The following is a 57,671-nucleotide window of genomic DNA, read 5'->3' as shown; positions in this document are numbered from 1 at the left end:
CCACAACCAATATCTAAAATAGAATGCTTTTTACCTGCAAAATGATTAACAATGCTTAGCCAATCTTCATACGGTTGATCTAAGGTTAGCTGATCATAAAACAAGCTCATTTCTTCATATTGTGCCATTTTTAATAAACAGCCTGTCTGTATGATTCAAGAGGTGCATCTCTATACAGTTTTTCAATATTATAATAATCTCTTTCATCTTTATGGAATACGTGTACGACTACATTTGCCAAATCAATAAGAATCCATCTCGCATCATTAAAGCCTTCCATTCGTTTAACTTCAATTTCCGCTTCATTAGCTGCATCTTTGACTGCACGTGCGATAGACTGAACTTGTTTTTCATTATTTCCGTGGCAAACCACAAAATAGTCTGTCATATCACTAATACCTTGCATATTTAAAGAAATAATATCTTCTGCTTTTTTATTCTCAGTTGCTTCCACAGCTAATTTTAATAATTGATCTGATTTCATTTAATCATCCTTTACTCTTTCGTCACTGTAATTGTAATAATTCAAGCATGCAATCGTCGCGTCATAGACATTAATATCTTTATTAATTAAATATAAAACGGTACGCTTAGATATTTCATATATTGTTTTATCTAAGCCACCTTTATTGTATGCTAAATCTCTAATTTCTTCAACGCCTGGGGTTTGACGCCCAGGTTCTATATAGTCTGCAATAAAGACAAGTTTCTCTGTTTTTGTCATTTGAGCACGACCTGTCGTATGGTTTTTTATCGCTAATAATACTTCTTCATCATCGATACCATACTTCTCTTTCATAATAACCGCACAAACAGGTCCGTGTAAAATTTCCGAACCATAACTTAATAGATTGCTATCTAAATCATGTTGCGTAACAACTTGATACATCGTTCCTAAATCATCATATTTAGAATAATCGTGTAATACACCCGCAAGTTCTGCTTTATCTTTATCACCATCATAAATATCTGCTAATTTAACCGCAGTTTCAGCCACTCTTAATGAATGGTTAAACCGCTTTTCAGGCAATTTCTCTTTGACAATTTCTATTGCTTCATTAACTTTCATATAATCCTTCCTCTCGGATATATTGTTCAACACTTGGAGAAACGAGTGCTTGAATATTCTCTTTATTCTTCACTCTTTTTCTAATTAATGTTGAGCTTATATCAATACGTGGAATTGTTATCGATAGCATTTCTGATTCGACTTCTTGTGTCGTTTTATCTCTATTGACGATTACAAAAGTAATGTACGATTTTAATTCATTAATCTTAAACCACTTATGCAGTTGATTATATTGGTCTGTCCCTATCACAAGATAAAGTTTTGCATCAGGATGCTTATCTAAAATATACATCACTGTATCATAGGTATAACTTTGTCCTCGTCTTTCTATTTCATTTAAACAGATACGACCAAAACCCAGATCATCTATAACAGATTGAATCATATCAACTCTATATCGACCTTCCAAATAATCTGTATGTTCTTTTAGCGGAGATATAAAACTAGGTATAAAATAAAATACGTCCGGTTTTATAAATGCGTTAACTTCACTAGCTACGACCATGTGGGCGATATGAATCGGGTTAAATTGCCCACCATATAAGACAATCGATTTAGCCATTATGGTAACTGAATTTGTTTATTATCTTGTGATTCTTTGTAAAGTACAATCATCGACCCGATTACTTGTACAATATCACTACGTGTTGCATCACTTAATGATTGTGCTAAGTCATTTTTATCTTCAAAGTTGTTTTGCAATACATGTATTTTAATTAACTCTCTATTTTCTAGAATATCTTGTATTTGCGCTACCATATTGTCATTAATACCAGCTTTCCCTATTTGAAAAGTTGGATCTACGTTATGGGCTTTACTTCGTAAAAATCTTTTTTGTTTACCTGTTAACATAATTCAATCTCCTTTTATAAATATTTTAAAACAGTGTCTTTCATTATTTGAATTTGTGGTAATTCACCTGTCCAAATTCTATAACTTTCAGCACCTTGGTATACGAACATATCTAATCCATTATGAATAGGATTTCCTTTAGCTTCTGCAATTTCTAAAATAGGTGTCTTAAATGGTACATAAACGATATCACTCACTAACGTGTGACTATCCAAATTATCAAGGTTAATAATAACCTCTTTATTTTGATTCATACCTGCTGGCGTTGTATTGATAATAATATCAAATTCTGATAATGCTGCTTCAGCTTCTTGTAAACTAATTTTATTCACTTCTAATTGCCAACTTTCAAATCGATCCATAGATCTATTGGCTACTGTAAGTTTGGGTCTAACGAATTTTTTTAGTTCATTAGCGAGCCCTTTACTCGCACCACCAGCGCCTAAAATTAATATATATGCATCTTCTAAATCTGGATATACTTGTCTTAAACCTGTTACATATCCAATACCATCCGTATTGTAACCAATCCATTTACCGTCCACAATTTTCACCGTATTAACTGCTCCAACTGTTTTTGATTGTTCATCGATTTCATCCAGATAGGGTATAATACGCTCTTTATGTGGTATTGTAACGTTAAATCCAGAAAGTGCTTTGTCATTAATTATCTCTTTGATACGATGAAAGTCTTCGTTTCTAATATTAATCGCTTCATAAGATGATAAATCATTTAAAGCTGCAAAATTTGCATTATGCATAACTGGTGATAAAGAGTGATCAATAGGATTGCCTATCACTGCGTACTTCACATTAAACCCGCCTTACATTATAGAATTTCGTAATACGACATCGACATTTTTAGGTACACGAACAATGATTTTAGCACCTTCATCAATGGTAATAAAACCTAATCCAGAAATCATAACATCACGCTTTTCTTTACCTGTTTCTAGACGTACGGCTTTAACATTTTGCAAATCAAAATGATCTGGGTTATTAGGGGGCGACAATACATCCCCTAATTGATTACGCCACAATTCATTTGCATTTTCCGTTTTAGTTCTATGGATATTAAGATCATTTGAAAAATAACATACTAATGGTCGTTTACCACCACTTATATAATCAATACGTGCTAAACCACCGAAAAATAATGTTTGTCCTTCATTTAATTGATATACACGTTGTTTAACCTCTTTTTTAGGCATAATTGTTTTTAATTCTTTTTCCGTTACGTAATGCGTCATTTGATGTTCTTGAATCACACCAGGTGTATCATACATGAACGAAGTGTCATCAAGTGGTATATCAATCATATCTAAAGTTGTACCAGGGAATCGAGAAGTGGTAACTACATTCTTTTCACCCACACTGCGCTCTATCAATTTATTAATCAGTGTAGATTTACCTACATTTGTAGTCCCTACAATATAGACATCGTCATTATTTCTCAAAGTATTAATAGCATTCAATAAATCTTCGATACCCTCATTTTTTTCAGCAGAAATTAAAATGACATCTTCTGCATCTAAGCCGTATTTTCTCGCTGTTTTCTTCAACCATTCTTTTACACGGCGTTTATTAATTTGTTTCGGTAATAAGTCTAGTTTATTACCTACTAAAATGATTTGTTTATTTCCAACAATGCGTTTGATTGCATTAATAAAAGATCCTTCAAAGTCAAAAACATCCACAACATTTACAACAATACCTTTTTTGTCTGCTAAGCCATTAAGTAAATTTAAAAAATCTTCACTATCCAAGCCTACATCTTGCACTTCGTTGTAATTTTTTAACCTAAAGCATCTTTTACAAATAACGTCTTCTTTATAAAGACTACTTTCTGGAACATATCCAGGCGCATCTAAATCTTCAGATTGTAAGGGTGCGCCACAACCGATACATTTTAATATCTCAGTTTCTGCCAATCAATTTTCCTCCCATTTAATATAACCTTTTTTTCTAAAATGCTGTAGTAATCTACGTTCAATCATGCGATTAAACTTCGTTATAAATCCATCTGTTTTTTTCACTGGGACAACCATAATTGTGAATAATCCGCGTCTATTTCCGCCAAACACATCTGTTAGCATTTGGTCTCCAATGACAACTATTTCTTCTGGATTCAAATTCATTAATTTAGATGCTTGATTAAAGGCGCGACCTCTGGGTTTTTTTGCTTTAAATATATAGTCCACATTTAATGATTTTGAAAAATTGCCTACGCGTTGTTCGTTGTTATTTGAAACAATTGTTACAGTTATGCCGAGTTCTTTTGCTCTATCGAACCATTCTTTTACTGCTTCTGTTGGATCAGCTACATCCCATCCTACAAGTGTGTTATCTAAATCTGTAATTATACCTTTTACGCCTGAATTTGCGAGTTTTTCTATATCAATTTGAAAAATAGATTGTACATATTCGTTTGGCATAAAATAGTGCTTTATCATACCCATGTTTTATTTCACCTTTTTATATAGTTTTAATTAAACGATCAACAATTTGACTTGAAGCAATTGCTGCTTTTTCTAAGAATGCTTCGAATGTTATACCTGCATCACCATCTGCTAAATCAGAAATAGCACGTGTAATTATGAATGGTAGGTTAAACTGATAACATGTCTGGGCAATCGCTGTTGCTTCCATTTCTGCTGCCATGGCTTGTGGAAAGTTTGTTTTGATATCTGCGCGTTGTTCTGCAGTGCCAATAAAACTATCTCCACTTACAATTAAACCAGATTTAGCAACCCATTTTTGATCATTTATTGCTTCTTTTGCTAATTCAATTAAATGGCTATCCGCAACAAATTGTGCAGGCATTTGAGGAATTTGACCCAATTGATAACCAAATGCTCTTGCATCTGCATCGTGATAAGCTACCATGTCACTTACTATAATATCTCCGACACCAAGTGATTTGTCTAATGCACCCGCCGAACCTGTATTAATAATTAAATCTGGGTGAAAACGATTTATTAATAAAGTAGTAGAAATTGCAACATTTACTTTTCCAATACCACTTTGAGTCAAGATAACTTCTTTATCATGTAAACGCCCTTTATAAAAAACAACATGAGCAACATTAATTATTTCTAAGTTAACAATTTTATCTTTTAAGATAGCTACTTCTTCTTCCATAGCACCTATAATACCTATCATTATATTTCACCTCATTTTAAAATCCTAGCCTTTGTTATTCTACCATATTTGAACACATAGCTCGATAATAGTTCAATGTTTTTGCATAAAATAATAATTATTGAAATTATTTAAACTTTTTAATTATATTAACTATCATAAATTCGTTTATTTTAAAAATTTAACATGAAAAATACCCTGAACTTAATGTATTGTAACCATAAGTCAGGGTATTATCTATTTTCATTTAGCTACCAAATAATTCAGTTAAACCTTGAAGCGAGAAGATACCAATTACAATCGTTACGACTACTGCAACAATCCCGAACCAAAGCATCCATGTCGGGTGTTTGTAATCTCCTACGATTGATTTACGTTTACTAGCAATTAATATCGTACCTAATGTAATAGGTAAAATCAAACCATTTAGTGCACCTGCTACAATAAGTAACGTGACAGGTTTGCCTAAGAATAAAAATACTAACGTTGACACTACAATGAAACTAATTACAATAATATTCGTTTTATTATAAACAGATTTATGTAATGTTTTTAAGAATGTTGCACTTGTATATGCAGAGCCAATAACTGAAGACATTGCAGCCGCAAATAGTACAATACCGAAAATATTTCGTCCTATAGGTCCTAACACATGTTCAAATACAGAAGCAGGTGGATTATCAGCATTCAATGTAACGCCCGTTACTACTACACCTAATACAGCTAAGAATAATAATGTTCTTAGTACACCAGTTGTTAATATACCTGAAATCGCAGCCTTATTTACAAATGGTAAATAATCTTTACCTTTAATTCCAGAATCTAATATTCTATGTGCGCCAGCAAAAGTAATGTATCCGCCAACCGTACCACCAACTAATGTGATAATTGGTAAAACAAGCGCTAGTGGTTGCTCTGGCATCACTAAATGTTTTGCAGCCTCAGCATAGGGTGGATTGGCTTTAAACATAACAAAAGCGACAACGATAATCATCAATACACCTAAAAACATTGTTACGACGTCCATTATCTTTTGTCCACTTTTACTAATAAATATTGCAATTGAAAGAACGGCAGTAATTGCTGCACCTATTTTAACATCTAACCCAAATATCGCATTCAAACCTAATCCAGCACCGGCTATGTTACCAATATTAAAAGCTAGACCACCAATTGCAATGAGGATTGATATAAATGTACCCAGTCCATTAAAAATTTCATTAGCTACTTCTTGTCCACGTTTACCTGTAACAACGAGTACACGCCAAATATTAATCTGTGCACCAATATCAATTAATATAGATAGTAAAATTGCAAATGCAAAACTAGATGCAAATTGTGCTGTAAATACAGCAGTTTGTGTTAAAAATGCTGGTCCTATCGCGGATGTTGCCATTAAAAACACAGAACCTAATAATAACCTTTTGTGATTTTTAGTAAACTGGAAATCTTTTTCGTCTGACCTTAATTTTTCTCCCATTGCTTAGCCCCCTAACCTTGTAATTGAAATGCCTTCTTTCGTTAATTGTTCTCTAATTTGTGTTACAAATTCAATTGCATGTGCCCCATCGCCGTGCACACAAATAGTATCTGCTTTAATATCTATTGTATTGTTATTTTTTGTAATTACTTTTTGAAATTTAACCATATTTATCACTTGTTTAATCGCTTCATCTGTATTGGTAATCAATGCATCAGCTTCTTTTCTGCTTACTAACTGTCCATCGTCTTCATAACGTCTGTCGGCAAAAACCTCAGAAGCTGTGGACAATCCTAAAGCCTGTGCTTCTGAAATTAATAAAGTATTAGAAAGTCCCACATAGATTAAAGTCGGATCAAAGTCATAAACTGCTTTTGCAATAGCATGCGCAATAACTTTATCTCTTGCTCCCATTTGATAAAGTGCACCATGCGGTTTAACATGATTAATCTTAACGTCATGAATTCTACAAAAACCATTCAATGCACCTAATTGATAAACAACAATATCATAAACTTCTTCAGGAGATAAATCCATATTTCTTCTGCCAAAGCCTTGTAAATCAGGAAGTCCTGGGTGTGCGCCGATACCTATACCGTTGTCTTTTGCAAGTTTAATGGTATCGTTCATCACATGTTGATCGCCAGCATGAAAGCCACATGCAATATTTGCTGATGTTATTAAAGGAATAATTTGATTGTCACCACCAAATGAATAGTTACCAAACGCTTCTCCTAAATCACAATTCAAATCTACTTTCATTTATACTTCCTCCTTTAAAATTTGATGTCTATCTAAAAATTTAATGTCTACTTGGCTTGCATCACCATCAGCATATTCAGGATAAGATAATACAGCATACAGAAAATCAGCAGTTGTCGTAAAACCATCGATGACCATTTCATCAAGTGTTACTTTTAATTTATTAATAGCAAGTTGTCTAGTGGAAGACTTCACAATCACCTTTGCAACTAATGAATCATAATATGGTGAAACTTTATATCCGTGATATAACAAACTATCAACACGTATATTAAAGCCTTGTGGCAGATGTAAAGCTTCTACAGTGCCTGGTGTAGGTTGAAATTGTTTCTCTGGATTTTCTGCATTAATTCTTGCCTCAATGACATGACCATCAAAAGTAATGTCTTCTTGTGTGAATGGTAGTTCATTATGTTGCATGAGATACAATTGTGCTTGTAATAAGTCTCTGTTTGCTCTCATCTCTGTTACTGTGTGTTCAACTTGAATGCGTGCATTCATTTCTATAAAGTAATACGCATCATCCGTAACTAAATATTCAATGGTGCCTGCACTGCGATAATGAGATGCACGCGCCACTTTAACAGCATCATTACACATTGCTTCTCGCATCGACTCAGAAATTGCAGCGCATGGTGATTCTTCAATTAACTTTTGATTTTTCCTTTGTACAGAACAATCTCTTTCACCTAAGTGAATAAAATTATTTTTGCCATCACCGATAACTTGAACTTCCACATGTTTTGCAATAGGGATGAAAGCTTCAACATAAATACGGTCATCATCAAAATACTTTTCACCCTCACTTTTAGCTTCTTTAAAAGCTTTTTCGAGTGACGCTTCTTCTTTGATAATACGTATACCTTTACCGCCACCACCACTCGCTGCTTTTAACACAAGTGGATAACCAATATCTTGAGCAATAGATTTCACTTCACTTATCGAATCAACAGCACTTGTAGAACCCGGAATAATAGGAACACCGACATTATCAACTGTTTGTCTAGCAGTGATTTTATCCCCCATCATTTCCATAGTTGTCTTAGTAGGACCAATAAAATAAATCTCGTTCTCTTCAACTTTTTGGGCAAACGATGCACTCTCCGATAAAAAGCCATACCCTGGATGAATCGCGTTAGCTTGTGTTATTTTGGCTGCGCTAATAATTCTGTCTTGGTTTAAATAACTTTCAAGTGGATTTGCCTCACCTATACAAACAGCTTGATCTGCTAAACTTACATGCAAACTTGATTCATCACCTATCGCATAGATTGCAACAGTTTCAATATTTAGTTCTCTGCACGCTCTTATAATACGTACAGCAATTTCTCCTCTATTTGCTATCAGACAACGATACAATGCAAACACCCCTTTATTTGACTTATTTTACGTTAACAATCAGTTGATTGTATTCTACGCTCGAACCGTGCTCAACTAAAATTTCTTCTACAACGCCTGAAACATCGCTTGTTACTTCATTAAGCACTTTCATCGCTTCAATATATCCGACTGTATCTCCTTTTTTAATTTCGTCACCCACTTGTATAATAGGGTTTGTTAACTCTTTTTCGTCTTGTAAGAAAAATGTGCCTACCATTGGAGATTTAATTTGTTGATATGTATGCTCATTTGTTGAATCATTCTCTTCATTTTTAGCATTATCTATTTTATTACTATCATTTTTTTCTGCTTGGTTTGATGTAATATGATTTGCATCATTCTCAGTAAAATCAAGTTCGATTTCGTTTTCATAGTCTTTATATTTAAATTTTTTAACGTCGTTCTCTTTAACTAATTTAATTAACTGTTCTATTTTTTCAAAATTCATTATAATTCCCCTTTTAATAAATTTTTGATTCGTGACGCTGTTGGTCGAAGTTGTTTTATTTCAAAAATTGGATTTTTTATTATTTCTTTTCTTTTTTCAGAAAAACATTTTTCTTTTTGCTTTAGTGTCTTGATTGCATCTTCGACTGATATCCATTGGAATCGGATGGTTTCACCTGGCTGTTTTTGTGCCAGTATCGATAAATCAGCTGCACAAACTGTTGCAATTTTAGTATAGCCTCCCACAGTTTGCTTATCATTCAGTAAGATAATGGGATTACCATCGTTAGGCACTTGAATACTACCAAGTGCTACTGGTTCTGAAATGATATCTGCAGAATTGGTTGGCGCAATATTTTCGCCTTGTAAGCGGAATCCCATACGGTCAGATTTTTCTGAAATTTCAAACGATTCAGATGTTAATTTTGCTTTTACTTCTTCTGAAAACTGCTCTATTTGTGGCCCTTCTATAATATGAATCGTGTGTTGTTCATCGTTTTCATTTTCAATACGCGCACTTATACCTATCTGAGATAAATAGTGATCGTTTTGTTGAATAGTCAATACATCACCTTTTTTTAAAGCTCGTCCTTTATAGCCGCCAATTTGATTACGGGTGTGTGTGGCATAACTATTAGCTATCAAAGGTACATTGATAGGTTGTCCAAAAGCTATGTATCCTCTGGCACCATGTAACGCTGAATTTAACTTTAATATATCGCCTTTTTGTGCTTTAATAACCGTTTGATGAGATATAGGTTCATCATTAATAGTAGCGTCAAACTGAGCACCTGTTATAACAAAGGTATTATCTGCTGAAAATTGAATGGACGGGCCGATAATTGTAACTTCTATTGCAGGTCCTTCATTATTAATTAATGTTTGTGCAAGTCTATACGCATAGATGTCTAATGCACCAGCTGTTGAAAACCCTTGATTTTGATAACCAATTCGCCCTTCGTCTTGGATTGTACTAAACAAACCGGGCGTTAATATTTTAATACTCATTACTTACTGTCACCCACTTTTCAATATCAAATTGATTACTTTTTTGTTCCTCTTCAATCTGATTTAAGGTTTGTTCATTAATAGCATAAAACTTAATATAATCTCCTGAGTTGTATAAACACATTGGATCTCGATTTATATCAAACACTTGTATAGGTGTTTGTCCGATAATTTGCCAACCACCTGGAGAAGATTTTGGATATAATCCTGTTTGGTTATTTGCAATACCAACAGAACCCGCAGGAATACTTGTCCTCGGTTCCTCTCTTCTGGGTGTATGTAATTGTTTATTTAACCCTCCTAAAAATGGGAAACCTGGCATAAAGCCCAGCATATATATTAGGTAGGTATTTTCAGTATGTAATTTAATAACTTCTTCTGAAGTTAATTGATTATGTTTCGCGACTGTTTCTATGTCTGGGCCACGGTCACCACCATAGTATACGGGTATATGTAAAATTTTAAATTGTGAGTTTGATGTCAGTCCTGCATCAACATCAACATTGCCTAAGTCCAAGCTGTTTATGATTTCTGTCGCATCGCTTTGAGTGATATCGATAGTCAACATAATTGCGCGATACGAAGGTATTATTTCTAAAATAGCTTTATTACTTTGATCCTTAATATACTGTTCTATTCGCTGTACTTCTTTAAAAGTATCAGGATCAATCTGTTCATCAAAATAAATCATGATGGTTTGTTCATTAATGATTTTATATTCCAGAAACGTTGCCCCCTTTGTTAATTATCACAACTTATTATAAAAACAAACTAAGTTGTACATTCAACATTTCTATTATATCATTTATTATAAATTTCTGTTTAATAGCAAATAATTATCATAGATTATAATAAATAATGAATTCGGCTTATATGAAAAGAATCAATATAGATAGCCTAAATAATTTTATAATTGTTATCAATTTATCAGAATATAGTCTGCAAGTATAGAAATATTTTAGCAAAGTGTAAAATCCCCCCAGACATTTAACATGTGTGGGGGGATTTGCACTAAAATTTATTTGATATTTACGATTTTAACATTTATTTCTCCACCATTTGGTAGTGGAACACGTACTTCATCGTCTAATTTTTTGCCAATTAAACTTTTGGCCATAGGTGATTCGTTAGAAATTTTACCTTTAAATGCGTCTGACTCTGCAGAACCAACAATTTGATATTCTTCTTCTTCTTCACCAGGTAATTCAACAATCGTAACTGTTTTACCTAATTGTACTTCGTTATTATTACCTGTATCTTCGATAATAAGTGCATTACGTAACATGTTTTCTACACGTTGGATATCTTGCTCAATAAAACCTTGTTCATCTTTTGCCGCATCATACTCTGAGTTCTCTGATAAGTCACCAAAAGAACGGGCAATTTTAATTTTTTCAACGACTTCAGGTCGTTTAACAGTTTTTAATTCTTCAAGCTCATGTTCTAATTTCTCAAAACCTTCTTGCGTCATTGGATATTGCTTTTGGTTTTCCATTATGTCATCTTCCTTTACTTATAAATACTATTGTTTACTAACTAAAGTTTGAATCTTCGTCGTCATTATATCGATAGCTACTTTATTACTTCCGCCTTCTGGTATGATAATATCTGCGTATCTCTTAGTTGGTTCTATGAATTGATTATGCATAGGCCGAACTACATTCAGATATTGATTAATAACAGATTCCATTGTACGTCCTCTTTCTTCGGTATCACGAAGCAGACGTCTTAATATGCGCAGATCAGCATCTGTATCAACATAAATTTTGACATCCATTAAATCTCTTAATGTTTTGTTTTCAAGTGCAAATATACCTTCTACGATGATAACATCTTTTGGCTCAAATGCAATCGTTTCCTTACTTCTCGTATGATTTGAGTAGTCATATGTTGGCACTTCAACCTGCTTACCATTCCTCAAGTCATTCAAATTGTCAATTAATAAATCATTATCAAATGCAAATGGATGATCGTAATTGGTTTCTAAACGTTCATCAAAAGTTAAATGTGATTGGTCTTTATAATAATAGTCTTGAGCCAATAGTGCAACACTATGACCTTCTAAATTTTTCATTATTTCGTTTGTAACGGATGTTTTCCCCGATCCTGAACCACCGGCAATGCCTATTATTGTTGTACTTTTCATTATCCAATTTCCTTTCTCATCATGTTATTCGCATAAATTGGATGATCGACTTTAATTTGAACTATCTGCAACGGATGGCGTGCAGCATCAAGTTCATTTCCCTCTTCATCATAAATTGTTTCCACAACTTGTCGAAAAGTATCAATTTCTGGTCCAAAAAATTCAATTTCCTGTCCAGGTTCAAATTTATTGCGTTGTTGTACTGTAGCAATTTTAGTCGCTTTATCATAATCTAACACTAACCCACAGAAATCATAAGCAGAATTTTTCTTATTTTGTTGACCAAACATTTGCTCTTCATAACCTGGTGTACCTTCTATAAATGCAGATGCAGTATCTCTATTAGCGCATTTGTCTAGTTCAATCAACCATTCTGGCTTAATCTTAAAGTTCTCTGGATCACTTGCATATGCGTCTATAACTTTTCTATAAATTGAGACTACTGTCGCAATATAATGTATGGATTTCATGCGTCCTTCAATTTTTAAAGAATCTACACCAATATCCATCATATTAGGAATCGATTCTATTAATTTCAAATCTTTAGGGCTCATTGCAAAAGGTGCAACCTCATGATCACCATAATATAAATCTAATTCCCCATCAGATTCAATATGTAATAAATCATAATCCCATCGACAACTTTGACAACACCCACCACGATTTGAGTCACGCGCAGTCATATGATTACTTAATGTACATCTTCCTGAATAAGCAATACACATTGCACCATGTATAAAAGATTCAATTTCAATATCAACTTTTTCTTTCATCTCTTTCATTTCCATAGCACCTGTCTCACGTGCTAAAACAACCCTATCTAAACCTTCTTCTTTCCAAAACTCAACTGCTTTGTAATTAGAAAGTGATTGCTGTGTTGAAAGGTGGATTTCCAATTCTGGCGCTACTTTTTTACAAGTTTCAATTATAAGCGGATCAGCAACGATAATACCAGTTGCACCTGTTAATGCTAAATCGCGTAAATAGGTGTCTAAGCCGTCTATATTTTCATCATGAGCAATTATATTAGTGGTTACGTATATTTTAGCACCATAACGCTTTGCAAATGCAACACCCTCTTGGATTTCTGGCATTGTAAAGTTATCTGCATTAGATCTCAAACCATATTCTTGTCCACCGAGAAAAACAGCATCTGCACCATAATGTATAGCTATTTTAAGTTTCTCTAAATTACCAGCAGGGGCAAGAAGTTCAGGCTTTTTCATTTTAGGTTTATTTTGAACATTAATTTCTTCTAAAATTTTCACGAGTTAACCTCCATTAGTATACTGTTTGTTTATATAAGAAGCCTTCGTCAAACGGGCGATGTTCCGGTTGTATTGCTTCTATTGGATCGACAAGCATGAATTTTTCATCTTCATATGCATCTGGGTCCTCATTATACAGATCTATTGCTTCTCTGTATTGTTCGGTACAAATATTGATATAACTTTCTGACTGTAAGATGCCGTCTATTTTCAGTGAATCTATACCCGCTTCAAGTAATGGTTCCAATTCTTCTATTAAGCAAATATCGTTTGGTGACATAATATGTGTTCCATTATAATCTTCATAAACTGGGTATTTATTATCACGTTCTTCGTCATATAATAATAAATCATTCGTTTCATCGTTACGTGAGATCTTCATTTGACGTTCTTGGAAAGTGTAATAATTACCTAACAACATACGCTTAGATTGGAACATGCAAGTCATACCATGAACTTGAACTTCAATTTCAACATTCGCATGGGCTTTGATATTAAGGATTTCGTCCAAACTCAATTCTCTAGCAAGTTGTGCACGTGCAGCTCCTTTTTCTCCCCAATAATTACATTGAAAATAATTAGTCACCAGTGCTTCTGCATCCCAATGTAAAGGAATTGGATCTGTGTGTTGTTTAACATACATAACAACAGCTGGGTCTCCAAAGATAATTCGATCAACTTTTATTTCATGAAGAAAATCAATATAAGCTTCAACTGCACTTAAATGATAGTTATGGAATATACCATTTACTGCAGCATATGCCTTTTTACCATTACGATGAATCATATCCACTGCTTCAATCATTGCTGCTTTATCAAATTCTCCTGCTAATCTCAAACCAAATTTTTGCTCGCCAATGACAAAGGCATCAGCACCTTTTTCAATTAATGTTTCGATATGTTTAACCGATTTGGGTGTCACTAATAATTCTGTCATTTAGATTCTCCTTTAATTGAAATGGCTAATCCATCATCAATATTTAAAAAGTTAGTCGTATAAGCTTCGTTATTCATAAGCCATTCGTTATATTCAATCACCTTTTTAACCATTTGGCGCACATTGCGAGTCCGCACAACTGAAATATCAGAAACAAAGCCATGATAGAGTACATTATCCGTAATAACTACGCCACCTTCTTTTAATAAAGGTGTATATAATTCAAAGAATTTCTTAGACTGTGCTTTAGCAGCATCAATAAATATCATATCGAAACTTTCTTGTTCGACATTATGAAATTGCTCTAACGCGTCACCCTCAACCAATGTCACTTGATTTGAAAAATCGTATTTCCTAATATTTTCTTTTGCTTGCTGTTGCATATCTGAATCACGTTCAATTGTCGTAATATGTACATCCTTAGATACAGATGCAAATTGCATTGCACTATAGCCAATCGCTGTACCAATTTCTAAAATATTTTGTGGTTTATGCAGCCTAATCAATTGCTTAATCATTTCTAAAGTAAGTCTGTCTACAATAGGGACGTTATTCGCTTCTGCATATGGTCTCAAAGACTCTATCGTTTCATCGGTTTGTTTATGTAAATTTAATAAATAGGATTGATTATTATCCATTTTCAAAACTTCCTTCGTTATAATATAATACATAAGTTTTAACAATAAAATAGGGAGTAGTATAGAAGCCTTTTGTACATAAGGTTCCTTGCCCCATCCCGGCAAAAATGGCCAATTAAAAACTCAAAATACTTATAGATTTGCGCTAGAATGCGTCATTTTATGTATGACCATCATATTTTCTTTAGAAATTATGCTTTAACATCTATTATCATTGTATTTTCAACTTAATCAGTTACCGCACAGACTATCAATCACACTAGTCATTGGTGCTCGTGCTAGTTTAATTTTAGTAAAGATGAAAAATATATTTACATATAACATTTATATGGTCTATTCCATTATTAATAAATGCAATTTCAAAATCGTATGTGTTTGAATTTAACTTTATATATTTTACCATAAACACCCCGATAATATAAGCATAAATTCCGTAGTTAGTTAACTCTTAAATATATAATTATCATTAATCATTCGATTTTTATTCGTTTATTTACAGAAAAAAACCATACTGCTTTTCCAGTATGGTTTACTTCATAGTGACTTATATTTAAAGAACGATTTTTTAATTATTCGTGGTCATGATCGTGGTCATGATCATCCATTTCTGTATTAACGACTTCTTCAATCATATCCCATTCTTCGTCAGTTTCCACTGGTAAGAATTTGCCACCTTCACCATTTTCATCTGGCTCATTAATCATAGGCACCAATTCAATTAAATCGTCATCATCTGATTCTGCACCTTCTTCAGCAAGAATAACGTATTCTTTTTTGAATTCTGGGTGGAAAAATTCTAATACTTTACGATATAAGACTTCATTACCTTCTTCATCATATAATGTAAGTAATTCCTCTTCATTGTTAATTTCTAATTGAGAATCATGGTTATGCTCTGTCATTATTAAAAGCTCCTTTTTATTGTAATGAGTCTAAATAGCCTTGCAATATAAATACTGCTGCCATTTTATCTATTACTTTTTTTCGTTTCTGTCTAGAAACATCCGCTTCAAGTAATGAACGCTCCGCAGCCATAGTGCTTAGACGTTCATCCCACATAATTATTTCTAATGATGGCAGTGCTTCTTGAAGTTGCTCCTTGTATTGTAACGAAGCCTCGCCTCGAAATCCAATAGAATTGTTCATATTTTTTGGTAATCCAATAACTACAGTACCAACGTTATCTCTTTTTATAATTTTTACTAATGCTTCAATACCTAATTCATTGTTCTCTTCGTCTATACGGAGTGTGTCTAATCCTTGGGCTGTCCAACCCATCAGATCACTTATTGCAATGCCAACAGTCTTACTTCCTACATCTAATCCTATAATTTTATGCTTTAACATAAACTAATTCGATTTCTCTTGCAAATAGTTTGAAACTAATTCTTCCATGATATCATCGCGATCAATACGACGAATTTGATTTCTAGCTTCGTTATTACGTGGAATATATGCAGGATCTCCTGATAATAAGTAACCAACAATTTGGTTCACAGGATTATATCCTCTTTCTTCTAAGGTATGATAGACATTTTGTAATACTGTTTTGACATCTTCTTTTGGAATTTCATCATAATTAAATTTCATTGTTTTATCAAAATTTTCCATTGTTCTTACACTCCTTTGTATCGAGTAAAAAAAGTTCTTACTTATATTCTACATTAGAATCGAATCAACTTATAGAGATTTAATGTAATCTTTAATGAAACGTAATGATTCTGTTATGTTCTTTGGTTCAGTACCGCCGCCTTGAGCCATATCAGGGCGTCCGCCACCTTTACCGCCTACTACAGGAGCCATGTTTTTAATGATATCTCCTGCTTTCACTTTATCAGTTAATGCTTTTGGTACGGTAGCTACTAATGACACCTTACCATCTATATTACTAATAAGTACAATAACAGTATCTTGTAATTTTGATTTAAAATCATCCATAGTTTCACGTATTGCTTTAGCATTAGGAACGTCTACTTCCGTTGCTAAGACTTTCAATCCATTAATTTCTTCTACTTGATTAGTGATGTCACCCATTTTTAATGATGTCACTTCTTTATTCTTTTGTTCAAGTTGTTTTGTAAGCTCTTTTTCTTCGTCTTGCATATGAACGATTTTCTCTAATACTTGGTCATCTGATTTTACTTTTACTTGCGATTTAACTGCGTTAAATTGAGATTGAATCGTTTCTAAGTATAAGAAAGCTGATTTACCAGTCAATGCTTCTATTCGACGCACTCCAGCACCTGTACCAGACTCACTTACTATTTTAAATAAACCGATTTCTGCTGTGTTGTTCACGTGAATACCACCACATAATTCAATTGAAAATGGGGCCATATTTACAACTCTTACAATTTCACCATATTTTTCACCGAAAAGTGCCATAGCACCTAGTTGTTTTGCTTCAGAAATTGGCATTTCTTGAATATCTACTTCAATACTGTTCCAAATTTCTTCATTAACACGACGCTCAACCGTGTCAATTTCCTCTTGTGTCATTGGGCCAAAGTGTGAAAAGTCAAATCTTAGACGATCTGCTTCAACAAGTGAACCTGCTTGATTAACGTGATCTCCAAGGACTTCTTTTAATGCAGCGTGTAATAAATGTGTTGCACTATGGTTTTTCTTGATTGAACGACGTTCTTTGTGATTCACACTCGCTGAAACTTCAGCATTCTTCTTAACAGTACCAAATTGAATCTCACCTTTGTGCAAATTCTGACCATTTGGTGCTTTAGTCACTTCAGTAACTGCGATTTCAAAGTTTTCATTACTAATTGTACCTTGGTCTGCCACTTGACCACCACTAACAGCATAAAATGGTGTCTCACGTAAAATAAAGTAAATCGTCTCTCCTGCTTCTGCAGATTCTACAAGTTCACCATTTTGGATAATATCTGTGATGACAGAGGCTTTGTCCATAACATCATACCCAACAAATGTGCTATCTGTGGTAATCTTTTTCAATACTTCACTTTGAACTTGCATAGATTGTGAATTTTGTCTTGCTTGTCTTGCTCTGTCTCGTTGCTGTTGCATTTCTTCTTCGAATGTTTGCATATCTATTGATAAATTTTCTTGTGTCGCAATTTCTTCTGTTAACTCAACTGGAAAGCCGTAAGTGTCATATAATTTAAAAGCGTCTTTACCACTGATTTCATGGGTAGATGTTTTCGCTTGTGCAACTAAGTTATTTAGAATAGCTAGACCTTCTTCTAATGTTTCATGGAAGCGTTCTTCTTCTGATTTAATGACGCGCTTAATAAAGTCTGCTTTTTCTTTAACATTAGGATAATATGGTTCCATAATGTCAGCTACAATATCAACTAGACGATACATAAATGGTTCATTAATATCTAATGATTGACTGAATCTTACTGCTCTACGTAATAAACGACGTAAAACATATCCTCTTCCTTCATTAGCTGGTAGTGCACCATCTGCAATGGCAAATGCAATTGTACGAATATGGTCGGCAATCACTTTAAATGCCACATCATAGTTATCATTTTCCAAGTATGTTTTACCTGATACTTTTTCTACTTCATGAATGATAGGCATAAATAAGTCTGTTTCATAATTTGTACGCACATTTTGAGCAAGTGATGCCATTCTTTCAAGACCCATGCCGGTATCAATATTTTTATTAGGCAGTGGTGTATAAGTATGATCTTTATTGTGATTGAACTCACTAAACACTAAATTCCATACTTCAAGGAAACGTTCATTTTCTCCCCCTGGATACATTTCTTCTGCAGGATCATCTTGTCCAAAATCTTCTCCACGATCATAGAAAATTTCCGTATTTGGACCTGATGGGCCTTCACCAATATCCCAGAAGTTGCCTTCAATGCGAATAATACGACTTTCCTCAAGTCCAATGTCTTCATTCCAAATTCTATACGCTTCTTTATCCTCTGGATGTATTGTCACATATAGAAGTTTAGGTTCCATTGCCATCCACTTTTCACTTGTTAAAAATTCCCATGCAAATTCTATAGCTTCTTGCTTAAAGTAATCCCCAATTGAAAAGTTACCTAACATTTCAAAAAATGTATGATGACGTGCTGTGAAGCCAACATTTTCTATATCATTTGTACGAATTGCCTTTTGAGAATTAACTATTCTTGGTTTTCTAGGTGTTTCTCTACCATCAAAATATTTTTTCAGTGTAGCTACACCAGAATTAATCCATAATAGTGAATCATCGTCAATAGGGACTAATGGTGCAGAAGGTTCTACCATATGGCCTTTTTCTACGAAATAATCAATAAAATTTTGTCTAATTTCACTTGCTTTTAAGTTTTTCATACTTAAAATTCCTCCATCTCAACTCATGTTAGTTCTTTAAATAATTAAAAAAGAAAATAAAAAACGCCCATCCTCATAAAGGGACGAACGTTTCGCGGTACCACCCTAGTTATAAGTGTTAACAAATTAATTCAATCTTAATTGTAAGTATCACACAGATCAAACGACTGACTTTAATTCCCTAACATACACTTATCACTTAATTAGTTATTATGCTTGCTGACACAAAGTAGCATTCAACTATACCGACTGTACTTTTCACCAACCAGTACATCTCTTTTCGCTCAGTATAATTTACTCATCTTTATGTGAAGTTAATTATATTGTATTTATTTTCTTGTCACATGTCAATCTTCAACGAAGTCATATGGGGAAATATCTCCCATATTAATCATTGGGTTAATTTTAAAAATATTGTCTTCAGTTAGAATGATATCAGCATCAAATGTGTCGCTGATTTCTTCTTCAGTAGATGCATCGTTATTAAAGTAGGCTTTTAAAAATGTGCATAACTGTGTCATTCTCACTTGTCCATGCGTTTTTAAACCAATATCAAAGGCTTGCGGATCACCTAAAAAGACAAGGGATTGTTTAGCCCTTGTTAAGCCAGTATATAATATGGGCTTTTGTAGCATTCTAAAGTATTGTTTTACCATAGGCATGATGACTATTGGGAATTCAGAACCTTGTGATTTATGGATCGACGTACAATAAGCATGAGTTAATTCTATTAAATCTTGACGAACAAAAGTAATTTCATTACCTTCAAAATCAACGACTAATACATCTTTGTTCAACGCATTTTCTTTTGCCCAAAAAACACCCACGATTACACCAATATCACCGTTGAAAATATTATCATTAGGCCTATTTACAAGTTGCAAGACTTTGTCACCTTTTCTAAAAAACACATCACCAAATTCTATTTCACGTGTATCTTTATCCTTAGGATTTAAAATATCTTGTAATACCATATTAAGTTTTTTAATGCCTGCTGACCCTTTATACATTGGTGCAAGCACTTGAATGTCACTCATATCATAGCCTTTATTCACAGCGCTTGAAACAACTTTTTCCACAACTGTCGGAATCTGATCTGTATTACAATTTATAAAATTTCGATCATGAAAACGTTGGGTTATATCAATCGGTTCACCTAGTTTCATCCGATGCGCTAATTCAATAATACTAGAACCATCTTGTTGTCTATAAACTTCTGTTAAATTAACACGAGGTATCACTTTTGAATCAATTAAATCTTTAAATACTTGACCAGGACCTACAGAAGGCAATTGATCTTCATCACCTACTAAAATGATTTGTGCATCTATTGGAACTGCACTTAAAAATTGGTGAAACAGCCAAGTATCAACCATAGACATCTCATCAATGATAATTAATTTTGCTGATATTTCATTATCTAAAATATCTTCCGGTTGTGTATCCTGATTCCATCCGATTAAGCGATGAATTGTCATGGCTTCTAAACCTGTCGACTCTGCCAAACGCTTTGAAGCTCTTCCTGTAGGCGCACCTAATACGACTGGATAATCATCATTTTGATAATCATCATAATTTAATGAGAGACCATGAATTTCTGCATATAATTCTACAATACCTTTTATCACAGTTGTTTTACCTGTACCAGGGCCACCTGTGAGCAGCATAATTTTAGAATTAATAGCAGTCTGTAACGCATCTTTTTGTGAATTTGCATAATTAACTTGATTGCGCTCTTCAATTTCTCCAATCTTCATTAAAAGATCAGACTGTTCTATTTGTTTGAGTTTATTCTTATACGCATAATTGCGATAAAGATTCTGCACACTTTTTAATTCTGAATAATATAAACTCGGAATTGCAACTTCATTTTCTTGTTGAATGAGTTTGGTATCATTTACCAATTCTTGTAATACATGATTCAATTGTTGCATTTCTATTATTTCACTAGGTGCTTGAGAAAGCATATCTTGAGTCATTTCTAATACATTTTGAGTAGGTAAATATGTATGTCCTTGCTTAATACATTCCTCTTCAAGTACATATAACAAACCCGCTTTTAGTCTTTCTGTATCATTGAACTGGATTCCAACATTACGTGCTAAGGTATCAGCTTTATTAAATCCAATTCCTTTTACATCATATACGAGTTGGTAGGGTTTATTTTCAACAACATTAAGTGTTTCTCCTAAATACGCTTGGTAAATCGCCATAGCTAGTTTTGGTCCAAACCCTAAATCATGTAAGCGTATGATAATTTGCTCCGTCTCTTGATTACTAGCAATTTGTTCAGCTATTTGTTTTTGCTTTTTCTTAGGTAAACCAGGTACTTGCTCTAATACCGACGGGTCATTTAAGATATCGTTTATAGCATTTTCACCTAGTTTATTAACAATACTTTGCGCAGTTTTTTTACCAATACCTTTAAATAAATCACTTGATAAATAACTAATAATTGCCTCTTTAGTTTGTGGTAATTCTTTTTCAAACGTTTCAGCTTTAAGTTGTTTACCATACTTCGGATGTGTAACAACTTGGCCTTTGAATGTATAAACATCACCTTCAGCAATTTCTGGGAAAAACCCTACAATCGTAGGCATTGAATCAAATGTTTCACTTGACTCAATTGTATCAACTTTTAAAACCGTATAAAAATTTTCTTTATTTTGAAATAAAATCGCATCAACGGTTCCTTTAATCATTGAATTATTAAATAGTGTAGGGTCTCCCATCAGTTATTCCTCCTCTGCGATAGATTTAAATGTTTTTATAGCATGCTGACTCATAACATGTTCTGGATTTGCGTCTACAGCAGCTTCAAAATATTCAATTGCTTGTGCTGTATCTTCAGTCTGCATATAAGTTGCCAAACCTAAATTATATAATGCATCTGAATGTTTATTATCCATTTCTAACACCGACTTAAGTTGCTTTATCGCTTGCTCAAACATTTCTAAATGACAAAGTACAAGCCCATACTGAAATTGAATCTCAACATCATGACGGTCATCTTGTTCTGCTGCAGTCATTAAAAAAGGTAAAGCCTCTTTAAATGCTTCTAATTGACTAAATGACATACCAATCATATAGTTAGTATCGACTTGATCAACGTTAAATTTCAACGCTTGTTGATACAATTTAATCGCTTCATTAAAACGGCCTTCATTGTAATATACATTCCCGAGATTATAATAGATTGCGCCATTTTGCGGATCTAAAGTAATTGCACGTTGAAAGAATTTTTCTGCTTTATCTACTTCGTTCGCTTCAGCTAATAAAATCCCTGCATTTATGTAATTTTCCACTTCTTTTGGATTTGCTTCTATGTTTTCAAATAATGCTTTTAATGCTTCTTCAAAATTGCCTTGTTTAATTAAATTATATATCTGTTCTTGATTCATTTCTAACCCTCATTTCTGACTACTTATTATAACATTTACCACGGTATTTGAAATAATAATTTCAAAAAAAGAAATCGTTAGTTACTATTTTGAATAGCTTACTAACGATTTCGAATAAAATTCAAAAGTAATATTTATACAACGTAACTTAGTTGACCAGATTCTTTATAAACGTCATCTATCGTTGCGCCACCTAAACATACATCACCATCGTATAAAACGACAGATTGGCCAGGTGTAATGGCGCGAACTGGTTCATTAAATATCACGCGTATAGCATTTTCGTTTTCATTTTTTACAAATACTTTCGTATCTTTTTGACGATATCTAAATTTAGCAGTACATTCGAAACCATTTTCTAGATCTACATCATTTACGAAAGAGATATCAGATGCTATAAGATAATCGCTGTATAATGCGTCATGATGGAATCCTTGTTCCACATATAAAATATTGTCATCTAAATTTTTACCTACAACAAACCATGGATCACCATCGCCACCAATACCTAATCCGTGACGTTGACCAATTGTATAATACATCAAGCCAGCATGAGTGCCGATTTTTTCACCTTTTAGTGTTCTCATTTCTCCAGATTGTGCTGGTAAATATTGTGATAAGAATTCTTTGAAATTACGTTCGCCAATAAAACAGATTCCTGTTGAATCTTTCTTTTTAGCTGTAGCTAGGTCTTGTTCTTCTGCTATTCTGCGTACTTCTTTTTTCTCTATATCTCCTATTGGGAACATCACACGTGACAACTGGGATTGAGATAACTGATTCAAGAAATATGTTTGATCTTTATTATTATCAACACCTCTTAGCATTTCAACATGACCATCTTCATGACGACGCACACGTGCATAATGTCCAGTTGCAACATAATCTGCACCGAGTTTTAACGCATGTTCTAAAAATGCTTTAAATTTAATTTCTTTATTACACATAACATCTGGATTTGGTGTACGTCCTTTTTTATATTCGTCCAAGAAATAAGTAAACACTTTATCCCAATATTCTTTTTCAAAATTAACTGCATAATATGGAATACCTATTTGATTACATACAGCGATGACATCATTATAATCCTCTGTTGCAGTACAATATCCATTTTCATCCGTATTATCCCAATTTTTCATAAAAATGCCAATTACATCATATCCTTGTTCTTTTAAAATATGTGCTGTAACTGAACTATCAACGCCGCCTGACATGCCAACTACTACGCGTGTATCTTTATTTGACAACTACATTTCCTCCCTAAATTTATGGTATATTTTGTGAATTTCTGAAACTATATATTTAACTTCTTGTTCTGTCGTCTGTTCATTAAAGCTAAATCTAACTGAGTGCTTCGCTCGCTCATCATCACTATACATTGCTTGTAACACGTGTGATGGCGTCGTTGTTCCTGCTGTACATGCCGAGCCTGATGATACATAAATATTTGATAAATCTAATAATGTGAGCATTGTTTCAACATCTACAAACGGTAAATATAAATTAATGATATGTCCTGTTGAATCTGTCATGGATCCATTGAGTTCAAATGGAACTGAGCGCTCTTGTAACGACACTAGAAACAAATTCTTTAAATTCATAAGATGCACATTATTTTCATCTCTATGCTCATTAGCTAATTTGATTGCTTCAGCTAAACCTACAATTTGTGGCACATTTTCAGTACCAGCTCTACGTTTTGCTTCTTGTTCTCCACCTAATTGTTGATACTTTAATTTAGTTTCTTCTTTAAGCAAAAGTACGCCGACACCTTTTGGACCACCAAATTTATGCGCAGTAATACTCATAGCATCCATATTAAAATCATGGAAATCAATTTCTAAGTGTCCAATAGCCTGAACTGCATCAACATGGAATAATGCATTCGATTCTGAAACAATTTCTTCAATATCATACATTGGTTCAACAGTCCCAATTTCATTATTAACAAACATAATTGAAACTAAAATGGTTTCTTCAGTAAGTGCATTTCTTAATTGATTAAGGTTAATCAATCCTTCTTTATCCACTTCTAAATAAGTAACTTCGAAACCTTCTTTTTCGAGTTGTTCAAATACATGAAGTACAGAATGATGCTCAATCTTAGTAGTAATGATGTGTTTACCTTTGTGCATGTGCTCATAAGCAATACCTTTAATTGCAGTGTTATTTGATTCAGTTGCACCACTAGTAAAGATGATTTCACTTGGCTTAGCATTAAACGATTTAGCAATTGTACGACGCGCATCATCTAAGTATTTTCTGGCATCCCTACCCATGCTGTGAATTGATGACGGATTACCAAAATGTACGGAATAGACTTCCATCATTTTATCAATAACTTCTTGTTTGACGGGTGTTGTTGCAGCATAATCTGCATATACTTCCATGTTTGACACTCCTTAAATTTTTATCAATGTTCCAATAATAGCACCATATAATTTATTTTTCTAGTCGTCTGTTTCAAAATGGCCATTTTCATCTATATCTCTGAAATCATTTAATAAATTCAACGTATTCTGCGTATTAATCTTTTGTTCACTATTCATTGTAACATTAAGTAATTGTTTGTTTTTTACAACCCAATGTGTCGCATCAAAATGCTTTTGCAAATATGAATCATGTGTAACAATCAACACTTGTCCTTTGAACTGTTTGATCATATTTAAAATTAAGCTTTGCGTTGTAATATCAAAGTAATTCGTTGGTTCATCTAAAATGAGTAAATTAGCATTTGAAAAAAACAATAGTACAAATTGCAATCTGCTTTTTTCACCCATAGATAAAGAACGAATCGTTTGTTGTATTTTATCTTTATCAAAACCGAACGAAGCCAAGATTGTTTGAGCATAACTACGTGTCATATGATATATTGACATGACCATATCTAATGGTGTTTGTCTGTAATTCAAATTATTATTTTGTTGATCAAAATACGCAATTTTTACTGAAGGCGTTACATAAACTGTACCTTTATCCGGTTTCACTTGTTGTCTTATAAGCGCAATTAGTAATGATTTACCACTACCATTCGGACCAGTTAATAAAATATGTTCATCTTTTTTAATTTCAAAATTTGCTTTGTTATAAATTATTTTTTGTTCAATACTTATACATATATCTTCTAATTTCACTAATTCTCGATTACGCACTAATTGTTCATCATTAAAATGAAACTTTCTATCTTGTTTATCCGGAGACTCAAACTGCTTTTCATTTAATTTATGTGTTAACTGAGCATTTTTTACTTTTGCTTTTTTAGCTAGTTTGCTAAGACGCTTTTGTTGTTTAGGGTCACGCACACTGGTCGTAGCTTTGGCAGTTGAATGCCATTCATTCACGCGTGCAATTGATTCTTCCAGCGCTTTGATTTCTTTTTGTTGCTTATCATATGCATTTTTATGAGATTGAAATTCTAATTGTTTGACTGAATGGTATTGATTATAATCACCTTGAAATTTTCTCGATGTTTTTCTAGTGATTTCATAAACATGACTCGCAGTTTGATTTATAAAACCACGGTGATGTGAAACGTAGAGTATCGTTTGCTTAGACTTATTTATTTCTATAATTAAATTATCTAGCATTGCTTGATCAAGATGATTTGTAGGTTCATCTAATATAATTAGCGGTTTTTCAGATATAAACGCTCTGATTAATGCAACGCTTGTTTGTTGTCCGCCACTTAATAATCGTATTGGCTTATCTAAATCTTGTTCACTTATATTAAAACACTTTGCGGTAGTAATTATTTTTTATTCTATCTCATAACCATTTAAAGCGATATAATCACTTATCTTGTCATAATCGGTTACAATTTGCGTTTTCAAAGTTGCAACCTCAGGAAATATTGAAATGATAAAGTTCATCGCGGTTAAATCAAATACTTGCGTCAAGTCTTGCTTCATTAAATATGATTGCGTTTCATATTTTAAATTTAAAGCATTTAACAATGTTGACTTGCCGATACCATTATCACCAATCATTGCAACATGCTCACCTAGTTCGATATCAATATTTACGTCTTCTATCAATATTTTACCAAACTGTTCAAATGGTTTTTCTGAAAAATAAAAAGACATATCATCTTCCTCGCTCTCAATAAGGACATGACACATCTTTAAATATTATAACTGTAAAAGATTATAAGGTGCTTTCACATAAAAATACTAACCAGACAATGCCTATCCCATAATAGTTTTATTTTCTTGTACATCGTTGATATTTACCTTATGAGCATTATCCATAGTATTTTTCTTAAGCCACCTCTCGTTTTAATTTCATTAATTATAACAGTGAGCAATTTCTTACGCAAGTTTAAAAACCACTGTTATAATTCTTTATATTAGTTATCTAAAGGAGGATTACGTTAATTATGAAAGATTTAAAGTTATCGGCACTTAACTTAGTGCCAATTCGTGAAGGTCAAAATGACCAGAATGCCATAGAAGATATGGTGACGTTAGCACAACAATTAGAATCCTTAGATTATGAGCGTTATTGGATTGCCGAACATCATAACGCGCCTAATCTAGTCAGTTCAGCGACCGCATTGTTGATCCAACACACTCTAGAACATACTTCAAAAATACGTGTTGGATCTGGAGGAATCATGTTACCTAATCATGCACCTCTGGTTGTCGCTGAACAATTCGGTACAATGGAAACAGTGTTTCCAAATCGTGTAGATTTAGGTTTAGGTCGTGCACCAGGAACAGATATGATGACGGCTAGCGCGTTAAGAAGAGACCAGCATAATGGTGTTTATGAATTCCCTGAAGAAGTTGAACAATTGACAACTTATTTCGGACCAGCAAATAAACAGGCTTATGTTCGCGCGTATCCTGCAGTAAACAAAAACGTTCCTATTTATATACTCGGTTCTTCAACTGACTCGGCTCATTTAGCTGCGCGTAAAGGACTTCCTTATGTATTTGCGGGTCACTTTGCTCCTCAACAAATGAAAGATGCTATACAAATATATAAAGACTTATTTGAACCCTCAGAGGTATTGAGCGAACCTTATGTTATCGTTTGTTTAAACGCCATCGTCGCAGATACAGATGAGCAAGCTGAATATTTATCAACGACACAAGCGCAAGTGATGGTCAGTATAACTAGAGGAAGAATGCAGCCAGTTCAACCACCAACAGACGATTTAAGAGGTTTATTAACGCCTACTGAATTTGAATTAGCGAAACAGCGAATGGCACAATCACTCATAGGTTCAGAAGAAACTGTGAAAGCTAAATTAAATTCATTTATAGAAGAACATGGTGAGATAGATGAACTAATGGCAATCAGTTACATTTACGATCAAGATGCACAGGTAGAATCTTACCGTAAATTAAAACATGTGATTGAATCTCTATAACAGTATGTATATACAACGCTAATAAAATTCAATGCACTAGAGCGCGTAAGTGTACTATACATTGGAATATCAACTCAAGTAACAATTAAAAAGCACAACTTACTTTATAAAAGTAAGTTGTGCTTTTTATTTAATCGAATAAACTATTATTTTTCGTCTTTTTCTTTTTTATAATCTTTATTATCGTTATCACTGCCACCAGTGAATTTATCGATTTGTTCAGATGCTTGTTTAGCTTTTTCATTATCTGTATCTTTTAATTTATCTGATACTGTTTTTGCAGTTTCTTTTGCTTTTTCAGAGAAATTTTCAGCCATATGAATCGCTCCTTTTAATTAATTGAATTAGTGTAAATTATTTTTTAAATTTATCGATAACTTCGTTAGCTTTATCTTTTGCATTTTCTACAAACTCTTTAGCTTTACCTGAAGTTTTATCTTCTTTACCTTCGTTTTCTAATTCTTTATTATCAGTAACGTTTCCAACTGTTTCTTTCACATTACCTTTTGCTTGTTCAAATTTATTTTCATCTGCCATAATAATTACCTCCTTGCGATATATAATATACATACCACTCAGTAAACTAATTAAACATACAAATAAAAAATTTTTGTTTTTTACTAACATAGATATATAAACTATTAAAAATGATGGCTTACACATTAAATATAAAACATATAACCGTCTAAGTTATTAGTTTCTTTATACTCAGCTAAATATTTTAAAGATGTATTATCAAGTACATCTCTTACCGCATCTCTCATTCTGATCCAAAGCTGTTTCTGTGCAGGTGGTTCAGACTCTATGCTTTCGACAAAGGTAATTGGTCCTTCAAGTAAGCGTATAATATCACCAGCAGTAATTTCATCCGCTGGTACTCTTAATTGATAGCCACCTTTTGCACCACGAACACTTCGAATTAATCCGGCATTTCTTAATGTACCTACTAATTGCTCTAGATACAGATCACTTAAGTTGTTTTCTTCTGCTATCGATTTTAATGACACACATCCTTGACCTTCTTTTTTGGCAAGCGATATCATTAATGTTAACCCATATCTTCCTTTTGTTGAAATTTTCATTATATTACCTCACTTAATTCGAATACTATATATTAACATTCTATCATTTTTTAAGTTAATATAGAATAAGAAAGGTGTGAAAGATTTTGACAAATGAACCATTAGCTTCAAGAATGCGTCCAAATAATATCGATGAAATCATTTCTCAAGAACACTTAGTTGGACCAAAAGGAATTATTCGAAGAATGGTTGAAACTAAAAGACTTTCTTCAATGATATTTTATGGACCTCCTGGTATTGGTAAGACGAGTATCGCGAAAGCCATATCAGGAAGTACTCAATTTAAATTCAGACAGTTAAACGCTGTTACAAATACTAAAAAAGATATGCAACTCATTGTAGAAGAAGCAAAAATGTCTGGACAAGTTATTTTATTACTAGATGAAATCCACCGTTTAGATAAAGCGAAACAGGATTTTTTATTACCACATTTAGAAAATGGAAAAATTGTGTTAATCGGTGCTACGACGTCAAATCCCTATCATGCGATAAATCCTGCGATTCGATCTCGTGCTCAAATTTTCGAGTTATATCCACTTGACGAAAACGATGTCAGGGTATCATTGGATAGAGCATTAAATGATTCTGAAAGAGGTTTAGCTAGCTACAATCCAAAGGTCGATGAAGACGCTATGGCTTATTTTACAACCCAAAGTCAAGGTGACGTTAGGAGTGCATTAAATGCCTTGGAACTAGCCGTATTGAGTTCGGAAAATATTGATCAACAACGACATATTACTTTGCAAGATGCAAAAGATTGCCTACAAAAAGGCGCTTTTGTAAGTGATAAAGATGGCGACATGCATTATGATGTGATGAGTGCATTCCAAAAATCAATCCGCGGTAGTGATGTTAACGCTGCGTTACACTATCTTGCCCGTTTAATTGAAGCTGGGGATTTACCCACAATAGTTAGAAGATTACTTGTAATCAGTTTTGAAGATGTTGGACTAGCTTCTCCAAGTGCAGGTCAACGTACACTAGCTGCAATTGAATCAGCTGAAAGATTAGGTTTTCCTGAAGCTAGAATCCCATTAAGTCAAGCAGTCATAGAACTTTGTTTATCTCCAAAATCAAATTCAGGTATCAATGCGATTGATGCAGCCCTTTCCGATATTAGAAAAGGTCATGTTGGTCAAATACCAGATCATCTAAAAGACGGTCATTATGCTGGCGCAAAAGAACTTGGTCGTTCTATTGGTTATAAATATCCACATAACTATGAAAATGGTTTTGTCACACAACAATATCTACCAGATAAATTGAAAAATAGAATATACTATGAACCAAAAACAACTTCAAAAAGTGAGCAACAATTTAAAGCTGTGTTCGATCATATTAATCAATCGCAGCAAAAAAATAAAGGCTAAAGCCACATTACCTCAAATATGATGAAATCACTTTCTATTTTAATCCTTACAAATATGAAAAGCGCTAACCCAATGAAGATGGATTAGCGCTTTTTAATTTAGGCCTTATTATTACTTTTAATTGTTTAAATTAAACATCGCACAAAAATAGTCTTTTGTAGCACTTATTATTTTTTATCCTTAATTCTAGTTACAGGTATATCTTTTAAAATGTCATTAACAACGTAACTAGCACTAATTAAACCCACTACACTCGGTACAAAGGCATTAGATGAAGGTGGAATTTGTGCCTTTCTTGTTGAAGCATTTGCGTCTCCAACAGTTTCTTTAACATCTTCTCTAATGACGATTGGACTTTCATCAGAAAAGACCACTGGTATCCCTTTGGTTATACCTAATTTTTTTAATTTTCTACGAATGATTTTAGCCATTGGATCCATATATGTTTCTGAGATATCGGCAATTTGGAATTTTGTAGGATCTGTTTTATTTGCCGCACCCATGCTCGAAATCACAGAAATCCCTCTATCCAAACACTCTTTCATAAGATGAACTTTATACATAATTGTATCACTTGCATCGACAAAATAATCGATATCATAATTATTAAATAATTCCTCATATGTATCCTCAGTATAAAACATATGTAGAGGTGTCAACTTACAATCAGGATTAATAAGTTTAATGCGTTCCTCCATCAATGTTACTTTACTTTGCCCAATGGTTGTTGTCAAAGCGTGAAGTTGTCTGTTGAGGTTAGTAATATCAACATCATCTTTATCTATAAGAATAATATGTCCAATATTAGTTCTTGCAAGTGCCTCAGCTGCGAATGAACCTACGCCACCTACACCTAAGATAACAACAGTCTTTTGTTTTAAAAGCGCCAGGCCTTCCTGACCGTATGCTAATTCATTTCTAGAAAATTGGTGTTTCATGTCATACTCCTTATTCATAAAAAATTATTTATTTTAAAAATCATATTGTCAAAATTATATTTTCGTCGTTCATGTATTTTAAAAGTATAGTTTATCGTTTAATATCAAAAAAATACGCAAGACCGAAGTCTTGCGTACCGATAGAGTCCGTTAGTGCCGTAGTTATAAAATGCTTGATCATTCGGCCTGCTTATAACAGGTGGGTGCCCTGTTTCTTGTTTTGCAAGTCCTCCTAAATGAGGCGTGTGCGCTGCAAGAAAACCCATTGGGCTCCCGGATCAAAGAGTGTTAGGCCCAAATATGAAGCAAACTTACGAACACTACAGATGACTATCTTATGGAATAATCATAACACAATATTAAAATATAGCAAGAATTAAAACTTCGTGAACATATTAATGACGTATACGTAATGATAGTTCTTCTAATTGATTTTCAGAAACTTCACTTGGTGCATCTGTTAATAGACACGTTGCTGAAGCCGTTTTAGGGAATGCAATCGTATCACGTAAATTCGTACGACCAGTTAATAGCATAACTAAACGGTCAAGTCCTAACGCAATACCACCATGTGGTGGTGCACCATATTTGAATGCATCAAGTAAGAAACCAAATTGTTCCTGAGCTTGTTCTTCAGTAAAGCCTAAGACTTCAAACATTTTAGCTTGCAGCTCTCCGTTATGGATTCTGATTGATCCGCCACCTAATTCGTAACCATTTAACACAACATCGTATGCATTAGCTTGTGCATTTTCAGGTTCGCTATCTAATTTTTCAATATCTTCTTGTTTTGGTGCTGTGAATGGATGATGTGCTGCAGTATAGCGTTTGAGATCTTCATCATATTCTAATAATGGCCAATCTGTTACCCACAAGAAATTCAATTTAGATTCGTCTATTAAGTCTAACTCTCTTGCAAGTTTAAGTCTAAGTGCACCTAAACTTTGAGCAACAACATTGGGTTTATCAGCAACAAATAATACTAAATCTCCAGATTCTGCATTTGTTAATGATTGTAATTTTTCAATATGTGTTGTTTCAAAGAATCTAGCGATTGGACCACTTAAACCGTCATCAACCACTTTGACCCAAGCCAATCCTTTAGCGCCATAAATATTTACAAATTCAGTTAATGCATCAATATCTTTTCTAGTATATTGATCAGCTGCCCCTTTTGCAACGATTGCTTTAACTTGGCCATCATTATTAACGGCATCTTTAAATACTTTGAAGTCCATCTCTTCGCCAAGTTCAGATACATTAATTAACTCCATTTCAAAACGTGTATCTGGTTTATCTGACCCATAACGTTCCATTGCTTCATTATATGTCATTCTTGGGAATGGACGTGGAATTTCAACATCTTTGACATCTTTTACGACATTTTGCAACATTTCTTCACCCATATCCATGACATCTTCTTGATCAACAAAGCTCATTTCGATATCGACTTGAGTGAATTCTGGTTGACGGTCGGCACGTAAATCTTCGTCACGGAAACATTTGACGATTTGATAGTATTTATCAAAACCACTAATCATTAATAACTGCTTAAAAATTTGAGGTGATTGTGGTAATGCATAAAACTCTCCATCATGTACACGAGAAGGTACAAGATAATCACGCGCACCTTCAGGCGTTGATTTAGTTAATACTGGCGTTTCGATATCAAAAAAGCCTTCTTTATCTAAATATTGTCTTATTGAACGTGTTGTTTGATGTCTCATTTTAAAAGTTTGTGCTAATTCTTGTCGTCTTAAATCAAGATATCTATATTTCAATCGAATGTTTTCATCAACATTTTGATTTTCTTCATTAATAGCAAAAGGTGGCGTTTCTGATTTATTAATGATATTGATTTCTGATACTTGCACCTCTACTTGACCCGTTGCAATTTTAGGATTGACTGTTTGAGGGTCACGTTTTTTAACTAGACCTTTAACCTCTACAACATATTCCGATCTTACGGTTTCAGCAGTTTTCAATGCTTCTTCAGAAAAATCTGGATTAAACACGATTTGTACATAACCTTCACGGTCACGTAAATCAACAAAAATTAATCCTCCCAAATCTCTACGGTTGTGTACCCAACCCTTTAATGTAACTTCTTGATCTAATAAAGATTCTGTTACTAAACCACAATATGTTGTACGTTTACTCATTTTATCTTCTCCTTATTTTTTAAAATAATTAACTAATTTATCTAAATCAACGCTTTCACTTTCACCTGTTTGCATATTTTTAACGTTAATTTTATTTTCTTGTAATTCTTGCTCACCAATAACAATTGTGTAATTAGCATTTAATCTATCCGCTTGTTTCATTTGACCCTTAACTTTACGTTGTAAGTAATCTTTATCTGCCTTAACACCATTTCGACGTAAATCATTAAGTAATTTAACTGCATATCGATCTGCTTCTTCACCCATCGTAACAATGAATAAATCAAAGTCATGTTCAGTATCTAGTTCAATGTTTTCTTCATCAAGTGCTAACAGTAACCTTTCAATACTTAAAGCAAAACCTATACCTGTTTGGTGAGGTCCATCTAATAACTCTAATAATCCATTATAACGACCGCCACCACATAAAGTTGTTATCGCACCATCATAGTTAGGATTATCAATCATTAATTCAAATGCAGTATGCGTATAATAGTCTAGGCCTCGTACCAAATTAGGGTCTTCAACATAAGGTACACCTAAGTCATCTAAATGTTGTTTGACATCTGCATAATACTGCTTAGATGTTTCATTTAAAAATTCTGTAATTCTAGGCGCAGTTTTCACTGCTTCTTTATCTTTATCTATTTTACAATCCAATATTCTCATTGGATTCGTGTGCAATCTTGATTGACAATCACTACAAAAGTCGCCAATAACTGGCTCGAAATGTTTAACTAAAGCTTCGTTATATTCATGACGTGAATCGATATCACCAATACTATTAATCACTAATTTTAAATGTTTTAACCCAAATGATTGATAAATGTGCATTGCCATAGCTAATACTTCAGCATCAACACCAGGGTTTTCAGCACCAATTGCTTCAACTCCAAATTGTGTAAATTGGCGATAACGTCCTTTTTGTTTGCGTTCATATCTAAACATCGGACCATTATAATAAAGCTTAATAGGTTGATTTGGTAAACCTTGCATTTTATTTTCAATGTATGAACGAACTACTGCAGCAGTCCCTTCTGGACGTAACGTAATGCTTCTATCACCTTTATCTTTAAAAGTATACATTTCTTTTTGTACAACATCTGTAGAATCTCCTACACCACGTGCAAACAATTCAGTACTCTCAAAAATAGGTGTACGAATTTCTTGATAATTATATACTTCCATTAATTCATCTAATCTTGCTTCTATAAAACGCCATTTTTTAGTTTCATTTGGTAAAATATCTTGCGTCCCTCTAGGTATATTGATCATAGAATCTCTCCTTTTATGCAATAAAAAAACCCTTGCATGACTAATAAGTCATACAAGGGACGAATTTCCGTGTTGCCACCCTAATTGGTTATAAGTTGTAATTTATAACCCACTTCTTACGATTAACGCTCGTTACGCGGCTTTTTTAAAAAGCACCTGTTCTTGTGTTATATATTTCTAACTTAATTTGCATAATTTTTCAGCCATGAATTATGTCTCTACACACTTAAAATGCTACCATTTCAATTAGAAATTTCAAGAATCATATCGGTTTTAATATAGAATTCATATTCAATGATAACGACTTTGTTAAAAATATGCAACCTTTTTATTCTGAAAAATACGCCCGTAGTCCTTCAACAATTGCTTGTTCTACAATATGACGATGTAATTTTTCTGTAATCATATCTTCATCTGTTGGATTACTAATATAACCTAGCTCTAATAAGACAGCAGGGACGTTTGTTTGTCTCAATACTTGAAAGTTTTCTTGTCTTGCGCCTTTATTGGTTAATAACGCTTTCTTCTGCAAGCTCGCACTTAAGGTTTCAGCTAATGCTTTTTGATTGTCTTTAAACCAATAGACTGTACTTCCATTTGCTTTGGAAGATTTAAGTGAATCATTATGTATACTAATATAAGCATCACCTTTAATATTACGGTCATCAAGTGTTACATAAGTATCAGACTCACGCGTCATACTTACTGTTGCGCCTTCTTTCTCGAGAAGTGCTTTTAATTCTTTAGCCGTTTTTAAAGTGTATACTTTCTCTTTGCTTTTTTTGTGGGTATTACTTGATGCACCCTGATCACTACCACCGTGACCAGGATCAAGTACAATTGTTTTATCTTTTAATGGTTTAGCATTGGGATTCTTATCTGCTTGAATATTCAAATTGGTATGCCAACCTGCTACCCAACCTTTTTCTTTGTTATTACTGGATACAACTTCTATCCATTTACCAGTTTTGCCTATTTTATGGAAATTTTGTCCTTTGTCAATTGAATGTATTTCAGGATAAGCAGCGCTAGGTCCTGTTCTCAATTCAGCATCTTCAGTAATATAAATCGTACTACTGTCTTCGTCATTATGATTTAAGAAAGCAATGGTCATAAAAACAAAGAGTACAAATGCAACAACGACAATAAGTGTGGGGATGTTTCTAAGATTATGTTTTTCTAACCAATCATTGAACTTCTTCATATGATTTTGCCATCCTGACTTTCATAAATAATCGTTACAGGACCATCATTGGCAATATCAACAAGCATGTCTGTACCAAATTCACCGGTTAATACATTAATACCATATGAGCGTAAAGTATCATTGAATTGTTCATATAATTCATTAGCGCAATCAGGTGACATCGATTGTGTGAATCCTGGTCTATTTCCTTTTCTAACATCTGCATACAAAGTGAATTGTGAAATAGACAATATTTCTCCTTCAACTTGTTGTAAGTTTAAATTTAATTTACCATCTGCATCCTCAAATAAACGTGCATTAACAATTTTTTTCGCTAATGTAGCAATATCTGCTTCAGTTGATGATTTTCCTACACCAACTAATAAACAGTAGCCTTTATTTATTTTATTATCTACTGAGTCATTTGTGACTGAAGCGTGTTTCACTCTTTGAACTACGATTCTCATTTGGTTGCACCTCTAATTCCATACTCTAGTGACTGTGTATACATCGCCGAGCTGTTTAATTTTATCTACAACTTGGTAAACTTCATTTACATTTTTTACCATAACACTAATATTAATCACTGCATTTTTGTCAATATCTGAACGGCCTGAAACTTTGACTAAGTTGCTTTGTGTTGAATTGACAGCTTGTAATACTTCATTTAAAAGACCGTTTCTATCGTAAGCAGAAACTTCTAAATCCACTTGATAGCGTTGCGTTGAATCCTTTGAGCGTACCCATTCAACATGTATCAATCTTTCTTTTTCATTCTTGATATTTGGACAGTCCGTTCGGTGAACTTTTATGCCATGACCTTTAGTGATATATCCAACGATATCATCTCCGGGTATAGGATTACAACATTTTGATAATCTAATTAATACATTTTCAATACCTTCTACATATACACCACTATCGGTTGTAATATCATCTTTAATTGGTACAGATTTAGTAATTTCTTGTGCTTCATTCAAGGCTTTTTGTTTATCGATAATACGTTGTTTTTCAGTTAATTTATTGACTATTTGTAGTGCAGTTACGCCACCAAAGCCTACAGCTGCAAATAAATCATCTTCATTTGCAAAATTATATTTATCATTAACGACAGCGATATTATCATCCGTTAGCACGGTATCAACTCTAAAGCCTTGGTCTTTAATTTCCGCTTCAATCATGAATTTACCTTTTTCAATATTTGAAGAACGGTCTTGCTTTTTAAAGAAACTACGTATTTTACTTTTAGCACTAGATGATTTTACTATTTTCAACCAATCTCTACTAGGACCATAAGAATGTTTACTCGTTCTGATTTCTACTATATCACCAGTTTGTAACACATAATCTATCGGCTCAATTTTACCATTTACTTTTGAACCAATCATCTTATTACCTACTTCACTATGTACCGCATAGGCAAAATCGATAGGAACCGCACCATATGGTAATTCAATTACATCACTTTCTGGCGTAAATGCGTAGACTTTATCACTTTGCAAGTCAAATTTAAGAGTTTCCATAAACTCTTCAGCATCAGAAGTTGTATTATTTGTTTCAGCTAATTCCTTAATCCAATTCAATTTATTATTAAAATTTTGTGACTTCTCAGTTACTTTCTTACCTTCTTTGTATGCCCAATGTGCTGCAACACCGTGCTCTGCAATTTCATGCATTTCAAAGGTTCTTATTTGAATTTCTAATGGATCGCCATTAGGGCCCACGACTGTAGTATGTAATGACTGGTACATATTCTGCTTCGGCATAGCAATATAGTCTTTAAATCTGCCTGGCATTGGTTTCCATAATGTATGCACTAAACCTAACACAGCATAACAATCATTAATTGAATTGACGATGATACGTATTGCTAATAGATCAAAGATTTGATCAAATTGTTTCTTCTGTTTAACCATTTTTCTATAAATGCTATAGATATGTTTAGGACGACCATTAATATCCCCTACAATATTCATACTAGTTAAATCAGACTGAATTTGATTAATCGCGTTTTGAATATACTCTTCTCTTTCACTGCGTTTCTTTTTCATGAGATTCACGATTCTAAAATATTGTACAGAATCTGTATATCTTAAAGCCGTATCTTCTAATTCCCATTTAATCGTATTAATCCCTAATCGATGTGCTAATGGTGCATAAATTTCTAATGTCTCTTTAGAAATTCTAATTTGTTTTTCCCTTGGCATTGCTTTTAATGTTCTCATATTATGTAATCGGTCTGCTAATTTAACTAAGATAACTCGAACATCTTTAGCAATAGCAATAAATAATTTTCTATGATTCTCTGCTTGTTGTTCTTCTTTAGATCGATATTTCACTTTTTTTAATTTTGTTACGCCTTCAACAATTACTGCAATTTCTTCATTGAACATGCCTTTCACATCATCAAATGTATAAGGTGTATCTTCAATTACATCGTGTAAGAAACCTGCAACAATCGTTGGACCATCTAAATGCATTTCCGTTAAGATACCTGCAACTTGAATTGGATGCATAATATAAGGTAATCCATTTTTTCTAAATTGGCCTTCATGTGCTTCGTAGGCTATATGATAACTTTTTAATACAAATTCATAGTCCTCTTTTGATAAATATGATTTTGCTTTAGATAGTACTTCATCTGCACTATATGGATATTCATTGTTCACTTAAGACACCCCTATACTAAATATTAATCGCTATTAGATACCCAGTATTATATTTCGTTAGCTTCAATAGCTTCTATTCATTGTATTATTTTCGATTATAACGTTTTTTTACGTTATTAGGCCAAATTTTGTATAATAGTTATATAATACTACATGTTATTAAATAAATAAATGCGTAGGCCATACGAATAATAAAATCCAGTTTAAAATTATTCTAATTTTCATTTCAAAGTATCATTTAGAACAGTCTATATTTGAATAAATAAAAAAGCCAGATAGCACATGCCTTAAAATGTGCATATCTGACTTCTTTTACTAGATTAATTTAATCTTCATATGAAATTAAACTCATTACATCATAGTCTTTAATTTTTTCAATACCGTTTAAGTATTTTAATTCTATTATGAATGCGATGCCAACAACAATGCCACCTAATTTTTCAACAAGTTTAATAGCAGCTTCAATTGTTCCACCTGTAGCAAGTAAATCATCCGTGATTAATACACGTTGCCCTGGTTTTATAGCATCTTTGTGCATTGTTAACACATTCGTGCCATATTCTAAATCATATTCATAACGGATAACTTCGCGTGGAAGTTTGCCTTCTTTACGCACTGGTGCAAAACCAATGCCCATTGAATATGCCACTGGACATCCAATGATGAAACCACGCGCTTCAGGTCCAACAATAATATCTACGTCTCTAAGTTTTGCATATTCAACAATTTGATCAGTAGCGTAACCATACGCTTCTCCATTATCCATAATTGTCGTTATATCTTTAAAATTCACACCCGGTTTTGGCCAATCTTCAACTTCAGATACATACTGTTTTAAATCCATTCAAACTTCCTCCTATTTATCTACCAGTTCAGTTTTAATCCATTTTTTTAAATTAGCGAAATCATCATAGAGAAGCACTTTTTCAACTTCTATTCTATCTAGTCTGCCTTGATAGTATTTACTAGATTCTATTTCTCTCTTTGTTGAAACACTATTCATTTTAATTATACCATTTTCATCTTTTATAAACTCTAAATCAAGAAAAACTTTTAGAATGAATTTAAGCATACTTGGTTGTATATTTAAAAATTGGCATAATTGCATGCCTTCTTTAGCTAAATCTGTTTCTTTTTTAGTTGCCAATGCTTTAAAGCATTTTTTGAATGTTTCCATTTTGGGCATACCTTCAAAATAAATTGAGCGTTCGTGATTAAGCACCAAGTATATTTGAGAAACATCAACTGTTTTAAGTGTTGTTTTTATAGCTTGAATTGAAGGTGGTAAATCTCTAAATACATATTTATCATATGATTGGTCAATTGTATCACCATAGTAGTAATAATTATCATCTAATTTTTCACTCTTGTTATGAATGAGATATGCAACGTTACTTGAGTCTTGTTCAAATCCACTCACTTTACTTTTGCTTCTATAATCTAAAATTTGTAAATTATTACTTGCTAAATCTTGAATCATAAATTGTGGAGATTGAAATCCGTTCCATTCATTTATTTGAAGTGTACCTATTACATTTATAGGTTGCTGTTCTCCTAGTTCTTTCACAAGATGACCATTCTGCCAAAAAATAGCTTGCAATTGGCTATCACCTAATACCATTTTCAAATGTTTTTTATCTTGGCCAATGGCTTTAGCTTGATTGACTATGACGCCTTCTAATTCAAAACATGGGCTTGAAAAGTCAGTACCAAATGGTCTAAGTCTTTGAATATCTTGAATATTCTTGATTGTTATATCTGTTTCTGCTACTTTAACATCCACTTTTTTACGCGGTTCTAGTGATGTTGTTGATGCTAATTGTGCCATCCAATCATTTAAGCCTTGTCTTAAACTTTCGATATTTTCAATTGGCATTGTGATTCCAGCAGCCATATGATGCCCACCAAATTTTGAAATTAAATCTGAATGTGCATTTAAAATTTCAAACATTGAGACTTGTTCTATACTGCGTGCAGAACCTTTCGCATGATCTTGTGCTTCATCAATATTTAAAATCAATGTTGGTAAGCTATATGTTTCTACTATCTTAGATGCAACAATGCCAAGTACACCTTCATGCCAATCTGCCTGTGCTAAAAGTAAGAACTTTGTCCCTTGTTTGACTTGATCCTCAGCAGCAGCTAATGCTTCTTCTGTAATTTGGGCAACGATATCTTTTCGTTCTTGATTAAAGAATTCAACTTGTTCTGCTAAAAATTCTGCTTCTTCATCATTATCAGTCATCAATAACTCAGCAGCTAATGCTGCATCTTCGAGTCTACCTACCGCATTCAATCTTGGGCCAATAATAAATCCGATCGTTTCTTCCGTAATTACATCATTATAACCCGCTTGTTTAAGTATTGCCTTAATTGATGCTGGACAATGATCGTTTAGTATTTCTAAACCTTTTTGGACTAAAGCTCTGTTTTCATCAGTTAATGATACCAAATCGGCAACCGTTCCAATAGCAACTAATCCAAGAAAATAAGCTGGCGGTTCATCTAATAAATTTTGCGCTAATTTATATGCAACACCAGCACCACATAAATATTTAAAGGGATAGTCAAACTCAGGATGCATTGGATGGACAATAGCAAACGCACTAGGCATTGTTCTACCAATTTCATGATGATCTGTAACAATAACATCGACACCTAAATCTTGAATCATCTGTATTTCATCATGACCTTGTATACCATTATCTACTGTTATTATTAAGGAAATACCTTCCTCATGTGCATTTTTAAAAGCCATTTCATTGGGACCGTAGCCTTCTGAAAATCGATTGGGTATATACCAACCAACATGTGCGCCTAATGCTTTTAATGTTTCTACTAATATTGTTGTTGATGTTACACCATCTGCATCGTAGTCACCATAAACTAATATTTTTTGATTTTGATCGATGGCTAAATTAATACGTTCTATGGCTTTTTCCATATCGCTCATCAACCAAGCATCATGCATAACTTGTTTATTTTTTAATAATTGATCTATCGCTGCTTTATCGGTAATTTCTTTACTCTCTAATATTTTTTTTACAATAGGAGTTAGTTTTAAATCTAATGAAACATCCTCTGTAATTTCATTTTCTGGTGATTTAACGTCCCAAGTATATTTTGATTTAATCATACTATTCTCCCTCATTTCCACAAGTCATTATACAAAAGAAATCCAAAAATAAAAAGTGGTTCCATTTAAAAATAAAAATCAAGTGCCTGAACAAAGATATAGTTACTACTTTGATAAAGAAAAACGACCTTCTACAATTTATGCAGAAAGCCGTTTCACTATAATTTCAATGACTGATTGTTTATACTAAAATCTTTTCATCATTTGATTTTTTCTCTTTATGAACAATGATTTTGTTATTGTCTGATTTCTTAAGCTGTCGTTTCTTCATAATACCCCATAGCGGTACTGCAATAAATACAGATGAGAATACGCCTGAAATTAATCCAATTAATAAAGCTAATGAGAAGTTAAAGATACTTGGTGCACCGAAAATCAACAATGCAATTACAACAATAAGTACAGTTAGTACAGTATTAATAGAACGTGTCATGGTTTGACGTATAGATCTATTAACAATGTCATCAATTTGTTCATTTTTAGTAATCACTTTTACTTTGTGTAAGTTTTCCCGTACCCTATCGAATGTAACAATCGTATCATTGATAGAATAACCAATTATTGTAAGAACTGCTGCGATAAACGTAATATCGATTTCTATTCTAAATAGACTGAAGACGGCAACTATCATAAAGGCATCATGTAGCAATGCAAGTACAGATGACAGACCCATTCGCCATTCGAATCTAAATGTAATATAAATGATGATACCAATCGCTGCGTAAATGAGTGCTAACATTGCATTTTTAGCTAATTCTTGTCCTATAACTGGTGATACAGTGTTCACAGTCGGTTTATTACCAAATGATTGGTCTACCGTATCTTGAATTTTAGAAACTTCGTCTTTAGACAAGTCATGCTTAAATTGTACTGTTGCGTTTTTATCATTTTCACCAAGAGAAACTTGATCCGGTTTAAAGCCTTTACTTTCTAAAGTATTTGTAACTTTATTCTCGTCGACCTTATTATTAGATTCAAAATCAACTCGAGTACCACTTGTAAAATCAATACCTAAATTTAATCTGAAAATAAATAATATGATAGCACCCACAACAATAATAAGCACGCTTAAACCTAATAAAGGTTTTGCTAATTTCATAAAATCAATGCGCTCGTATGGTGTTTTCAAGTCATGTATTTCTTTTTCTTCATTAGCGTTATGGATATTTTTCTTACTAACACCAAATAGCCAATTGGATTTCTTAAAGAAATTAGATGATATTAATAACGATAATAACCATCTTGATAAGAATACTGCCGTTACGAAAATCATTAGGATACCTAATAATAACATCGTTGCGAAACCTTTAACAGAACTTTCACCAAAGAAGAATAACACTGCTGCTGCAATGACTGTAGTCAGCTGTGCATCGACAATAGTTAAGAAAGAGCTCTTATTAGCTTTTTTATAGGCTTGTTTAAGCGTTCGCCCAATCTTCAATTCATCTTTGATCCGCTCATACATTATAATATTAGCATCGACTGCCATACCTACACCAAGTACTAACGCAGCTAATCCTGGCAATGTTAATACACCAGAAATAAAGTTAAACGCTACTAATGTTAAATAAATGTAAGTTGTTAAAGCGATAACTGCAACTAATCCCGGTAAACGATAGAAACCTAACATAAATAGGTAAATAACAGCAATACCAATTGCAGCCGCTAATACAGTTTTATCTAAAGCGTCTTGACCAAATTGTGCACCTACAGAATTTGAGTATATTTCTTTAAGGTCTACTGGTAATGAACCAGAATTTAATAAATCAGCGATTTGTTTTGCTTTCTCTACGCCTTCTTCACCATTGAAACCACCAGAAATTTCCACACTATCTGAGTTAATCGGTTTGTCTACAGACGCTGCAGAAACGTATTTAGGGTCTTTTTTATCCATTTCTTTATGGTAAGTATCACCTTTTTCATGATCTAACCATACAACCATGACATTTTCATCTTTTTTAGAAATTTCTTCAGTTACTTTTTTAAATTTATCGCTATCTTTTAATTTAAAAGTAACTGCTGGTTGATTTGTATTTTGCTTGAATTCTTGTTTAGCTGACCCTTGTTGAATATCTTTACCTGTCAGTTTGACATTGTCATCAGCATCACGAATCGTTAAATTCGCTTGTGAAGATAAGATATCGCGGGCTTGAGATTGATTTTTCACACCTGCTAGCTGCACACGAATTCTATTATTATCTTCGACTTGTATTTTAGGCTCTGAAACCCCTAAGACATTGACACGGTTTTCAAGCGTCTTAGCTGTCGCTTTTACCGCTTTATCATCTATCTTATCGCCTTTTTGTAAAGGATCAACTTGATACAAGACTTCAAATCCACCTTGTAGGTCTAATCCAAGATTGACATCTTTAACTACGTTCTTATATGTAAGTCCCATGCCTGCAAACAACAGAACTACAAGTAATATGAACGCAACTATTCTACTACTTTTCTTCACTTGAACACCTCATTGTAAGCTTATGTTTTAAGAATACTCGATTAAATTATATTAATGCAAGTTTAATGAAACTAGAAAATTTTACTCAACAACCTTATATATCTTAACATATTACAACGAGTGTAAAAACTAACTCAACTAAATTAACCTTGTATATTTCATTGTAACGATAGCAAAGTCCAGTTTTTGACTAACATTCGTATAATGTTAAATATATAGTATTACATTAAATTATAACACTCTATAGCGTTAAAGGTCTTACTTGTCATTATAACTAGCTGAAGGTAACCTAATAACCAACATCATCTTATTATATATTAGATCAATTTGATTAAAAGATATAAAAAAAGAACTGATATAAACATATCAGTTCTAACATTTATTATGAAGGATCAACTTGTTTAATAGCTGGTTTTTCTAAAGTGATTTCAGTACCATTACCATTTAAAGTTAATACAACTGTTGTTTCGTCAACACTACGAACCGTACCTTTGATACCGCCGATTGTTGTAACACGTTGACCTGAGCTTACTTGACTAATCATTTCACGATGCTCTTTAGCCTTTTTTTGTTGTGGTCTAATTAAGAAGAACCACATTAATACTAATAATAATATTGGTAATATCAATGAAGTAAATTGCATTATTTTTTCTCCCTTTTAAAAGTTTTTTGGGTTTTCAACATTAAGTCCATACTGTTCAAAGAATTCTTCTTTAAAATCTAGAAGGCGATCTTCACGAATTGCTTGTCGGATATTTTCCATTAATTTCAGCAAGAAATGTAAATTATGATAAGTAGTAAGACGTATTCCAAAAGTTTCTTCTGCTTTTATTAAATGTCTTATGTATGCCCTACTATAATTTTTACAAGTATAGCAATCGCAATTATCATCAAGTGGTCCCAAATCTTCAGCGTATTTGGCATTTTTAATGATTACACGACCATGAGAAGTCATACAAGTACCATTACGCGCTATACGTGTTGGTAATACACAGTCAAACATATCCATGCCTCTAATACTACATTCTATTAATGCGTCAGGCGAGCCAACACCCATTAAATAACGTGGTTTATCTTTGGGCATAAATTGTTCCGTATGGTGTACCATATCGTACATCACTGGTTTAGGTTCTCCTACAGACAATCCGCCAATCGCATATCCAGGAAAATCTAAAGCTACTAACTCCTCAGCGCTTTGCTTTCTAAGATCTTTATATTCTCCACCTTGTATGATACCAAACAAGGCTTGATCCTCTGGTCTCGAATGTGCTTTAAGACAGCGTTCTGCCCATCTTGTTGTTCTTTCAATCGAGTCTTTCACATATTTATATTCAGCTGGCATAGGTGGACATTCATCAAATGCCATCATGATATCTGAACCTAAGTCATTTTGAATCTGCATAGATTTTTCAGGACTTAAAAATAGTTTAGATCCATTTGTATGATGGCGAAATTCTACACCTTCCTCAGTAATCTTTCTTAAATTACTTAAACTAAATACTTGGAAACCACCAGAATCTGTCAGTATTGGACCATTCCAGTTCATGAACTGATGTAACCCCCCACTCTTTCTGATAATATCATTTCCCGGTTGTAACCACAAATGATATGTATTACCTAGTATAATCTTAGTTTCCATTTGATGTAATTCTTCTGGACTCATTGTTTTTACGGTTGCTTTCGTTCCAACAGGCATAAACATTGGTGTTTCAAACGAACCATGAGGTGTATGAACGATACCTAGTCTTGCACCTGATTGTTTACAAGTTTTAATATGCTCATATGTAACAGCTGGCGTTGGCATATAAAATCCCCTTTCATTCCCTAAATAATTAACATTGCATCTCCAAAACTAAAAAATCTATATTCTGAAGCTACAGCTTGATTGTAAGCATTAATGATATAATCTCTAGAACTAAAAGCAGACACAAGCATAACGAGTGTTGATTTTGGTAAGTGGAAATTGGTAATTAATCCGTCAATTGCTTTAAAATTAAATCCAGGGAAGATAAAAATATCTGTCCATCCACTTTTAGCGACAAATCTATCACTTGATTGCATAATTGTTTCTAAAGTTCTTGTAGAAGTCGTACCAACAGAAATAATTCGATTACCATTGTCTCTTGTACTATTTAAAAGGTTTGCTGTAGCTTCATCCATTTGATAATATTCACTATGCATTTCATGATCATCGATATTATCTACACTAACTGGTCTAAATGTTCCTAGACCTACATGTAATGTAATAAAAGCTATATTTACACCTTGAGCTTTAATACGTTCTAACAATTCATCTGTGAAATGCAATCCTGCAGTGGGTGCTGCTGCCGATCCTGATGCTTTAGCATATACAGTTTGATAACGTTCTTGATCATCTAACCGTTCTTTAATATATGGTGGCAATGGCATTTCACCTAGCTCATCCAAACGCTCTTGAAGGATACCATCATAGTGCAATCGCATGATACGACCACCTTGGTCCAGTTCTTCAATGCATTCGGCTATGATTTTCCCTTCACCAAAGGTCAATTTGTTACCAACCTTAATTCTTTTAGCTGGTTTTAATAATACTTCCCAATCATTGCCTTCGATTTGAGTAAGCATTAACATTTCTACCTTAGCACCTGTTTCTTCTTTCATTCCAAATAAACGTGCTGGCATAACCCTTGTATCATTTAATACAAGTGTATCCCCTTCATTAAGGTAATCTGTGACATCTTTAAAATGTTTATGTTCAATATAACCAGATTGTCTGCCAAGAATTAGCAATCTACTTTCATCTCTGTTCTTCAGAGGTGTTTGTGCAATTAATGCTTCAGGCAAGTGATAATCAAATGCTTCAATATCCAAACTTATTCCTTCTTTCCATTCTTCTTGCTAAAATGTTCAAATGCATAAGGTGTCGCTTTTCTACCTCTTGGTGTACGTTCTATAAATCCTTTTTGAATTAAAAATGGCTCGTAAACATCTTCGATAGTTACACGTTCTTCACCAATCGAAACTGCAATCGTATCTAAGCCAACAGGGCCACCTTTATATTGTTCTAAAATACAATTCATCATTTTATGATCAATATAATCTAAACCTTCATCATCAACTTGAAGTAATTGTAATGAAGCTCTTGTTGTGGCAATACTTATTAATTCATCTTCGTTGACTTGTTGGAAATCACGCACGCGTTTCAACAACCTATTTGCTACTCTTGGTGTACCACGACTACGTTTAGCTAACTCAATTGCACTTTCGTCGTCAATGGAGGTACCTAAAACTTCTGCCGTACGTACGATGATTTCTTTTAATTCAAGCTCTTGGTAATACTCAAGTCTTAAATGTACACCAAATCTATCTCGTAATGGTGCAGTTAAGCTACCAGCTCTTGTTGTGGCACCAATTAGCGTGAAAGGCGGTAAGTCAATTCTAATACTCCGTGCTTCCTCACCTTTACCAATGACAATATCTAAAAAGAAATCCTCCATCGCCGGATACAATACTTCTTCAACAACGCTACTCAATCTATGAATTTCATCTATAAATAGCACATCTCCAGGTTGTAAACTTGAAAGAATTGCAGCCAAATCACCCGGCCGTTCTATAGAAGGGCCTGAAATGATTCTGATATTTACTTCCATTTCATTGGCTATAATATTTGATAATGTTGTTTTACCTAAACCAGGGGGACCAAATAATAAAACATGATCTAACGGTTCTTGTCGCATTTTGGCAGCTTTAATAAACACTTCTAAATTTGACTTAATCGTAGATTGTCCAATATATTGGCGTAGTTTCGTTGGTCTTAAAGATAACTCAAATGAAGATTCTTCATCATGCATAGATTGATCAACCATTCTATCATCCATTTTTTTACCCCCTTTTTAAATATAATTGTATATTTATGCTATAAGTAATTGTAAGCCTCGTTTAACCGCATCGTCTACTGAGTCAAATGTTTCTTTACTCAATGATTTTTCAACTTTTGTTAATTCTCGCTTAGAGTACCCTAAAGCTTCTAGAGCAAGCAAAGCTTCTTTAATAATCGGTGCATTAGCGTGGTCCTGAGTATCCGTATTTAAAATTTGGCTACTGTCTACATCATTAATTTGGACCTTGCCTTTAAGATCCAATACAATTTGTCTCGCTGTTTTTTTGCCTATGCCAGGAAATTTTGTTAAGTAAGCATCATTTTCATTTTCAATTGCTATTTTGACATCGTTTGGTGAACTACTTGCGAGTATAGCCAATGCTGATTTAGGTCCGATGCCAGTTACCTTAATTAGGCTTAAAAACATATCTTTTTCTTCTTGATTTATAAAACCATAAAGCAATTGTGCATCTTCTCGCACGATAAGTGATGTATGTACAACCACTTCATGGTCCATGTATTTCTGAAAACGATAAGAATTTGGCGTTTGTATTTCATAACCAACACCTGAAGCCTCAACAACTACGTGTGTAGGGTTTAATTCAGTTAATGTGCCTTTAATATATGCGTACATGAATACACTTCCTTATATAGTCATACTAATTAATTCCACTTTAGAAACATGATCAACGATTCTTAATGCTTCCATTACATCATCAATCTCTAAATCGGTACTTGTAGCATCCAATGAAAGTGTGATGGTTGCTCTACCTTCCATCGGTATACTTTGATGAATTGTCAAGATAGATAAATCTAAATTCGATAATGTATTCAGTACTTCTGCTAACATACCTACAATATCATTTACGTATAATATCAACGTAAACTCTCTTGTTGATTCGATTTTTTCATCAATTGGAAATATCGTATCTCTGTATTTATAGAATGCACTTCTTGATAAATCAAATTGCTTAACAGCTTCAAATATGGACAGTGATGGATCATTTTTTAAGACTTCTTTTATCTTTAAAGTTTTCACAACAGATTCAGGTAATACATCCTCACGAATTAAGTAAAACTTTTTGTAATCTTTTTTGTCCATATTATGCACTCCTATTCAACAAATTCAAATTCTCCACCTAAAATTCTCACGATATCACCATTTCTACAACCACGTGCTCTTAAAGCATCATCAATACCCATTGAGCGCATTTGACGTGCGAAACGACGTACTGCTGGATCACTATTGAAATCAGTCATCTTGAACATTCTTTCAATTGCCTTACCACTAACAACGTATGCAGCATCATCATCTCTAGTAATAGTGAATTTATCTTGACTAGGCGTATGTTTATAAACAACTCTATTCACACCTAAATCTTCTTCCTCATCTTTACTGAAGTCAATGTCTTTAACTGCTTCTAATTTATCAGCAATCGCATAAAGTAATTCATCTATGTGGTCATGCTTAAATGTAGAAAGCGGTATAATGTGTACTGAATCGTCGTTTATTTCTTCTTTGAATAAAGCTAAATTATCTTCTGCATTCGGCATATCCATCTTATTTGCTACCACTATTTGTGGTCTTTCTTCTAAACGATGTTCATATGCGCTTAATTCTTCGTTAATTACTTTATAATCTTCATAGGGATCTCGTCCTTCAGAACCACTCATATCTATCATATGTACGATTACTTTAGTACGTTCAACATGTTTTAAAAATTGATGCCCTAATCCAATACCTTCGGAAGCACCTTCAATCAGACCTGGTAAGTCAGCCATAACAAAGCTTCTTTGATCTTTAGTAGATACTACACCTAAATTTGGTTTAATTGTAGTAAAGTGGTATGCTCCAATTTTAGGTTTAGCTTTAGAAACGATAGATAACAATGTTGATTTACCGACACTCGGAAAACCTACAAGTCCAACATCCGCAAGTAATTTCAACTCTAAGGTTACTTCAATTTCCTCGCCAGGTTCTCCGTTTTCACTAAAATCAGGCGCAGGGTTTCTTGGTGACGCAAATCGAGAGTTTCCGCGTCCTCCACGTCCCCCCTTAGCTACAACGGCACGTTGGCCATTTTCAACTAAATCTGCTAATACTTCTTCAGAATCTGCACTTTTAATAATAGTGCCTGGTGGTACCTTCAAGACAAGGTGTTCAGCGTTTTTACCGTGCATATTGCTGCTTTGACCACCGTCACCTCTTTTAGCTTTGAAATGTGTTTGGTATCTAAAATCTAATAAAGTTCGTAAGCCTTCATCAACTTCAAATATAATAGACGCGCCATCTCCACCGTCACCACCGGCTGGCCCACCAAATGGTACATATTTTTCTCTGCGATAAGCTGTAATACCATTACCACCATCGCCTGCTTTAAGCGATATTTTAACTTGATCAACAAACATGATTTCACCTCTTTTTTTCAAATTTTTACTTTCTATATCTTTTTTATTATATCATTATCTCATTAACTAGAAAATAAAGACAAAAAATAAACACCAGAAGTGATCACTTCTGGTGTTAACGATGACAAAAATTACTCAGCTGCTGCGTATACAGAAACTTGTTTTTTGTCGCGACCTTTGCGTTCAAATTTAACAACGCCGTCGATTTTAGCGAATAATGTATCGTCGCCACCACGACCTACATTTTCACCAGGATAAATTTTAGTACCACGTTGGCGGAATAAAATAGAACCACCTGTAACGTATTGACCATCAGCACGTTTAGCTCCTAAACGTTTTGATTCTGAGTCACGACCGTTTTTTGTAGAACCAAGTCCTTTTTTAGATGAGAAAAATTGTAAGTTTAATTTTAACATATTCTTGCACCTCACTTATAATTTAGTCTAATATTTTCTTTATATTCCTCTTCAATTGTTTGCAATGATACGAGCATTGCTTGAAGAATTAATTGCGCTTGTTCATTTGTAGTGTCTACACTTCTAACGTGGAAATATCCACCGTCATCATTGTAATCAATGTCGGGCTTCTCACTTGTTAATCCCATTATAGCATTAACACTTCCGAAGAGAACTGCGGATGCACCTGCACAAACTATATCATGTCCATATTCGCCATGTTCTGCATGACCATCCATGATAACATCAGTTACTTGACCGGCATCGTTCAATGTAACATCAACAGTAATCATAATTACGCGTTGATTTTGTCGATTGTTAATTTAGTGTAAGGTTGACGATGACCTTTTTTACGTTTTGAGTCTTTACGACGTTTGTATGTGAATACAGTGATTTTTTTACCGCGACCTTGTTTTTGTACTGTAGCAGTAACTGAAGCACCTTCAACTGTTGGCGCACCAACTTTAACTGCATCTCCACCTACAAATAATACTTTGTCAAAAGTAAATGAATCACCTTCGTTAACATCTAATTTCTCAACGAAGATTTCTTGTCCTTCTTCAACTTTAACTTGTTTTCCACCTGTTTCAATAATAGCAAACATACTTTGCACCTCCTAATAATTTAAGTCACGCCAAACTCAGGTGACATACATGTACTTTAACCTGAATCCGAGCGGTTGTATGTAGCTAAAAACTACTCAACTACTGCATTTTAGCATTACGATTACTTACTGTCAATCTTCATTTGTACTTTTCTGAAGAATTTAGTAATAATTGGATATAGTATCACTAATAAAATGAAATTTAATATTAGTGTTGGTATTAGTCTGAAAACAATAAAGTCTATAAAATTAAATGCAATTAAACCTAATATACTATAAATGATTGCAACGTATATTTCTAAGAATATCGTACTTAACCAAACCGTAATAAATAGCATCGTGTTATCTCTATAAAACGTTTTAAAGAAAAAGTCCATGATGACAACAAATAAAATGAAGCCAAATAAATATAATCCGTAAAAACTACCGAAATAAAGGTCCGTTACTATTCCAAATACAGCAGCTAAAATCATAGCAACACCAAAGCTTCTGTAAACACAAATTAATAGTAAATACATAAGCGTCAAATGAGGTACAAAAACAATGTCCTTATCCCCTATTTGCATTGGAATGACTAACCCAATAACTGTGTCAATATAGAATAAAACTATACCGATTAGAAAGTAGTATAAAGCTCGCATTAATTATCCCCACTTCCATCGTCAGGTATCGTCTTAGGATCTCTTTTAGCTACATAAACATGGTTTAAGTCTGATAAATTAGCTGCCGTTTTAACTCGAACCTCTTTCGATAGCCCATACTCATCATTTTCAACTTTAGATACTTCTCCTATGTAAATACTGCTAGGTAGTTGATCCGCTAAACCACTCGTAACAACTTTATCTCCTTTTTTAATGCTATCTTTGTTATTAATATCAGTAATTACTAATTCTTCACTTTTCGAATCATAATGATCAATTAAACCAAAGACATTTTTACTATCGTGTTGGATATTTACTGATAATCGATTGGCACGTGTATTGGTTGAAATCAAATCAACCTGAGATGAAAATTGATTAACTTTAGAAATACGACCAACTAAGCCTTCTGATGTCATGACAGCCATATTATTTTGAATGCCATCTTTAGACCCTTGATTAATGATTAATGTATTCATCCACTGATCTGGATTCCTAGATAAAACCGTACTAGAGATGGGTTCAAACTTAGATATATCTTCAATATCCAATTCTTTTTTATACTTTTTATTTTCACTTTCTAATCTTTCATTTTCAGCTTCTAATTGCTTCAATTTTTTCGATTGCTCTTTTGAACCATCGTTTGAAAATAGATTATTAATTGATCCAGTCACAAATTGCACAGGATAACTTACCGCTTTTTGTCCAAACGCTACAGAATCCCCTACGTATTGTTCTACCGGTGATTGCGATTGCGAACGTAAAGACACGCCTATTAAGGCAATAAACACAATGATTGCACACAAAATAACAATCAATTTGTTGTTTTTAAAAAACTTTGACAACCTAAACACCTCTATTACACGACTATTTTATGTTCTTCTATCATTTTATATTACTCATAGTTTGAAATAAAGCACGAACCTCAATAATTTTCAAATCAGTTCTTTTTGTTTAGGTATTCTACAAATACAAACTTTAACAAACTACTTTTAATTAATATATAAAAGAACGATACATTGTATTATAACAATTTTCAACGTGAATAGTGTATTAAAATGATCCATATTAAATAAATAAAGTGCTAAGTCGTTACATTATAATAAAATAAGCCTGAAACGTTTTGGTTTCAGACTTAATTACCTATGAACTAAATATTAGGATTTATCTTCTTCTGAAGTTTCAGTGTTAGCGTTCTTTTCGGCTTCTTTTTCATCTTCTTTATATAATGTTTCTTCTTTTCTCCAACGTGCAAATAGATTTTGTGCTTTAGCTTGCTCATCTACTTTTTTATCATTAGATTTTTCTTCACTCATAATTAGACACCAACCTTTAACGTTTTTACTTATATAAGGCTAACGCATTTTAGCATAGAATTCAAACGCCTTACTCGTAGCTTGAAGGTGGTAATAGTTCTATATGTTCACCCAGTTGGTTTAAATCTTGCTCCATCTCTATTTCTGTTCTATATACTCTGATTGAATCTGAGCCAAATTTATAAATAATAAATTCATCTCCGCGCTGACCAGCTAAATAATCATCACTGTATCCCATCCTGTATATGCCAGATACAGACATGAATTCTTTTTTATCTATCCAATCAAAAACATTTTTAGTTTGGCTGAGTGGCACGTTATTCAATATATCATTATCTTTAACAGTATAACGTTGACCTCCAGCTAAATCTTTTTTCGTTTGCGTATGGTTTACAGATGGTTCATCGTTACTAACTGGATTCCATTGTTGGTCTTTTAAAAAAGGTGCATATTTAAGCGCAAAGAATACAATAATAACGATTGCTATAATTGCTACAATATTTTTAATGATGCTAAATATAAAACGCATGAACCATCCTCCTATTAAGTCATGTTAAATTATAAAATTTTACCCATAAAAAATCATCAGTCTGAAGTAGTATTTAAAAAGTTCCCCATAGACTGATGAATAGTCATTCAATTCATAGTACAATTAAAAGCAAAGGGAGTGAACATAGAATGAATATTTTATCTATAATCCTGCTTGCCCTCTTGGTTATACTATTATTTAGAGTAGGTTTATCTTTATTAAGAGTTTTAATATATATTGGAATCATTGTATTATGTATCTACTTAGGATATCAAGGAATTCTTTGGATCATGGATCATTTTAACTACTATTTCAACTTTATAAATTAAATTAATATTTGTGAAATTGGAAAACAGTGAATAGATTCATTTGAGTAAGATGCATGTGAATAATCTGAGCCTGAGGCATGAATAGATGCCTCAGGCTTTTTTAATGCATAGTGATAAACATCTCTACGTTATAAAACTGTTTTTAACTCAAAATTAGCGATGGTTTTGCATGCGCTTTAGTTTATAGATGAACCGTAACATTGTCATCCATTCTTGAATTGGAGCATGAAATGATTAATCGAAATTTTGATTTTAGCTTTCTACATCAAATTATTTTTATAATGCATTCATGGTTGAAATTTAATCATACTTAATTCAGTCATACATCAACTATTACTATATTTAAAAGAAACAACTTATTTTTTTACATTATTAGAAAGTATTTGATAAACATAATAACACGCGCTTAATAATAATGCCCATACGATTGATACAATGATTGCACTGATAACAGTATGCCATATCTCAATTTTCGCATGATTAAAGACAATAAATAAAATGGTTACTATTAAAACACTAATGATCGAGATGACAATTGTATTTATTGTCCGTTTCAAATTAATAGCTACTTTCTTTTTTGTCAGTTGCATTAAATATACAACTGGAATTAATAGCCCAATTAAAAATAAAATCCCCAAACATTCTCCCTCCTTAGTTAACTATTTCATTATACCTCATCTATTTTATAACAAAAAATTGAAATTAGACATTCTATTATATGTCAAAGTAACCTTCTTCAACCATACTTAAATATGTATGATCACCAATAATGACATGATCTAATAATTGTATGCCTAATATATCTCCACATTCTCGTAATCTATCTGTAGTTTTAATATCCTCTAGTGATGGTGTAGTATCGCCTGAAGGATGGTTATGAAGGACAATAATTGCATTACTTGCACATTTAACTGCTTCACTGTAGATTTCTCGAGGATGCACAATAGCACTATTCAATGTCCCCATAAAAATTGTTTTTTGCTTGATAATGATATTCTTAGAATTTAAAAATAACGCTATAAATTTTTCTTGAGTTAAATGTTCCATTTTCCCCATCATAAAGTCTGCTGCATCTTTAGGGTTATTGATTTGAATTTTATCATCAACACTTCCAGAATGCATTCGTTCACCTAATTCAAAAGCAGCTTTTAAAGTGAGTGCTTTGTATAGTCCAACGCCTTTGATTTTATTTAAATCATTAATTGATAGATGCTTTAATTCTTTTAAATTCACAATAGATTTAAGTAATTCATTCGCAATATCTAAACTAGAATATCCTTTTCTACCAGTATTAATTAAAATTGCTAGTAATTCAGCATGTGATAGATGAGAGGCACCATAATTTAACATACGCTCCCTGGGTTTTTGATGATTTGCGAGATCATTTATTTTCATAAGAACTTCACTCCGTAGCTTATACTTTGTTGGAATATGATTGTGAGATTAAATGCAAAAAAGATAAAAGGAATCAGTGGTACACACTGTTTGGTATTTCTAAAAAATATGAAATGAAATAACGCAAATACGCCACCGATAATAAAAGTAAATAAAAAAAGGTATCTAAATAAAGAAAACGGCAGTGCTAATGCTAATACAGAGAAGACAAGAATGTCTCCGTATCCAATTGATTTATTACAAAAGAAATATATTAAATGAAGTAAACTACTTACGAGTAAAAAAGAAATGAAGTGTATCGGTACTATAACACAAATACAAAATGTAAAAATAAACAGCATATGTAAGGGGATTGAAAAGGTAGCAATATCATAAAGTGCAAGCACAAGTAAGAATAAATAAATGAGTAAAAAAGTGGAATAATCTATGTTTAATAAAGTGTTATATTGTAGTACAAAAAATACTGGTAATAAAGCAAGACTTTCACCAACGAAATAACAACGATTGAGTTGTTTATTACAACATGTCGTTTTACCTCTTTGAAATAAAAAGCTAAATATCGGGATCATTTCATAAATTCGAAGTTGTCGATAACAATAATCGCAATGCGAACGTAATTTAAAGTAAGTCAAATCAAGCTTCTCTACAAAACTTAACTGATATAAATAACTAAATAAAATAGGGCAAATTAAAAACAATAGAAACACTTAAGCACCTCCTATCACCCATTATAACATGATTTATTTATTAAATAACAAAATTAACAAAAACAGATAATATTAATATAATCTTAAATTTAAATTTATTTTTTGTTCTGAAATGAAAGTTATAATTAGCAATAGTTTGTATATACTCACTAAAATAAAGAAACAGCAATCAAATATAAATTTGATTGCTGTTTCTTTATTAATTCTAACTGAGACATTTTTAATGCATCATTAATCTTTTTGTATTTCTTCAACTGTTTCTTCTACTTCAGAACGTGATATTTTTTCACGTCCATTTTGCATCGCTTTAAGCGATTTATGTGCAAGTGCCAATGGTAAGCGACAAAATAATAATATTGTCTTTTTATTAATGTCTTTCATATAAGCATCAGCTTTAGCTAAATTATCTTCAGCATATTCGAACAAGTCATCTCTGTCCCAATCATCTGGAACAAAACTTACGCCTCGTTCTTCATAATCTTCATGTTGATTTCTCAGAATATTTACAGCTTGTAAACCTCGACCATATCCTATAGCTAAATCTCGGTCTGTTTTAACGCCAGCGCAAAGATCCCAAAGTTGTGAAAGCATCACACCAACAAGTCCTGCAACATAATATGTATAGTCATCTAAATCCGCTTTAGTATGGATATCCCAATTGGCTTTCGCCCATTTTGCCATACCATACGCCATCTCACTTGAAGCCTCTAATACAACAGCTCTCGTATGTTCTGGACAAGCATCTATCCATTCGCCTAATCGTATTGTAACTTCAGGCATGTCATTTTTAACAGGCGCTAAAATTTGTAAATATTTATCCTCGTCGAATGTTTCCTTAAATAATTCACTTATTTGCATGAGCGTATTGTATTTCATATCGTTACTTAATGCTTCATGGTCTTCAATTTCATCTATTGCTCGTAATACGAGATACGCAGAA

The 57,671-nt window shown here is 33.2% G+C and carries 61 protein-coding genes, 1 other RNA gene, 1 pseudogene and 1 other annotated feature (2 of these 64 running past the window's edge); of the genes and pseudogenes, 3 read left to right on the top strand and 60 right to left on the bottom strand.

All coding sequences use genetic code 11. The annotated features are described in order from the left end of the window. The 29 genes and pseudogenes from SSP_RS05940 to sal form a co-directional block, all read right to left on the bottom strand. Positions 1-128, bottom strand: the beginning of a protein-coding gene (locus tag SSP_RS05940; RefSeq protein ID WP_002483143.1) for a class I SAM-dependent DNA methyltransferase. Its footprint begins 589 nt before the window's first position; only the first 128 of its 717 coding nucleotides appear in the window; it begins with the start codon at positions 126-128; its stop codon lies beyond the left edge, outside the window. A gap of 2 nt (positions 129-130) precedes the next feature. Then, entirely contained in the window at positions 131-484 is a 354-nt protein-coding gene (gene rsfS / locus SSP_RS05935) for a ribosome silencing factor (RefSeq protein WP_011302986.1), read from the bottom strand. Next, positions 485-1,069, bottom strand: coding sequence for a bis(5'-nucleosyl)-tetraphosphatase (symmetrical) YqeK (gene yqeK, locus SSP_RS05930; protein ID WP_011302985.1), 585 nt, complete (start codon positions 1,067-1,069; stop codon positions 485-487). It lies immediately after the preceding gene. Beyond that, a complete protein-coding gene (gene nadD / locus SSP_RS05925) occupies positions 1,059-1,631 on the bottom strand; it encodes a nicotinate (nicotinamide) nucleotide adenylyltransferase (protein WP_011302984.1) in 573 nt (190 codons plus the stop codon). Before nadD ends, yqeK begins: the two co-directional genes overlap by 11 nt. Continuing rightward, positions 1,631-1,921 carry a ribosome assembly RNA-binding protein YhbY gene (gene yhbY, locus SSP_RS05920; protein ID WP_002483139.1) on the bottom strand — a complete coding sequence of 97 codons (291 nt, stop codon included), beginning with the start codon at positions 1,919-1,921 and terminating at the stop codon, positions 1,631-1,633. The genes nadD and yhbY overlap by 1 nt, the downstream gene beginning before the upstream one ends. A 14-nt stretch (positions 1,922-1,935) precedes the next feature. Further along, the gene (aroE, locus tag SSP_RS05915; protein WP_011302983.1) at positions 1,936-2,733 is read right to left on the bottom strand and encodes a shikimate dehydrogenase; all 798 of its coding nucleotides are present in this window, start codon (positions 2,731-2,733) and stop codon (positions 1,936-1,938) included. A 12-nt stretch (positions 2,734-2,745) separates the two neighbouring features. After that, positions 2,746-3,852: a ribosome biogenesis GTPase YqeH gene (gene yqeH / locus SSP_RS05910; RefSeq protein WP_011302982.1), complete on the bottom strand. Its 1,107-nt coding sequence runs from the start codon at positions 3,850-3,852 to the stop codon at positions 2,746-2,748. Beyond that, positions 3,853-4,380 (bottom strand): YqeG family HAD IIIA-type phosphatase, encoded by a 528-nt coding sequence (locus SSP_RS05905; protein WP_011302981.1) that lies wholly within the window; start codon positions 4,378-4,380, stop codon positions 3,853-3,855. It lies immediately after the preceding gene. Positions 4,381-4,396: 16 nt separating this feature from the next. Beyond that, positions 4,397-5,083: a 5'-methylthioadenosine/S-adenosylhomocysteine nucleosidase gene (mtnN, locus tag SSP_RS05900; RefSeq protein ID WP_011302980.1), complete on the bottom strand. Its 687-nt coding sequence runs from the start codon at positions 5,081-5,083 to the stop codon at positions 4,397-4,399. A 226-nt stretch (positions 5,084-5,309) separates the two neighbouring features. Continuing rightward, positions 5,310-6,542, bottom strand: a complete 1,233-nt coding sequence (locus tag SSP_RS05895; protein WP_011302979.1) for an NRAMP family divalent metal transporter — start codon at positions 6,540-6,542, stop codon at positions 5,310-5,312. A 3-nt stretch (positions 6,543-6,545) separates the two neighbouring features. Beyond that, positions 6,546-7,304: a 5-oxoprolinase subunit PxpA gene (pxpA, locus tag SSP_RS05890; RefSeq protein ID WP_011302978.1), complete on the bottom strand. Its 759-nt coding sequence runs from the start codon at positions 7,302-7,304 to the stop codon at positions 6,546-6,548. After that, positions 7,305-8,663 (bottom strand): acetyl-CoA carboxylase biotin carboxylase subunit, encoded by a 1,359-nt coding sequence (locus SSP_RS05885; protein ID WP_011302977.1) that lies wholly within the window; start codon positions 8,661-8,663, stop codon positions 7,305-7,307. It lies immediately after the preceding gene. Positions 8,664-8,685: 22 nt separating this feature from the next. Continuing rightward, a complete protein-coding gene (locus tag SSP_RS05880) occupies positions 8,686-9,132 on the bottom strand; it encodes an acetyl-CoA carboxylase biotin carboxyl carrier protein (RefSeq protein WP_011302976.1) in 447 nt (148 codons plus the stop codon). Beyond that, on the bottom strand, positions 9,132-10,139 hold the full coding sequence (locus SSP_RS05875) for a biotin-dependent carboxyltransferase family protein (RefSeq protein ID WP_011302975.1): 1,008 nt from the start codon (positions 10,137-10,139) through the stop codon (positions 9,132-9,134). The genes SSP_RS05880 and SSP_RS05875 overlap by 1 nt, the downstream gene beginning before the upstream one ends. After that, complete coding sequence (pxpB, locus tag SSP_RS05870) at positions 10,129-10,863, bottom strand: 5-oxoprolinase subunit PxpB (RefSeq protein WP_077461038.1); 735 nt, start codon at positions 10,861-10,863, stop codon at positions 10,129-10,131. The genes SSP_RS05875 and pxpB overlap by 11 nt, the downstream gene beginning before the upstream one ends. A 294-nt stretch (positions 10,864-11,157) precedes the next feature. Next, the gene (greA, locus tag SSP_RS05865; RefSeq protein WP_002483128.1) at positions 11,158-11,634 is read right to left on the bottom strand and encodes a transcription elongation factor GreA; all 477 of its coding nucleotides are present in this window, start codon (positions 11,632-11,634) and stop codon (positions 11,158-11,160) included. Positions 11,635-11,661: 27 nt separating this feature from the next. Beyond that, complete coding sequence (gene udk / locus SSP_RS05860; RefSeq protein ID WP_011302972.1) at positions 11,662-12,285, bottom strand: uridine kinase; 624 nt, start codon at positions 12,283-12,285, stop codon at positions 11,662-11,664. After that, on the bottom strand, positions 12,285-13,553 hold the full coding sequence (locus SSP_RS05855) for a peptidase U32 family protein (RefSeq protein ID WP_011302971.1): 1,269 nt from the start codon (positions 13,551-13,553) through the stop codon (positions 12,285-12,287). The genes udk and SSP_RS05855 overlap by 1 nt, the downstream gene beginning before the upstream one ends. Before the next feature lie 13 nt (positions 13,554-13,566). Then, the gene (locus SSP_RS05850; RefSeq protein ID WP_011302970.1) at positions 13,567-14,490 is read right to left on the bottom strand and encodes a peptidase U32 family protein; all 924 of its coding nucleotides are present in this window, start codon (positions 14,488-14,490) and stop codon (positions 13,567-13,569) included. Beyond that, positions 14,487-15,128, bottom strand: coding sequence for an O-methyltransferase (locus SSP_RS05845; RefSeq protein WP_002483124.1), 642 nt, complete (start codon positions 15,126-15,128; stop codon positions 14,487-14,489). The genes SSP_RS05850 and SSP_RS05845 overlap by 4 nt, the downstream gene beginning before the upstream one ends. Before the next feature lie 569 nt (positions 15,129-15,697). Continuing rightward, positions 15,698-16,030, bottom strand: coding sequence for a DUF1292 domain-containing protein (locus SSP_RS05840; RefSeq protein ID WP_002483123.1), 333 nt, complete (start codon positions 16,028-16,030; stop codon positions 15,698-15,700). A 16-nt stretch (positions 16,031-16,046) separates the two neighbouring features. Then, positions 16,047-16,475: a Holliday junction resolvase RuvX gene (ruvX, locus tag SSP_RS05835; RefSeq protein ID WP_011302969.1), complete on the bottom strand. Its 429-nt coding sequence runs from the start codon at positions 16,473-16,475 to the stop codon at positions 16,047-16,049. A 3-nt stretch (positions 16,476-16,478) separates the two neighbouring features. Then, positions 16,479-16,739: an IreB family regulatory phosphoprotein gene (locus tag SSP_RS05830; RefSeq protein ID WP_002483121.1), complete on the bottom strand. Its 261-nt coding sequence runs from the start codon at positions 16,737-16,739 to the stop codon at positions 16,479-16,481. 69 nt (positions 16,740-16,808) lie between these two features. After that, complete coding sequence (gene alaS, locus SSP_RS05825) at positions 16,809-19,439, bottom strand: alanine--tRNA ligase (RefSeq protein WP_011302968.1); 2,631 nt, start codon at positions 19,437-19,439, stop codon at positions 16,809-16,811. Between the two features lie 347 nt (positions 19,440-19,786). Next, on the bottom strand, positions 19,787-22,171 hold the full coding sequence (locus SSP_RS05820) for an SF1B family DNA helicase RecD2 (protein WP_011302967.1): 2,385 nt from the start codon (positions 22,169-22,171) through the stop codon (positions 19,787-19,789). 3 nt (positions 22,172-22,174) lie between these two features. Next, positions 22,175-22,840, bottom strand: a complete 666-nt coding sequence (locus SSP_RS05815; RefSeq protein WP_011302966.1) for a tetratricopeptide repeat protein — start codon at positions 22,838-22,840, stop codon at positions 22,175-22,177. A gap of 134 nt (positions 22,841-22,974) precedes the next feature. Then, positions 22,975-24,087 carry a tRNA 2-thiouridine(34) synthase MnmA gene (mnmA, locus tag SSP_RS05810; protein ID WP_011302965.1) on the bottom strand — a complete coding sequence of 371 codons (1,113 nt, stop codon included), beginning with the start codon at positions 24,085-24,087 and terminating at the stop codon, positions 22,975-22,977. Further along, entirely contained in the window at positions 24,088-25,230 is a 1,143-nt protein-coding gene (locus SSP_RS05805) for a cysteine desulfurase family protein (protein ID WP_002483116.1), read from the bottom strand. A 60-nt stretch (positions 25,231-25,290) separates the two neighbouring features. Continuing rightward, positions 25,291-26,922, bottom strand: a pseudogene (gene sal / locus SSP_RS05800) (Sal family ABC-F type ribosomal protection protein). A gap of 293 nt (positions 26,923-27,215) precedes the next feature. Here sal and SSP_RS05790 point away from each other — a divergent pair. Beyond that, positions 27,216-28,214, top strand: a complete 999-nt coding sequence (locus SSP_RS05790) for an LLM class flavin-dependent oxidoreductase (protein WP_011302962.1) — start codon at positions 27,216-27,218, stop codon at positions 28,212-28,214. A gap of 146 nt (positions 28,215-28,360) precedes the next feature. On the opposite strand, the gene SSP_RS13095 is transcribed toward SSP_RS05790, so the two are convergent. From SSP_RS13095 to cymR, 3 genes are all read right to left on the bottom strand, one after another. Further along, the gene (locus SSP_RS13095; protein WP_011302961.1) at positions 28,361-28,531 is read right to left on the bottom strand and encodes a hypothetical protein; all 171 of its coding nucleotides are present in this window, start codon (positions 28,529-28,531) and stop codon (positions 28,361-28,363) included. Between the two features lie 37 nt (positions 28,532-28,568). Then, positions 28,569-28,751, bottom strand: a complete 183-nt coding sequence (locus tag SSP_RS05785) for a CsbD family protein (protein WP_002483111.1) — start codon at positions 28,749-28,751, stop codon at positions 28,569-28,571. A gap of 125 nt (positions 28,752-28,876) precedes the next feature. Further along, positions 28,877-29,296 carry a cysteine metabolism transcriptional regulator CymR gene (cymR, locus tag SSP_RS05780; RefSeq protein ID WP_002483110.1) on the bottom strand — a complete coding sequence of 140 codons (420 nt, stop codon included), beginning with the start codon at positions 29,294-29,296 and terminating at the stop codon, positions 28,877-28,879. Between the two features lie 86 nt (positions 29,297-29,382). Between cymR and SSP_RS05775 the strand changes: the two genes are divergently transcribed. After that, complete coding sequence (locus SSP_RS05775) at positions 29,383-30,666, top strand: replication-associated recombination protein A (protein WP_011302960.1); 1,284 nt, start codon at positions 29,383-29,385, stop codon at positions 30,664-30,666. Positions 30,667-30,833: 167 nt separating this feature from the next. Here the strand turns inward: SSP_RS05775 and SSP_RS05770 are convergent, their stop codons facing one another. The 24 genes from SSP_RS05770 to SSP_RS05665 all read right to left on the bottom strand — a co-directional run bounded on the left by SSP_RS05770 (position 30,834) and on the right by SSP_RS05665 (position 54,300). Continuing rightward, positions 30,834-31,604 (bottom strand): tRNA threonylcarbamoyladenosine dehydratase, encoded by a 771-nt coding sequence (locus tag SSP_RS05770; RefSeq protein ID WP_011302959.1) that lies wholly within the window; start codon positions 31,602-31,604, stop codon positions 30,834-30,836. Between the two features lie 140 nt (positions 31,605-31,744). Beyond that, a non-coding RNA gene (gene ssrS / locus SSP_RS12665) (6S RNA) lies at positions 31,745-31,936 on the bottom strand. A gap of 63 nt (positions 31,937-31,999) precedes the next feature. Next, positions 32,000-33,766: an aspartate--tRNA ligase gene (aspS, locus tag SSP_RS05765; protein WP_011302957.1), complete on the bottom strand. Its 1,767-nt coding sequence runs from the start codon at positions 33,764-33,766 to the stop codon at positions 32,000-32,002. A 12-nt stretch (positions 33,767-33,778) separates the two neighbouring features. Then, positions 33,779-35,041, bottom strand: coding sequence for a histidine--tRNA ligase (gene hisS, locus SSP_RS05760; RefSeq protein ID WP_011302956.1), 1,263 nt, complete (start codon positions 35,039-35,041; stop codon positions 33,779-33,781). Between the two features lie 328 nt (positions 35,042-35,369). Continuing rightward, complete coding sequence (locus tag SSP_RS05755) at positions 35,370-36,245, bottom strand: N-acetylmuramoyl-L-alanine amidase (RefSeq protein ID WP_011302955.1); 876 nt, start codon at positions 36,243-36,245, stop codon at positions 35,370-35,372. Then, a complete protein-coding gene (dtd, locus tag SSP_RS05750; protein WP_011302954.1) occupies positions 36,242-36,694 on the bottom strand; it encodes a D-aminoacyl-tRNA deacylase in 453 nt (150 codons plus the stop codon). The genes SSP_RS05755 and dtd overlap by 4 nt, the downstream gene beginning before the upstream one ends. A gap of 12 nt (positions 36,695-36,706) precedes the next feature. Beyond that, on the bottom strand, positions 36,707-38,896 hold the full coding sequence (locus SSP_RS05745; protein WP_002483103.1) for a RelA/SpoT family protein: 2,190 nt from the start codon (positions 38,894-38,896) through the stop codon (positions 36,707-36,709). A 325-nt stretch (positions 38,897-39,221) separates the two neighbouring features. After that, on the bottom strand, positions 39,222-39,740 hold the full coding sequence (locus SSP_RS05740) for an adenine phosphoribosyltransferase (protein ID WP_002483102.1): 519 nt from the start codon (positions 39,738-39,740) through the stop codon (positions 39,222-39,224). A gap of 12 nt (positions 39,741-39,752) precedes the next feature. Then, on the bottom strand, positions 39,753-42,032 hold the full coding sequence (gene recJ / locus SSP_RS05735) for a single-stranded-DNA-specific exonuclease RecJ (RefSeq protein ID WP_011302953.1): 2,280 nt from the start codon (positions 42,030-42,032) through the stop codon (positions 39,753-39,755). Positions 42,033-42,213: 181 nt separating this feature from the next. Beyond that, complete coding sequence (gene secDF / locus SSP_RS05730) at positions 42,214-44,490, bottom strand: protein translocase subunit SecDF (RefSeq protein WP_011302952.1); 2,277 nt, start codon at positions 44,488-44,490, stop codon at positions 42,214-42,216. Between the two features lie 382 nt (positions 44,491-44,872). Then, positions 44,873-45,133 (bottom strand): preprotein translocase subunit YajC, encoded by a 261-nt coding sequence (yajC, locus tag SSP_RS05725; protein ID WP_011302951.1) that lies wholly within the window; start codon positions 45,131-45,133, stop codon positions 44,873-44,875. Between the two features lie 15 nt (positions 45,134-45,148). Beyond that, positions 45,149-46,294, bottom strand: a complete 1,146-nt coding sequence (tgt, locus tag SSP_RS05720) for a tRNA guanosine(34) transglycosylase Tgt (protein WP_011302950.1) — start codon at positions 46,292-46,294, stop codon at positions 45,149-45,151. A gap of 20 nt (positions 46,295-46,314) precedes the next feature. After that, a complete protein-coding gene (gene queA, locus SSP_RS05715; protein WP_011302949.1) occupies positions 46,315-47,340 on the bottom strand; it encodes a tRNA preQ1(34) S-adenosylmethionine ribosyltransferase-isomerase QueA in 1,026 nt (341 codons plus the stop codon). Positions 47,341-47,342: 2 nt separating this feature from the next. Beyond that, entirely contained in the window at positions 47,343-48,347 is a 1,005-nt protein-coding gene (gene ruvB / locus SSP_RS05710) for a Holliday junction branch migration DNA helicase RuvB (RefSeq protein ID WP_002483095.1), read from the bottom strand. Positions 48,348-48,380: 33 nt separating this feature from the next. After that, positions 48,381-48,983: a Holliday junction branch migration protein RuvA gene (gene ruvA / locus SSP_RS05705; RefSeq protein WP_011302948.1), complete on the bottom strand. Its 603-nt coding sequence runs from the start codon at positions 48,981-48,983 to the stop codon at positions 48,381-48,383. 12 nt (positions 48,984-48,995) lie between these two features. Beyond that, positions 48,996-49,451, bottom strand: coding sequence for an ACT domain-containing protein (locus SSP_RS05700; protein ID WP_011302947.1), 456 nt, complete (start codon positions 49,449-49,451; stop codon positions 48,996-48,998). Positions 49,452-49,462: 11 nt separating this feature from the next. Continuing rightward, positions 49,463-50,758 carry a GTPase ObgE gene (gene obgE, locus SSP_RS05695; RefSeq protein WP_011302946.1) on the bottom strand — a complete coding sequence of 432 codons (1,296 nt, stop codon included), beginning with the start codon at positions 50,756-50,758 and terminating at the stop codon, positions 49,463-49,465. Between the two features lie 131 nt (positions 50,759-50,889). Continuing rightward, positions 50,890-51,174: a 50S ribosomal protein L27 gene (gene rpmA, locus SSP_RS05690; protein WP_002483091.1), complete on the bottom strand. Its 285-nt coding sequence runs from the start codon at positions 51,172-51,174 to the stop codon at positions 50,890-50,892. 11 nt (positions 51,175-51,185) lie between these two features. Next, on the bottom strand, positions 51,186-51,506 hold the full coding sequence (locus SSP_RS05685) for a ribosomal-processing cysteine protease Prp (RefSeq protein ID WP_011302945.1): 321 nt from the start codon (positions 51,504-51,506) through the stop codon (positions 51,186-51,188). A 2-nt stretch (positions 51,507-51,508) separates the two neighbouring features. Beyond that, positions 51,509-51,817: a 50S ribosomal protein L21 gene (gene rplU / locus SSP_RS05680; RefSeq protein WP_011302944.1), complete on the bottom strand. Its 309-nt coding sequence runs from the start codon at positions 51,815-51,817 to the stop codon at positions 51,509-51,511. A 13-nt stretch (positions 51,818-51,830) separates the two neighbouring features. Then, positions 51,831-51,904, bottom strand: a sequence feature (ribosomal protein L21 leader region). A gap of 35 nt (positions 51,905-51,939) precedes the next feature. Next, positions 51,940-52,458 carry a rod shape-determining protein MreD gene (mreD, locus tag SSP_RS05675; RefSeq protein WP_011302943.1) on the bottom strand — a complete coding sequence of 173 codons (519 nt, stop codon included), beginning with the start codon at positions 52,456-52,458 and terminating at the stop codon, positions 51,940-51,942. Then, on the bottom strand, positions 52,458-53,300 hold the full coding sequence (gene mreC / locus SSP_RS05670) for a rod shape-determining protein MreC (protein WP_011302942.1): 843 nt from the start codon (positions 53,298-53,300) through the stop codon (positions 52,458-52,460). The genes mreD and mreC overlap by 1 nt, the downstream gene beginning before the upstream one ends. A 312-nt stretch (positions 53,301-53,612) precedes the next feature. Beyond that, positions 53,613-53,771, bottom strand: coding sequence for a hypothetical protein (locus tag SSP_RS13090; RefSeq protein WP_002483086.1), 159 nt, complete (start codon positions 53,769-53,771; stop codon positions 53,613-53,615). A 70-nt stretch (positions 53,772-53,841) separates the two neighbouring features. Beyond that, positions 53,842-54,300: a DUF4930 family protein gene (locus tag SSP_RS05665; RefSeq protein WP_011302941.1), complete on the bottom strand. Its 459-nt coding sequence runs from the start codon at positions 54,298-54,300 to the stop codon at positions 53,842-53,844. Positions 54,301-54,449: 149 nt separating this feature from the next. Here SSP_RS05665 and SSP_RS13085 point away from each other — a divergent pair, with 149 nt between their 5' ends. Then, positions 54,450-54,629 carry a hypothetical protein gene (locus SSP_RS13085; protein ID WP_011302940.1) on the top strand — a complete coding sequence of 60 codons (180 nt, stop codon included), beginning with the start codon at positions 54,450-54,452 and terminating at the stop codon, positions 54,627-54,629. Between the two features lie 356 nt (positions 54,630-54,985). Here the strand turns inward: SSP_RS13085 and SSP_RS05660 are convergent, their stop codons facing one another. From SSP_RS05660 to SSP_RS05645, 4 genes are all read right to left on the bottom strand, one after another. Beyond that, on the bottom strand, positions 54,986-55,267 hold the full coding sequence (locus SSP_RS05660; protein WP_011302939.1) for a hypothetical protein: 282 nt from the start codon (positions 55,265-55,267) through the stop codon (positions 54,986-54,988). 76 nt (positions 55,268-55,343) lie between these two features. Continuing rightward, positions 55,344-56,024 (bottom strand): RadC family protein, encoded by a 681-nt coding sequence (radC, locus tag SSP_RS05655; RefSeq protein ID WP_011302938.1) that lies wholly within the window; start codon positions 56,022-56,024, stop codon positions 55,344-55,346. Continuing rightward, a complete protein-coding gene (locus SSP_RS05650; RefSeq protein ID WP_011302937.1) occupies positions 56,021-56,731 on the bottom strand; it encodes a prepilin peptidase in 711 nt (236 codons plus the stop codon). Before SSP_RS05650 ends, radC begins: the two co-directional genes overlap by 4 nt. 231 nt (positions 56,732-56,962) lie before the next feature. Beyond that, positions 56,963-57,671, bottom strand: the 3' portion of a protein-coding gene (locus tag SSP_RS05645; protein WP_041784797.1) for a squalene/phytoene synthase family protein. Its footprint extends 110 nt past the window's final position; only the last 709 of its 819 coding nucleotides appear in the window; the start codon falls outside the window, past its right edge — the gene reads right to left on this strand; its stop codon occupies positions 56,963-56,965.

Origin of the sequence: Staphylococcus saprophyticus subsp. saprophyticus ATCC 15305 = NCTC 7292 (assembly GCF_000010125.1) — a bacterium.
In the GTDB taxonomy this organism is placed as follows: domain Bacteria; phylum Bacillota; class Bacilli; order Staphylococcales; family Staphylococcaceae; genus Staphylococcus; species Staphylococcus saprophyticus.
The sequence above is the reverse complement of the archived record's forward strand: the minus strand, read 5'-3'. Positions and strand labels throughout refer to the sequence as shown.

Bases quoted from the DNA above. Each gene is read 5' to 3' on its own strand.
- cymR (WP_002483110.1), bottom strand. From the start codon at position 29,296: ATGAAAATTTCAACAAAAGGAAGATATGGGTTAACATTAATGATATCG.
- SSP_RS05740 (WP_002483102.1), bottom strand. From the start codon at position 39,740: ATGGATTTAAAACAGTATGTATCTGAAGTTGAAGATTGGCCAAAACCG.
- udk (WP_011302972.1), bottom strand. From the start codon at position 12,285: ATGAAAAGTACAACAATAATAGGCATTGCCGGTGGTTCAGGATCGGGG.
- SSP_RS05875 (WP_011302975.1), bottom strand. From the start codon at position 10,139: ATGAGTATTAAAATATTAACGCCCGGTTTGTTTAGTACAATCCAAGAC.
- radC (WP_011302938.1), bottom strand. From the start codon at position 56,024: ATGAAAATAAATGATCTCGCAAATCATCAAAAACCCAGGGAGCGTATG.
- SSP_RS05840 (WP_002483123.1), bottom strand. From the start codon at position 16,030: ATGACAGAGCATAACCATGATTCTCAATTAGAAATTAACAATGAAGAG.
- SSP_RS05755 (WP_011302955.1), bottom strand. From the start codon at position 36,245: ATGAAGAAGTTCAATGATTGGTTAGAAAAACATAATCTTAGAAACATC.
- aspS (WP_011302957.1), bottom strand. From the start codon at position 33,766: ATGAGTAAACGTACAACATATTGTGGTTTAGTAACAGAATCTTTATTA.
- yhbY (WP_002483139.1), bottom strand. From the start codon at position 1,921: ATGTTAACAGGTAAACAAAAAAGATTTTTACGAAGTAAAGCCCATAAC.
- rplU (WP_011302944.1), bottom strand. From the start codon at position 51,817: ATGTTTGCTATTATTGAAACAGGTGGAAAACAAGTTAAAGTTGAAGAA.
- SSP_RS05820 (WP_011302967.1), bottom strand. From the start codon at position 22,171: ATGGGAGACCCTACACTATTTAATAATTCAATGATTAAAGGAACCGTT.
- hisS (WP_011302956.1), bottom strand. From the start codon at position 35,041: ATGATCAATATACCTAGAGGGACGCAAGATATTTTACCAAATGAAACT.
- mreD (WP_011302943.1), bottom strand. From the start codon at position 52,458: ATGCGAGCTTTATACTACTTTCTAATCGGTATAGTTTTATTCTATATT.
- mtnN (WP_011302980.1), bottom strand. From the start codon at position 5,083: ATGATAGGTATTATAGGTGCTATGGAAGAAGAAGTAGCTATCTTAAAA.
- rsfS (WP_011302986.1), bottom strand. From the start codon at position 484: ATGAAATCAGATCAATTATTAAAATTAGCTGTGGAAGCAACTGAGAAT.
- ruvX (WP_011302969.1), bottom strand. From the start codon at position 16,475: ATGTTAAAGCATAAAATTATAGGATTAGATGTAGGAAGTAAGACTGTT.
- tgt (WP_011302950.1), bottom strand. From the start codon at position 46,294: ATGCCAACGCCAGCTGTTACATATGAGCATATTAAAACTTGTAAACAA.
- SSP_RS05785 (WP_002483111.1), bottom strand. From the start codon at position 28,751: ATGGCAGATGAAAATAAATTTGAACAAGCAAAAGGTAATGTGAAAGAA.
- SSP_RS05845 (WP_002483124.1), bottom strand. From the start codon at position 15,128: ATGGATAATAATCAATCCTATTTATTAAATTTACATAAACAAACCGAT.
- pxpA (WP_011302978.1), bottom strand. From the start codon at position 7,304: ATGAAAGTAGATTTGAATTGTGATTTAGGAGAAGCGTTTGGTAACTAT.
- SSP_RS05805 (WP_002483116.1), bottom strand. From the start codon at position 25,230: ATGGAAGTATATGCAGATTATGCTGCAACAACACCCGTCAAACAAGAA.
- alaS (WP_011302968.1), bottom strand. From the start codon at position 19,439: ATGAAAAACTTAAAAGCAAGTGAAATTAGACAAAATTTTATTGATTAT.
- SSP_RS05830 (WP_002483121.1), bottom strand. From the start codon at position 16,739: ATGGAAAATTTTGATAAAACAATGAAATTTAATTATGATGAAATTCCA.
- dtd (WP_011302954.1), bottom strand. From the start codon at position 36,694: ATGAGAATCGTAGTTCAAAGAGTGAAACACGCTTCAGTCACAAATGAC.
- SSP_RS05895 (WP_011302979.1), bottom strand. From the start codon at position 6,542: ATGGGAGAAAAATTAAGGTCAGACGAAAAAGATTTCCAGTTTACTAAA.
- recJ (WP_011302953.1), bottom strand. From the start codon at position 42,032: ATGATTAAATCAAAATATACTTGGGACGTTAAATCACCAGAAAATGAA.
- SSP_RS05905 (WP_011302981.1), bottom strand. From the start codon at position 4,380: ATGGGTATGATAAAGCACTATTTTATGCCAAACGAATATGTACAATCT.
- SSP_RS13085 (WP_011302940.1), top strand. From the start codon at position 54,450: ATGAATATTTTATCTATAATCCTGCTTGCCCTCTTGGTTATACTATTA.
- yajC (WP_011302951.1), bottom strand. From the start codon at position 45,133: ATGCAATTTACTTCATTGATATTACCAATATTATTATTAGTATTAATG.
- SSP_RS13090 (WP_002483086.1), bottom strand. From the start codon at position 53,771: ATGAGTGAAGAAAAATCTAATGATAAAAAAGTAGATGAGCAAGCTAAA.
- SSP_RS05770 (WP_011302959.1), bottom strand. From the start codon at position 31,604: ATGAAACACCAATTTTCTAGAAATGAATTAGCATACGGTCAGGAAGGC.
- greA (WP_002483128.1), bottom strand. From the start codon at position 11,634: ATGGAAAACCAAAAGCAATATCCAATGACGCAAGAAGGTTTTGAGAAA.
- SSP_RS05815 (WP_011302966.1), bottom strand. From the start codon at position 22,840: ATGAATCAAGAACAGATATATAATTTAATTAAACAAGGCAATTTTGAA.
- ruvB (WP_002483095.1), bottom strand. From the start codon at position 48,347: ATGGATGATAGAATGGTTGATCAATCTATGCATGATGAAGAATCTTCA.
- SSP_RS05685 (WP_011302945.1), bottom strand. From the start codon at position 51,506: ATGATTACTGTTGATGTTACATTGAACGATGCCGGTCAAGTAACTGAT.
- SSP_RS05850 (WP_011302970.1), bottom strand. From the start codon at position 14,490: ATGACAGAATTATTAGTGACACCCAAATCGGTTAAACATATCGAAACA.
- SSP_RS13095 (WP_011302961.1), bottom strand. From the start codon at position 28,531: ATGGCTGAAAATTTCTCTGAAAAAGCAAAAGAAACTGCAAAAACAGTA.
- SSP_RS05880 (WP_011302976.1), bottom strand. From the start codon at position 9,132: ATGAATTTTGAAAAAATAGAACAGTTAATTAAATTAGTTAAAGAGAAC.
- SSP_RS05665 (WP_011302941.1), bottom strand. From the start codon at position 54,300: ATGCGTTTTATATTTAGCATCATTAAAAATATTGTAGCAATTATAGCA.
- yqeK (WP_011302985.1), bottom strand. From the start codon at position 1,069: ATGAAAGTTAATGAAGCAATAGAAATTGTCAAAGAGAAATTGCCTGAA.
- ruvA (WP_011302948.1), bottom strand. From the start codon at position 48,983: ATGTACGCATATATTAAAGGCACATTAACTGAATTAAACCCTACACAC.
- rpmA (WP_002483091.1), bottom strand. From the start codon at position 51,174: ATGTTAAAATTAAACTTACAATTTTTCTCATCTAAAAAAGGACTTGGT.
- SSP_RS05790 (WP_011302962.1), top strand. From the start codon at position 27,216: ATGAAAGATTTAAAGTTATCGGCACTTAACTTAGTGCCAATTCGTGAA.
- obgE (WP_011302946.1), bottom strand. From the start codon at position 50,758: ATGTTTGTTGATCAAGTTAAAATATCGCTTAAAGCAGGCGATGGTGGT.
- SSP_RS05700 (WP_011302947.1), bottom strand. From the start codon at position 49,451: ATGGACAAAAAAGATTACAAAAAGTTTTACTTAATTCGTGAGGATGTA.
- nadD (WP_011302984.1), bottom strand. From the start codon at position 1,631: ATGGCTAAATCGATTGTCTTATATGGTGGGCAATTTAACCCGATTCAT.